Annotated in this window: 51 protein-coding genes and 2 pseudogenes (1 of these 53 cut by a window edge); 32 read left to right on the top strand and 21 right to left on the bottom strand. The window is 72.1% G+C overall.

Annotation, left to right across the window (positions count from 1 at the left end; genetic code table 11):
• From ACFYNS_RS29060 to ACFYNS_RS29040, 5 genes are all read left to right on the top strand, one after another.
• Window positions 1-462, top strand: the 3' portion of a protein-coding gene (locus tag ACFYNS_RS29060; protein WP_388605759.1) for a biotin--[acetyl-CoA-carboxylase] ligase. Its footprint begins 387 nt before the window's first position; the window shows 462 of its 849 coding nt (coding positions 388-849); its start codon lies off the left edge, out of view; the stop codon is at window positions 460-462.
• 530 nt (window positions 463-992) lie between these two features.
• Complete coding sequence (locus ACFYNS_RS29055) at window positions 993-2,153, top strand: adenylate/guanylate cyclase domain-containing protein (RefSeq protein ID WP_388605781.1); 1,161 nt, start codon at window positions 993-995, stop codon at window positions 2,151-2,153.
• Between the two features lie 130 nt (window positions 2,154-2,283).
• Window positions 2,284-2,790 (top strand): DinB family protein, encoded by a 507-nt coding sequence (locus tag ACFYNS_RS29050; RefSeq protein WP_388605757.1) that lies wholly within the window; start codon window positions 2,284-2,286, stop codon window positions 2,788-2,790.
• A gap of 121 nt (window positions 2,791-2,911) precedes the next feature.
• Window positions 2,912-3,712, top strand: coding sequence for an enoyl-CoA hydratase-related protein (locus ACFYNS_RS29045; RefSeq protein ID WP_360301683.1), 801 nt, complete (start codon window positions 2,912-2,914; stop codon window positions 3,710-3,712).
• A 249-nt stretch (window positions 3,713-3,961) separates the two neighbouring features.
• Window positions 3,962-5,203 carry a GGDEF domain-containing protein gene (locus ACFYNS_RS29040; protein WP_388605755.1) on the top strand — a complete coding sequence of 414 codons (1,242 nt, stop codon included), beginning with the start codon at window positions 3,962-3,964 and terminating at the stop codon, window positions 5,201-5,203.
• Window positions 5,204-5,274: 71 nt separating this feature from the next.
• Here the strand turns inward: ACFYNS_RS29040 and ACFYNS_RS29035 are convergent, their stop codons facing one another.
• Together ACFYNS_RS29035 and ACFYNS_RS29030 are read right to left on the bottom strand one after the other, a co-directional pair.
• Window positions 5,275-6,159 (bottom strand): alpha/beta fold hydrolase, encoded by an 885-nt coding sequence (locus ACFYNS_RS29035; protein ID WP_388605753.1) that lies wholly within the window; start codon window positions 6,157-6,159, stop codon window positions 5,275-5,277.
• 127 nt (window positions 6,160-6,286) lie between these two features.
• Window positions 6,287-6,859: pseudogene (locus tag ACFYNS_RS29030) on the bottom strand (TetR/AcrR family transcriptional regulator); the annotation flags it as partial.
• Window positions 6,860-7,007: 148 nt separating this feature from the next.
• On the opposite strand from ACFYNS_RS29030, the gene hutH reads away from it, so the two are divergent.
• The gene (gene hutH / locus ACFYNS_RS29025) at window positions 7,008-8,555 is read left to right on the top strand and encodes a histidine ammonia-lyase (RefSeq protein WP_388605779.1); all 1,548 of its coding nucleotides are present in this window, start codon (window positions 7,008-7,010) and stop codon (window positions 8,553-8,555) included.
• A gap of 612 nt (window positions 8,556-9,167) precedes the next feature.
• Window positions 9,168-10,415, top strand: coding sequence for an Ig-like domain-containing protein (locus tag ACFYNS_RS29020; protein WP_388605751.1), 1,248 nt, complete (start codon window positions 9,168-9,170; stop codon window positions 10,413-10,415).
• A 225-nt stretch (window positions 10,416-10,640) separates the two neighbouring features.
• Here the strand turns inward: ACFYNS_RS29020 and ACFYNS_RS29015 are convergent, their stop codons facing one another.
• Window positions 10,641-11,495 carry a phosphorothioated DNA-binding restriction endonuclease gene (locus ACFYNS_RS29015; RefSeq protein WP_388605777.1) on the bottom strand — a complete coding sequence of 285 codons (855 nt, stop codon included), beginning with the start codon at window positions 11,493-11,495 and terminating at the stop codon, window positions 10,641-10,643.
• A gap of 124 nt (window positions 11,496-11,619) precedes the next feature.
• Here ACFYNS_RS29015 and ACFYNS_RS29010 point away from each other — a divergent pair, with 124 nt between their 5' ends.
• Window positions 11,620-13,359 (top strand): hypothetical protein, encoded by a 1,740-nt coding sequence (locus tag ACFYNS_RS29010; RefSeq protein ID WP_388605750.1) that lies wholly within the window; start codon window positions 11,620-11,622, stop codon window positions 13,357-13,359.
• Here ACFYNS_RS29010 and ACFYNS_RS29005 read toward each other — a convergent pair.
• On the bottom strand, window positions 13,313-14,191 hold the full coding sequence (locus ACFYNS_RS29005; RefSeq protein ID WP_360300073.1) for a potassium channel family protein: 879 nt from the start codon (window positions 14,189-14,191) through the stop codon (window positions 13,313-13,315). The two genes, ACFYNS_RS29010 and ACFYNS_RS29005, sit on opposite strands and share 47 nt — an antisense overlap.
• A gap of 551 nt (window positions 14,192-14,742) precedes the next feature.
• On the opposite strand from ACFYNS_RS29005, the gene ACFYNS_RS29000 reads away from it, so the two are divergent.
• Complete coding sequence (locus ACFYNS_RS29000) at window positions 14,743-14,919, top strand: hypothetical protein (protein ID WP_360300076.1); 177 nt, start codon at window positions 14,743-14,745, stop codon at window positions 14,917-14,919.
• Between the two features lie 39 nt (window positions 14,920-14,958).
• Here the strand turns inward: ACFYNS_RS29000 and ACFYNS_RS28995 are convergent, their stop codons facing one another.
• From ACFYNS_RS28995 to mca, 5 genes are all read right to left on the bottom strand, one after another.
• Window positions 14,959-15,231, bottom strand: a complete 273-nt coding sequence (locus ACFYNS_RS28995; protein WP_388605748.1) for a hypothetical protein — start codon at window positions 15,229-15,231, stop codon at window positions 14,959-14,961.
• Window positions 15,228-15,581 (bottom strand): DUF6247 family protein, encoded by a 354-nt coding sequence (locus tag ACFYNS_RS28990; RefSeq protein WP_388605775.1) that lies wholly within the window; start codon window positions 15,579-15,581, stop codon window positions 15,228-15,230. Before ACFYNS_RS28990 ends, ACFYNS_RS28995 begins: the two co-directional genes overlap by 4 nt.
• Before the next feature lie 188 nt (window positions 15,582-15,769).
• The gene (gene msrA, locus ACFYNS_RS28985) at window positions 15,770-16,435 is read right to left on the bottom strand and encodes a peptide-methionine (S)-S-oxide reductase MsrA (RefSeq protein WP_360300082.1); all 666 of its coding nucleotides are present in this window, start codon (window positions 16,433-16,435) and stop codon (window positions 15,770-15,772) included.
• Between the two features lie 56 nt (window positions 16,436-16,491).
• Entirely contained in the window at window positions 16,492-16,782 is a 291-nt protein-coding gene (locus tag ACFYNS_RS28980; protein WP_360300085.1) for a hypothetical protein, read from the bottom strand.
• A 4-nt stretch (window positions 16,783-16,786) separates the two neighbouring features.
• Window positions 16,787-17,665: a mycothiol conjugate amidase Mca gene (gene mca, locus ACFYNS_RS28975; protein WP_112494235.1), complete on the bottom strand. Its 879-nt coding sequence runs from the start codon at window positions 17,663-17,665 to the stop codon at window positions 16,787-16,789.
• A 176-nt stretch (window positions 17,666-17,841) separates the two neighbouring features.
• Here mca and ACFYNS_RS28970 point away from each other — a divergent pair, with 176 nt between their 5' ends.
• Together ACFYNS_RS28970 and greA are read left to right on the top strand one after the other, a co-directional pair.
• Entirely contained in the window at window positions 17,842-18,261 is a 420-nt protein-coding gene (locus tag ACFYNS_RS28970; protein ID WP_360300089.1) for a DUF4307 domain-containing protein, read from the top strand.
• Window positions 18,262-18,448: 187 nt separating this feature from the next.
• Complete coding sequence (gene greA, locus ACFYNS_RS28965) at window positions 18,449-18,946, top strand: transcription elongation factor GreA (RefSeq protein WP_360300092.1); 498 nt, start codon at window positions 18,449-18,451, stop codon at window positions 18,944-18,946.
• A 102-nt stretch (window positions 18,947-19,048) separates the two neighbouring features.
• Here greA and ACFYNS_RS28960 read toward each other — a convergent pair whose 3' ends face one another.
• The 3 genes from ACFYNS_RS28960 to ilvA all read right to left on the bottom strand — a co-directional run bounded on the left by ACFYNS_RS28960 (window position 19,049) and on the right by ilvA (window position 22,433).
• Window positions 19,049-19,909, bottom strand: a complete 861-nt coding sequence (locus ACFYNS_RS28960) for an ABC transporter permease (RefSeq protein WP_360303378.1) — start codon at window positions 19,907-19,909, stop codon at window positions 19,049-19,051.
• On the bottom strand, window positions 19,906-20,982 hold the full coding sequence (locus tag ACFYNS_RS28955; RefSeq protein ID WP_360303380.1) for an ATP-binding cassette domain-containing protein: 1,077 nt from the start codon (window positions 20,980-20,982) through the stop codon (window positions 19,906-19,908). Before ACFYNS_RS28955 ends, ACFYNS_RS28960 begins: the two co-directional genes overlap by 4 nt.
• A gap of 206 nt (window positions 20,983-21,188) precedes the next feature.
• A complete protein-coding gene (ilvA, locus tag ACFYNS_RS28950) occupies window positions 21,189-22,433 on the bottom strand; it encodes a threonine ammonia-lyase (protein WP_360303382.1) in 1,245 nt (414 codons plus the stop codon).
• Window positions 22,434-22,651: 218 nt separating this feature from the next.
• Here ilvA and ACFYNS_RS28945 point away from each other — a divergent pair, with 218 nt between their 5' ends.
• The 3 genes from ACFYNS_RS28945 to ACFYNS_RS28935 all read left to right on the top strand — a co-directional run bounded on the left by ACFYNS_RS28945 (window position 22,652) and on the right by ACFYNS_RS28935 (window position 24,256).
• Window positions 22,652-23,209 carry a MarR family transcriptional regulator gene (locus ACFYNS_RS28945; RefSeq protein ID WP_360303384.1) on the top strand — a complete coding sequence of 186 codons (558 nt, stop codon included), beginning with the start codon at window positions 22,652-22,654 and terminating at the stop codon, window positions 23,207-23,209.
• 293 nt (window positions 23,210-23,502) lie between these two features.
• Complete coding sequence (locus tag ACFYNS_RS28940; protein WP_388605744.1) at window positions 23,503-24,015, top strand: sigma factor-like helix-turn-helix DNA-binding protein; 513 nt, start codon at window positions 23,503-23,505, stop codon at window positions 24,013-24,015.
• Window positions 24,002-24,256, top strand: a complete 255-nt coding sequence (locus ACFYNS_RS28935) for a hypothetical protein (protein WP_388605742.1) — start codon at window positions 24,002-24,004, stop codon at window positions 24,254-24,256. Before ACFYNS_RS28940 ends, ACFYNS_RS28935 begins: the two co-directional genes overlap by 14 nt.
• Before the next feature lie 98 nt (window positions 24,257-24,354).
• Here ACFYNS_RS28935 and ACFYNS_RS28930 read toward each other — a convergent pair whose 3' ends face one another.
• Window positions 24,355-25,566, bottom strand: a complete 1,212-nt coding sequence (locus ACFYNS_RS28930; protein ID WP_360299142.1) for a cystathionine gamma-synthase — start codon at window positions 25,564-25,566, stop codon at window positions 24,355-24,357.
• A 132-nt stretch (window positions 25,567-25,698) separates the two neighbouring features.
• Here ACFYNS_RS28930 and ACFYNS_RS28925 point away from each other — a divergent pair, with 132 nt between their 5' ends.
• Window positions 25,699-26,865: a hypothetical protein gene (locus tag ACFYNS_RS28925; RefSeq protein ID WP_360299139.1), complete on the top strand. Its 1,167-nt coding sequence runs from the start codon at window positions 25,699-25,701 to the stop codon at window positions 26,863-26,865.
• Between the two features lie 190 nt (window positions 26,866-27,055).
• Here ACFYNS_RS28925 and ACFYNS_RS28920 read toward each other — a convergent pair whose 3' ends face one another.
• Both ACFYNS_RS28920 and ACFYNS_RS28915 read right to left on the bottom strand, forming a co-directional pair.
• Window positions 27,056-27,988: an RNA polymerase sigma-70 factor gene (locus tag ACFYNS_RS28920; RefSeq protein ID WP_360299145.1), complete on the bottom strand. Its 933-nt coding sequence runs from the start codon at window positions 27,986-27,988 to the stop codon at window positions 27,056-27,058.
• Between the two features lie 208 nt (window positions 27,989-28,196).
• On the bottom strand, window positions 28,197-28,670 hold the full coding sequence (locus ACFYNS_RS28915; protein WP_360299136.1) for a carboxymuconolactone decarboxylase family protein: 474 nt from the start codon (window positions 28,668-28,670) through the stop codon (window positions 28,197-28,199).
• Between the two features lie 165 nt (window positions 28,671-28,835).
• Here ACFYNS_RS28915 and ACFYNS_RS28910 point away from each other — a divergent pair, with 165 nt between their 5' ends.
• The 3 genes and pseudogenes from ACFYNS_RS28910 (at window position 28,836) to ACFYNS_RS28900 (ending at window position 31,126) form a co-directional block, all read left to right on the top strand.
• The gene (locus ACFYNS_RS28910; RefSeq protein WP_360299133.1) at window positions 28,836-29,366 is read left to right on the top strand and encodes a GNAT family N-acetyltransferase; all 531 of its coding nucleotides are present in this window, start codon (window positions 28,836-28,838) and stop codon (window positions 29,364-29,366) included.
• A gap of 33 nt (window positions 29,367-29,399) precedes the next feature.
• Window positions 29,400-30,472, top strand: a pseudogene (locus ACFYNS_RS28905) (MerR family transcriptional regulator).
• A gap of 144 nt (window positions 30,473-30,616) precedes the next feature.
• Window positions 30,617-31,126, top strand: coding sequence for a hypothetical protein (locus ACFYNS_RS28900; RefSeq protein WP_388605739.1), 510 nt, complete (start codon window positions 30,617-30,619; stop codon window positions 31,124-31,126).
• A gap of 124 nt (window positions 31,127-31,250) precedes the next feature.
• On the opposite strand, the gene ACFYNS_RS28895 is transcribed toward ACFYNS_RS28900, so the two are convergent.
• Genes ACFYNS_RS28895 through ACFYNS_RS28885 form a run of 3 tightly spaced genes read right to left on the bottom strand, consistent with a single transcriptional unit; the run spans window position 31,251 to window position 32,805 of the window.
• On the bottom strand, window positions 31,251-31,826 hold the full coding sequence (locus tag ACFYNS_RS28895) for a hypothetical protein (RefSeq protein WP_388605737.1): 576 nt from the start codon (window positions 31,824-31,826) through the stop codon (window positions 31,251-31,253).
• Between the two features lie 60 nt (window positions 31,827-31,886).
• Window positions 31,887-32,381: a cupin domain-containing protein gene (locus tag ACFYNS_RS28890; protein ID WP_360299124.1), complete on the bottom strand. Its 495-nt coding sequence runs from the start codon at window positions 32,379-32,381 to the stop codon at window positions 31,887-31,889.
• Window positions 32,382-32,433: 52 nt separating this feature from the next.
• The gene (locus tag ACFYNS_RS28885; protein ID WP_027761368.1) at window positions 32,434-32,805 is read right to left on the bottom strand and encodes a DUF4267 domain-containing protein; all 372 of its coding nucleotides are present in this window, start codon (window positions 32,803-32,805) and stop codon (window positions 32,434-32,436) included.
• Window positions 32,806-32,946: 141 nt separating this feature from the next.
• Between ACFYNS_RS28885 and ACFYNS_RS28880 the strand changes: the two genes are divergently transcribed.
• Window positions 32,947-33,837 (top strand): LysR family transcriptional regulator, encoded by an 891-nt coding sequence (locus tag ACFYNS_RS28880; RefSeq protein ID WP_360299122.1) that lies wholly within the window; start codon window positions 32,947-32,949, stop codon window positions 33,835-33,837.
• Between the two features lie 115 nt (window positions 33,838-33,952).
• On the opposite strand, the gene ACFYNS_RS28875 is transcribed toward ACFYNS_RS28880, so the two are convergent.
• Window positions 33,953-35,434, bottom strand: coding sequence for a hypothetical protein (locus ACFYNS_RS28875; RefSeq protein WP_360299119.1), 1,482 nt, complete (start codon window positions 35,432-35,434; stop codon window positions 33,953-33,955).
• 19 nt (window positions 35,435-35,453) lie between these two features.
• Between ACFYNS_RS28875 and ACFYNS_RS28870 the strand changes: the two genes are divergently transcribed.
• From ACFYNS_RS28870 to ACFYNS_RS28820, 11 genes are all read left to right on the top strand, one after another.
• Window positions 35,454-37,631 carry an ATP-binding protein gene (locus ACFYNS_RS28870; protein WP_360299116.1) on the top strand — a complete coding sequence of 726 codons (2,178 nt, stop codon included), beginning with the start codon at window positions 35,454-35,456 and terminating at the stop codon, window positions 37,629-37,631.
• Window positions 37,632-37,684: 53 nt separating this feature from the next.
• A complete protein-coding gene (locus tag ACFYNS_RS28865) occupies window positions 37,685-40,303 on the top strand; it encodes a WD40 repeat domain-containing protein (protein ID WP_388605734.1) in 2,619 nt (872 codons plus the stop codon).
• Between the two features lie 281 nt (window positions 40,304-40,584).
• Entirely contained in the window at window positions 40,585-41,553 is a 969-nt protein-coding gene (locus tag ACFYNS_RS28860; protein WP_388605732.1) for a hypothetical protein, read from the top strand.
• A 440-nt stretch (window positions 41,554-41,993) separates the two neighbouring features.
• Complete coding sequence (locus ACFYNS_RS28855) at window positions 41,994-42,686, top strand: RES domain-containing protein (RefSeq protein ID WP_388605730.1); 693 nt, start codon at window positions 41,994-41,996, stop codon at window positions 42,684-42,686.
• Window positions 42,687-43,343: 657 nt separating this feature from the next.
• Window positions 43,344-43,727 (top strand): XRE family transcriptional regulator, encoded by a 384-nt coding sequence (locus ACFYNS_RS28850; RefSeq protein ID WP_360303640.1) that lies wholly within the window; start codon window positions 43,344-43,346, stop codon window positions 43,725-43,727.
• A 348-nt stretch (window positions 43,728-44,075) separates the two neighbouring features.
• A complete protein-coding gene (gene cpt, locus ACFYNS_RS28845; RefSeq protein WP_360300741.1) occupies window positions 44,076-44,612 on the top strand; it encodes a chloramphenicol phosphotransferase CPT in 537 nt (178 codons plus the stop codon).
• 315 nt (window positions 44,613-44,927) lie between these two features.
• Window positions 44,928-45,380, top strand: coding sequence for a hypothetical protein (locus tag ACFYNS_RS28840; RefSeq protein ID WP_360300739.1), 453 nt, complete (start codon window positions 44,928-44,930; stop codon window positions 45,378-45,380).
• Window positions 45,381-45,417: 37 nt separating this feature from the next.
• Window positions 45,418-46,941, top strand: coding sequence for a hypothetical protein (locus tag ACFYNS_RS28835; RefSeq protein WP_388605727.1), 1,524 nt, complete (start codon window positions 45,418-45,420; stop codon window positions 46,939-46,941).
• Complete coding sequence (locus ACFYNS_RS28830) at window positions 46,848-47,642, top strand: hypothetical protein (RefSeq protein WP_388605725.1); 795 nt, start codon at window positions 46,848-46,850, stop codon at window positions 47,640-47,642. The genes ACFYNS_RS28835 and ACFYNS_RS28830 overlap by 94 nt, the downstream gene beginning before the upstream one ends.
• Before the next feature lie 86 nt (window positions 47,643-47,728).
• Window positions 47,729-48,715: a hypothetical protein gene (locus ACFYNS_RS28825; protein WP_388605723.1), complete on the top strand. Its 987-nt coding sequence runs from the start codon at window positions 47,729-47,731 to the stop codon at window positions 48,713-48,715.
• Between the two features lie 487 nt (window positions 48,716-49,202).
• Window positions 49,203-51,599 (top strand): HelD family protein, encoded by a 2,397-nt coding sequence (locus ACFYNS_RS28820; RefSeq protein ID WP_388605721.1) that lies wholly within the window; start codon window positions 49,203-49,205, stop codon window positions 51,597-51,599.
• A 383-nt stretch (window positions 51,600-51,982) separates the two neighbouring features.
• On the opposite strand, the gene ACFYNS_RS28815 is transcribed toward ACFYNS_RS28820, so the two are convergent.
• A complete protein-coding gene (locus ACFYNS_RS28815) occupies window positions 51,983-52,189 on the bottom strand; it encodes a cold-shock protein (RefSeq protein WP_019354305.1) in 207 nt (68 codons plus the stop codon).
• Window positions 52,190-52,495: 306 nt separating this feature from the next.
• On the opposite strand from ACFYNS_RS28815, the gene ACFYNS_RS28810 reads away from it, so the two are divergent.
• The gene (locus ACFYNS_RS28810; RefSeq protein ID WP_360300727.1) at window positions 52,496-53,932 is read left to right on the top strand and encodes an NAD-dependent malic enzyme; all 1,437 of its coding nucleotides are present in this window, start codon (window positions 52,496-52,498) and stop codon (window positions 53,930-53,932) included.
• Window positions 53,933-54,775: 843 nt separating this feature from the next.
• Window positions 54,776-55,057, top strand: a complete 282-nt coding sequence (locus tag ACFYNS_RS28805) for an HU family DNA-binding protein (RefSeq protein WP_016469244.1) — start codon at window positions 54,776-54,778, stop codon at window positions 55,055-55,057.
• A 418-nt stretch (window positions 55,058-55,475) separates the two neighbouring features.
• On the opposite strand, the gene ACFYNS_RS28800 is transcribed toward ACFYNS_RS28805, so the two are convergent.
• Window positions 55,476-56,114, bottom strand: coding sequence for an HAD family phosphatase (locus ACFYNS_RS28800; RefSeq protein WP_360300744.1), 639 nt, complete (start codon window positions 56,112-56,114; stop codon window positions 55,476-55,478).
• Window positions 56,115-56,215 lie beyond the last annotated feature (101 nt).

Genomic DNA, 56,215 nt, shown 5'->3' with positions numbered 1-56,215 from the left:
GACGTGCTGACGACCGGCCAGGGCGGCGAACGCAAGGTCGGCGGCATCCTGGCGGAACGAGTCGACTCCGACGCCGTCGTCCTCGGCATCGGGCTCAACGTCAGCCTCCGCGAGGACGAGCTGCCGGTCCCCACCGCCGGTTCGCTGGTGCTGGCCGGTGCTCAGGGCACCGATCGGGACCCGCTGCTGCGTGCGGTGCTGCGCGCGGTGGAGGACTGGTACGGCCGCTGGACGGCGGCGGACGGCGACCCGGCGGCCTCGGCCGTGCTGGACGCCTACGCGGAGGGCTGCGTGACGCTCGGCAGGACCGTGCGCGCGACGCTGCCCGGCGGGGGCGAGCTGGTGGGCGAGGCCGTCGCGGTGGACGGCGACGGCCGGCTGGTCATCGCCTCGGAACAGGGCGTACAGCATCCGGTCGCGGCCGGTGACATCGTCCATCTGCGCCCCGCGACCGGAGAGTGAGGTAGCGCACAACTGCCGTATGGTTGGGCAATCGGCGGTGACATCGAGTGCCACCCGGGAGCGGTGGCCGGACCGCCGGCAGATCGGGCAAGAGGGAACGGAAGGGCTGTGCGCAGGGACGACGCGAGGCCGCGACACCACGCCGCGGAGCGTGCGGGGAGCCCGCGGTGACCGTGGACGAACCGGGCGTGCCCGGGCGCGGAGCGGCGTCCGCCGGGTCCGCACCGGTGCCGGGTGCCACGGGCGCCGGAGCCGGGGACGGGACCGGCGCAGCGGACGGCGACCGCGGAACGCCGGACGCCGCCGATCCAGCGGACGCCGCGGCGGGGCCGCCCGGCGATCCCGCGGACGGTGGCCCGGCGGACGGCGACCCCGGTGCTTCGGGTGCTTCGGGTGCTTCGGGCGGTTCCGGCGGTTCCGCGGGGGCACCGCCTGCCGGGGGCGCCGACGCGTCCGCGGCCGGAGCGCGATCTGCTGCCGGAGCCGCATCCGCCGGAGCCGCATCCGCCGCCGGAGCCGGTCCGGCTCCGCTGGGCGACGCGGCCCCGCCCGCCGGGGGTGCCTCCGCAGGGGGCGGCTCCGCCGGGTCCGCGGGTGCCGGTGCCGGGTCGTCCGCCGGAGACGGTCCGGCGGGCCCCTTCGCCGAGGGCGCGGGGGACCCGGACGACGAGCCCGACCCCAGCGCGCTGCGCATCGAGGAGCTCATCCTCGGGTCCGAGCGGCAGTACACGCCCTTCCAGGCCGCCCGTGCCGCGGGGGTCTCCATGGAGCTGGCCTCCCGGTTCTGGCGGGCGATGGGCTTCGCCGACGTCGGCCAGGCCCGGGCGCTGACCGAGGCCGACGTGCTGGCACTGCGGCGGCTGTCCGGCCTGGTCGAGGCGGGGCTGCTGAGCGAGACGATGGCGGTGCAGGTGGCCCGCTCCACCGGGCAGACCACGGCACGGCTCGCGGACTGGCAGATCGACTCGTTCCTGATGGGGCTGACCGAGCCGCCCGAGCCCGGGATGACCCGCAACGAGGTCACCTTCCCGCTGGTGCAGCTCCTCCTGCCCGAGCTGGAGGAGTTCCTGGTCTACGTGTGGCGGCGGCAGTTGGCCGCCGCCACCGGCCGGGTCGTCCAGGCGCAGGACGACGAGGAGATGGTCAACCGGCGGCAGGCCATCGGCTTCGCCGACCTGGTGGGCTTCACCCGGTTGACCCGCCGGCTGGAGGACGAGGAACTGGGCGAGCTGGTGGAAGCCTTCGAGACCACCTCGGCCGACCTGGTCGCCGCGCACGGCGGGCGGCTCATCAAGGCGCTGGGCGACGAGATCCTCTACGTCGCCGAGGACTCCGGCACGGCGGCGGAGATCGGGCTGCGGCTGATCGAGACGATGGCCAACGACGCGACGATGCCGGAGCTGCGGGTCGGTATCGCCTTCGGGACGATGACGACCCGGATGGGCGATGTCTTCGGCAACACGGTCAACCTCGCCAGTCGGCTGACCTCGATAGCGCCCAAGGACACGGTGCTGGTGGACGGTGCGCTGCGGGCCGAACTGACCGCCTCGGGTGCCGCGCCGGAGTCGGAGAAGGAGAGCGAGGACCTGTCCGGGTACCGGTTCGCGCTCCAGCCGCTCTACCAGCGTCCGGTGCGCGGGCTGGGCGTCGTGGAGCCCTGGCTGCTGCGGCGCCGCGGCACCGGGGGCTAGGGCCTGCCCGGTGGGTCATGCCGGGCGGGCACCGGCGCTGAATCCCTGTAGCAGGGAGCTGGGTGGAGCCGGTCGGGTCCGCCGGTAAATATCTCGACATCGTTCGCGGTGATCGGGGACGCTTCGCGCGATGAGCAGAATTGACGACACGCCGCCCGCGTGGGACGAGCGCTCCCAGCTCACCGCGTTTCTCGACTACGCACGTGCCACCGCCCGCGCCAAGTGCGACGGCGTCTCGGCGGAGAACGCCCGCAGGGCACTCCTGCCGGGGTCGCCGCTGATGACCATGAGCGGAGTGATCAACCACCTTCGCTGGGTCGAGTACCACTGGTTCCAGGTGGTCTTCCTCGGCGAGGAGGACCGGGGTCCCTGGACCGAGGAGGACCCCGACCGCGAGATGCGTGTCGCCGTCGACTTCCCGCTCGCCCAGTTGCTCGACGAGTACGCTGAACAGAGCGCCCACTACCGCGAACTGGTCGCCGGGAACGGCCTGGACGAGCAGGCGCGGCGAGCCGTGCGCGACGGCCTCCATGTCGACCTGCGCTGGATCCTCCTCCACCTCACCGAGGAGACGGCCCGCCACAACGGCCACTTGGACATCCTGCGCGAGATGCTCGACGGCATGACCGGCGACTAGGACGTGTCCGGCCGGTCATGCGACTACTCCGTGCCCGGGGCACTGATATCGGGGGACGCAGCCGGCGGGTGCCGCGCCGGACGTTGACGGGCGGAAGTTAGCGACCGTTATCGTGGCGGCCATGGATCTCAGCGAGCAGGCGTTCGGGGAGTGGGTGCGGGTCCGCAAGGACGGGCACGTCGCGGAGCTGGTGATGGACCGGAGAGGGGCCATGAACGCCGTGTCGACGGCGTTCGCGGGCGCCCTGGCCGACGCGTGCGCCGCGCTCGCGCGGGACGGCGAGGTGCGGGCCACCGTACTGACCTCCACGCACGAGCGCGCGTTCTGCGTCGGAGCCGACCTCAAGGAGCGCAACTCCTTCAGCGACGCGGAACTGGCGGCCCAGCGTCCGCACGCCCGGGCCGCCTACACCGGGGTGCTGGAGCTGCCGATGCCGACGATCGCCGCCGTGCACGGCTACGCGCTGGGCGGCGGGTACGAACTGGCGCTGGCCTGCGACCTGATCGTGGCCGACCCCACCGCGGTGCTGGGCCTGCCCGAGGTGTCGGTCGGTGTCGTACCGGGCGGCGGCGGCACCCAACTGCTGCCGCGCCGGGTGGGTGCGGCCCGGGCCGCCGAGCTGATCTTCACCGCGCGCCGGGTGGCCGCCGAGGAGGCGCGGGCGCTCGGCATGGTCGACCTGCTCGCCGAGTCGGGTGAGGACCGGGCCGAGGCGCTGACGCTCGCGGCCCGCATCGCGGCCAACTCGCCGGTCGGGCTGCGTGCCGCCAAGCGGGCGCTGCGCACCGGATGGGGGATGGACCTGCGGGCGGGGCTGGAGGTGGAGGAGGCCGCCTGGCGCACGGTCGCCTTCTCCGGTGACCGGGCAGAGGGTGTCGCGGCGTTCAACGAGAAGCGCAAGCCGGACTGGCCCGGGGTCTGACCCCGCGGGCCGCTTCGGCCGGCCCCTTCGACGGGGGGCTGCGGCGGCCCGGCGCGGTGCGGCCCGGTGCGGCGCGGTACGGCGGCCGGTGTGCGCCCGGTGTGCGACGTGGTGTGCGGCGGAGGGGTGGCGGTTCCCGGGTGCGGGAGGGCGCGGTTTCCCGGCGGGGCGCGGGGATTTCTTCGTAGAGTGAGGCTCTGCGTAATGATCCGCGCGGCAGAACAGGGCGAAGCCTCCTAATCTTGGCGTATGGGTCGAACAGCGGAGGACGCGGACGCGCGGCTCGATGCCGTCGTCGTGCTGTCCCAGGCCATGGCGGCGGCCCAGACCTCGGCACCCGCCGCGGCCCGCCCGCACCCGCACCCCGCGGAGGACCCCGAGTCCGCCGCCGCCCGCTCCCACCGGGACATAGCGCACGCGGCGGCCGAAGGGGCCCGCGCGGCGATGGGCGGCGCGTTCGCCGCCGTGTCCGTCTGGGAGCCCGCCGGCGGCCGGCTGCGGGTGCTGGCCAACGTGGGGGAGCGGGCGGCGGAGGAGGCCGAGTTCCCCGCCGACGAGTCCTACCCGGTGCACGACTTCCCGCAGCTCGCCGAGCTGCTCCACGAGTGGTGGGCGGGCGGCGGCCGACCGCAGGCGTGGGTGGTGGGCGACGGCCCGGAGGCGGCGGGCGGCGCCGGGCACCCGGCCGCGTACAGCTACCGGCAGGTGGCGGCGCGGCGCCGCAGGGGCCGCGGCTCCTGCGTGATCGCACCGATCGTGCTGGGCGGCCGGGCCTGGGGAGAGCTGTATGTGGCACGGCCCGCCGGAGCACCCGCCTTCACCCGCGCCGACGCCGACTTCGCCGCGGTGCTCGCGGCCCTCATAGCCTCGGGCATCGCGCAGAACGAGCAGCTGGAGGAGGTCCGCAGGCTCGCCTACACCGACCCCCTCACCGGGCTCGCCAACCGGCGCGCCGTCGAGACCCGGCTGGACGAGGCGATCGCGCTCCACCGCGATCTGGGCACCGTCGTCAGCCTCGTCGTCTGCGACATCAACGGGCTCAAGGGCGTCAACGACGCCCAGGGCCACGAGGCGGGCGACCGGCTGCTGGAACGGTTCGCCGCCGTGCTGTCCGCGGCGGCGGCCGCCCTGCCCGGCGCACTGGCCGGCAGGTTGGGCGGCGACGAGTTCTGCCTGCTGGCCGTGGGCCCCGCCGCCGACGAGGTGGTCGACGCCGTCGGCGAACTGTGCCGGAGCGCCGCCGCGCTGGAGCTGGGGGAGGGGGTGGCCTGCGGAATCGCGTCGACCGGCGACCCGGTGGGCGCCGTGCGCTCCGCACACCGCCTCTTCCGGCTGGCGGACGCCGCCCAGTACCGCGCCAAGGCGCTCCGCTCCGGCGAGCCGGTCGTCGCAGGCCGGGAGGGCGGGCCCGACGACCCCACGGTCCGGCTGGCCGCCACCCCCGACCCGCTGCCGCCCGCCCCCGAGCGCCGCCGCTTCCGCCGCAGCTGAGCTTCGGCGCCGGGCTCCGCCGCGCTGGGTCCCGTGCGCCGAGCCCCGCGGCCGGTCGCGCGGCGCCGCTGTCAGCGGTCGGTCTCCGGCACGGGGTCCGTCTCCCGCAGGGTGGCGTGCAGCGCGCGGGCGAACGCCGCCGGGTGCTCGACGCCGCCGAGATGGCCGCCGGGGAACTCCCGGCACCGCGCCCCCACCGTGGCGGCCAGCTCGGTGGCGAGGGTGTGCGGGAGCTGCCCGCGGGAGGCCCGGCCGACCCCGACGACCAGCCGGTCCGAGGCAGCCCGGAGCCGGGCGAGGTCCGGGCCGTGGTGGGTGAAGGGCTTCAGCACGTGCTGCAGGAAGTGGCCGCTGCTCGCCTCGACGGCGGCCCGCAGCCCTTCCGGTATCGGTTCCGGCGCCCCCTCGTCCTCGCCCGGGTCGAGCGGCTTGGCCTCGCCCATCGCCGCACCCATCCGCGCGTAGCCCGCCCCGATGCCCTCGCGCGCGGCGACCTCGCTGATCTGCGCGAACGCCTCCAGTGCCGGTCCGGGGTCGGCCGACACCCGGGCCAGCGGCGGCTCGTGCGCGACCGCGAGCCGCACCCGGTCGGGGTGCAGCGTCAGCAGTTCCACAGCGGTGATGCCGCCGGAACTGGTGCCGAACACGTAGCAGGGCTCGTCGGGGGAGAGCAGGTCGAGCAGCCGTCCGGCGTCGGCGGCGTGCACCGCCACGCGCTGCTCCTCACCGGGGGCGTCCAGCGGGCTGCCGCTGATCCCGCGTGGTGCGTAGCTCGCCACGGTGAAGTGGGCGGCGAGGGCGGGGGCCACTCCGTGGAAGACGTCCGCGTTCCCGGCGCCGCCCGGTATGAGCAGCAGCAGCGGTCCCGCGCCGCGCACCTCGTAGCCGAGGGTGGCGCCCGGGACGGGCAGGGAGCCGGAACGGGGCTCGGCGGCTTCGGCGGATCGGTCAGTCACCGGTCTTCTCCTCTTCTCGGGTGTCCTCGATGTGTTCGGCCCCGTGCCCGGCGTCTTCGGCCGCGCATCCGACGGCCTGGTCCGGGTCCTGGTCCGGGTGCGGGTCGCGGGTGCTCAGCGGCTCCGGCTGCGTGGTCCGCGGCCAGTTCTCCAGCAGGAAGTGCAGCGCTTCCAGGGAGCGGCGCCAGGAGTCGTCGAGGCGCCGGGGGTGGCTGAACCCGGTGCGGGTCTCCAGGTCCGCGTAGCCGTGGAAGGTGCTGCGCAGCAGCCGTCCGGCATCGGTCAGATCCGGTTCCCGGAGGCCGTAGGCGCGCAGCATGCCGTAGGTCAGTTCGACGCTGCGGCGGTGGCCGACGGACTCGGCGGCGACGGCGGGGTCGACCTGGAGCTGTCCGGCGGCGTAGCGGCCGGGGTGTTCGAGGGCGTAGCCGCGGAAGGCGTCGGCGAAGGCGATGAGCGCGTCCTTGCCCGCGCGCCCGGCGACCGCCGCTCCGATCCGGTCGGTCATCTCGCGGGCCGCCAGGACGCACAGCCGGGTGCGCAGGTCGGCGAGGTTGCGGACGTGGGAGTAGAGGCTGGCGTCCTTGACGCCGAACCCGCGGGCCAGCGCGGACAGCGTGACGTTGTCCAGGCCCACCTCGTCCGCCAGTTCGGCTGCCGCCTGGACGATCCGGTCCACGGTCAGACCTGCGCGCACCATGCGCTCACCATCCTCTCCGGCGTCGGCCGCGTACGGTCCGCAGTCTAAACCTAGAGGGTCTAGGCGGAAACCTAGTTTTCCTAGCTCGGGTTCGCTCGACGCCTCGTGACAGATGGCAATTCACTTACTAGGGTTCGTGAATATGAATATGCACACTGTGGTCGTCGGGAGCTCGGGCACCAGCCCCGAGGAGGTCGTCGCCGTGGCCCGGGACGGTGCCCGCGTCGAGCTGGCCGAAGAGGCCCGCGAGGCGCTGCGCACGGCTCGCCGCTTCATCGACGACCTCGCCGCCAAGCCCGACCCGGTCTACGGCGTCTCCACCGGCTTCGGCGCCCTCGCCGTCCGCCACATCGGCCCGGACCTGCGTGCCCAGCTCCAGCGCAACATCGTCCGCTCGCACGCCGCGGGAATGGGACCGCGGGTGGAGCGCGAGGTGGTGCGCGCGCTGATGTTCCTGCGGCTGAAGACCCTCGCCTCCGGCCGCACCGGGGTACGCGCCGAGGTGGCCCAGGCCATGGCCGACCTGCTCAACGCCGGCATCACACCGCTGGTGCACGAGTACGGCTCGCTCGGCTGCTCCGGCGACCTCGCCCCGCTCTCGCACTGCGCCCTCACGCTGATGGGCGAGGGCGAGGCGGAAGGCCCCGACGGCGTGCTGCGCCCGGCCGCCGAGCTGCTCGCCGAGCACGGCCTCACCCCCGTGGAGCTGCGCGAGAAGGAGGGGCTGGCCCTCCTCAACGGCACCGACGGGATGCTCGGCATGCTGCTGATGGCGTGCGCCGACCTCGCGCGGCTGTTCAGCTCGGCCGATGTCGCGGCGGCGCTGTCGCTGGAGGCGCTGCTGGGGACCGACCGGGTGCTCGCCCCCGAGCTGCACGCCGTCCGGCCGCACCCGGGGCAGGCCGCCAGCGCGGCCAACATGCTCAAGGTGCTGGAGGGGTCGGGGCTCACCGGTCACCACCAGGACGACGCGCCGCGGGTGCAGGACGCCTACTCGGTGCGCTGTGCGCCGCAGGTCGCCGGAGCGGGCCGGGACACGCTCGCGCACGCCCGTACGGTCGCCGAGCGGGAGCTGGCCTCCTCCGTGGACAACCCCGTGGTGCTGCCCGACGGGCGGGTCGAGTCCAACGGGAACTTCCACGGAGCCCCGGTCGCCTACGTCCTCGACTTCCTCGCCGTCGCCGTCGCGGACCTCGCCTCGATCGCCGAGCGCCGCACCGACCGGCTGCTGGACAAGAACCGCTCCCACGGGCTGCCGCCGTTCCTGGCCCATGACGCGGGTGTGGACTCCGGGCTGATGATCGCCCAGTACACGCAGGCCGCGCTGGTCAGCGAGCTGAAGCGGCTGGCGGTGCCCGCCTCGGTCGACTCCATCCCGTCCTCCGCGATGCAGGAGGACCATGTGTCGATGGGCTGGTCGGCGGCCCGGAAGCTGCGCACGGCGGTGGCCGGACTCGCCCGGGTGATCGGCGTGGAGGTGTACGCGGCGGCCCGGGCGGTCGAGCTGCGTTCCGGGACGGCCGGGCTGGCACCCGGGGAGGCGGCGCGGGCCGTGATCGCGGGGCTGCGCGAGGCCGGGGCCGGGGGGCCGGGCGGGGACCGCTACCTCGCGCCGGACCTGGCAGCCGCCGAGGACTTCGTCCGCTCCGGCGCGCTCCTGGACGCGATCCGGCCGGTCACCGGGCCGCTCGCCTAGCTGCGCCCGTACGGACCGTGCCGGGCTCGGGCGGGCGGGGGCGGCGGGATCCGGTCACCGGGGCCGACGCGGCGGCGGGGCGACATGGCGTCGCCCGCGGTGGCCGGCTGGTCACTCCGCCGCCGCGCCTCCGGCATGTTCCAACCGCGTCACAGAGTTGCTGTGATGGGTGGGATGTTCAGGTTTTTCGGGGGTAGCGTTGGCGGTGGGTACGAACCCGAGAGCGAGCAGGACTCCGCCGGCCGCCGCGGCAGTGGCCAGAGGGCGGCGGTGGACTGACAGCTTCGAGGGTCCGGCCTCGGACACGAACGCCCTCCTGGGTGCGTGGGTACGGCGTACGGCTTGGGGGCCAGTGGTGAACTGGCCGTACGCGGGCCGATGTTACTGAGAAGCGGAGGCAAGGGGGAAGTCATACTTCCGCTTTTCCTGGGAACCAGGAGAGGTCACATACCAGGCGGACAGGTGTCCTGGACCACAGTTTGACAGAAAGTGGAACCGGTCATAGTCCCCGGTGCGTTCTTGTGCAAAGAGCTGGAGCGCACATGTCCGATTTCGGGCGCTGTGGGGGCTACGCAGCTTTTTTACCGGGGAGACATGGGGTTCCGAAGGCAGATGGAGAAGCCAGTGATGACGGGTGGGAAGCACCGCAGGGGTCTCGCGGTCACGGCCGCGCTGCTCGGTGGGGTGCTCACGCTGAGCGCCTGCGGCGGTGGTGACGACGGCGACGACACCGAGAAGTCGGCCACCAAGAACGACATATCCGCCGAGAAGGACAGCTCGTCCGCCCGAATAAAGATCTCCGCCAAGGACGGTGCCGACAACGCCAGCATCAACACCGGCGGCAACGTCACCGTCACCGGCGGCAAGCTCACCAAGGTGAGCCTGAAGGCGGTCCAGAGCGGCGCCACCATAGAGGGCAGCCTCGGCTCCGACGGCAAGAGCTGGAAGCCCGGCAAGCAGCTGGAGCGGGCCACCAAGTACGAGATCAGCGCCACGGCCAAGGACGGCGAGGGCCGCAAGGCCGTCGAGAACCGCACCTTCACCACCGTCGCACCCGAGCACAGCTTCATCGGCACCTACGCCGGTGAGGACGGCTCCACGGTCGGGGTCGGCATGCCGGTCTCCATCACCTTCGACAAGCAGATCCAGAACAAGAAGGCCGTCCAGTCCGCGATCAAGGTCAGCTCCAGCAGCGGCCAGGAGGTCGTCGGCCACTGGTTCGGCAACGACCGCCTCGACTTCCGGCCCGAGGACTACTGGCAGCCCAACACCAAGGTCACCCTCGACCTCGGCCTCGACGGGGTGAAGGCGGGTAACGGCAACGTCGGCGTCCAGGACAAGAAGGTCACCTTCAACATCGGGCGCAAGCAGGTCAGCACGGTCGATGTGAAGTCCTACAAGATGAAGGTCGAGCGCGACGGCAAGGTCGTCAAGACCATCCCGATCTCGGCCGGCAGCGCGAAGAACCCCACGTACAACGGACAGATGGTGATCTCCGAGAAGCACAAGGAGACCCGGATGGACGGCAACACCGTCGGGTTCGGCCGCAAGGGCGCCGAGGGCTACGACATCCCGGACGTGCCGCACGCCATGCGGCTGTCCAACTCGGGCACCTTCATCCACGGCAACTACTGGGGCGCGCCCTTCGGCTCCGGCAACACCAGCCACGGCTGCGTCGGCCTCAAGGACACCCGCGGCGCGGGCAGCACCTCGACCGACGCCGGCTGGTTCTACGAGAACTCGATGATCGGCGACGTCGTCGTGGTCGAGGGCTCCCCGGACAAGACGATCCAGCCCGACAACGGCCTCAACGGCTGGAACATGAGCTGGTCGGAGTGGAAGGCCGGATCCGCGGCCTGATCCGCCGGCACCTCCTCGACATGGCTGCGGGCCCCGCGTACGCGGGGCCCGCAGCCATGTGCGGGCCGCCCTTACCTGCCGGGTCATCGCCTCCGGGCCCGCGCGTGGCGACACTGGTCGCGCCGCACAGCGCGCCGCACCAGACCGCCACTCGACCCACGGAGGCCCGCATGGCCGCGTACGCGATAGCCCGGCTGCTCAACCGCGAGATCCACACCGACCTGGTCACCTACGTCGAACGCCTCCAGGCAAGCCTCGACCCCTACCGGGGGCGCTTCCTCGTCCACGGCGGCGCCAGCGGGCGGAGACGGTGATCCGCAGCCCCGGGTCCAGCCCCAGCACGCCCTTGTCGAACAACTTGTGGTGCAGGGAGCACAGGCACAGCGCGTTCGCCAGCTCGTCCGGCCCGTCGTACGCCCACCAGTGCACATGCGCCGCCTCCAGCCCCACCGGGCGGCGGCCCAGCGCGCCGTCGAAACCGCAGAAGGCGCAGCGGTTGCCGTACGCGGCCAGCACCCGGGCGCGGAGCCGTCGCGCGGCACCCGGGTCCCGGACGAAGCGGTGGACCGCAACCCGTGCCCGCTCGGCCGCCCCGCCGGACACGCCGGTCATCCGGGCCAGGTCCGCCGCCTCCAGATCCAGCCCCGCGTCGGCGGCGACGTCCTCTTGAAGGGACGGCGGGAAGTGCAGGTCGAGAAGAGTGCGGGCGAGGACGGACAGCAGGGCGGGATCGGTGTCCAGCGCCTTGCGCAGCTCCGGCACCAGCCGGCCCACCGCTCCGCTCTCCCGCAGCCGCCTGACGCCGGGACCCGGGCTGTCCGCGCCGGAGTCCGTGCGCACCTCCCACACGCCGTCGCTCACCAGATGGTGGAAGGGGTAGCCCGGCGACGTCCGGCGGGGCGGACCGTACTCGCGCAGCAGCCCGGCCAGGTCCTCCTCGACGTCCGTGTACCGCAGCCCGCTCCCCGGTGCGGCCTGGAACCGGCCCAGCGCGTACAGCAGCAACAGCGGCTTGTGCGGCGCCCGTTCCGGCCCGGAGGCCCACTGCCGCAGCCCGCCGACCCGCTCCACCCAGTCCACGTCCGCCACGTCCACGTCCACCACGCGAGCGAGGGTACGCCGTGCCGCCCGGCCGCCCGCCCGCGGCCCGGCGCGCGGCGGCGCCTGCGGTGAACGGCACCGCCGCGGGGGCAGGATGCCGTCCATGCCCACATCTGCGCGGAATGCCGAGCGGGTCGGCCGCCGGGACCGCTGGTGGCTGGCCGGTGTCTGCGGGGCCTTCGGGGCGCTCTCGCTGGCGGTCGTCCACCCTGGCCTGCCGCTCGGCTGGGACGAACTCGTCTACGCCAGCCGCTTCGCCCCCTACGGCCCCGAGACGCCGTTCAGCGCCCCCCGGACCCGCGGCGTGCCGCTGCTGATCGCCCCGGTCGCCGCCGTCGGCCACTCCGTGCCGCTGCTGCGCTGCTATCTGACCACCGCCGCCGCACTCGCCCTCTACCTCGGCTTCCTGCCGTGGCTGCGCGCGGTGGCCCGCCGGGGCGTGGTGCCGCTCGCCGCTGCGCTCTACAGCAGTGTGTGGTTCGCGCTGTTCTACGCCGGTGCCGCGATGCCCAACCACTACGTCGCCATGGGGCTGACCGCGGCCTTCGGCTGCTGCGTGCCCGCGCCCGGGGCCGCGTCGTCGACCGGACCCGGGATCGAGGCCGACGGCCCCGGCCCCGGACCGGTCCGGGGCCGGATGTGCACCTGGGTCGCCGTGGCGGCTGCGCTGGCCGCCGCCACCCTGATACGGCCCAACGACACCGTCTGGCCGGTCGCGGTGCTGCTCGGGGCCGCGGTGTGGACCCGGCTGAGCCCGGGTCGGCGGAAGCCGGGGCCAGGTGGATCGAGACCGTGCCGACCGCCACGCTCCAGAGCCCCGGCTTGGGCTCCGACCCCGATGGTCGCGTTCGCCGCGCCGGCCGGGGTGCTGCTCGGGCTGCTCCCTTGGGCCGTGGAGGCCCGACTGCGCTTCGGCGGCGTACTGGAGCGGGTGCGTGCGGCCGGTGACATCCAGGGCGGGATGCACCTCCACCTGTCCCTGGACACCGTGTTCCGGCACGCCGCGGCACTTGACGGGCCGCTGCTCTGCCGCCCCTGCGAGGGGGTGACCGTCGGCTGGGCGTCCGCCGCATGGTGGCTGCTGATCCCGCCGCTGGTCGCCCTCGGCATCAACGAAGCGCGCAGGGAGGGCCGTACGGCACTCGCGGTCCTGCCCACCGCGGCGGCGGCTGCCGTGGCCGTCCCCTACCTGTTCTTCATGGACTACGCGGCCCCGCGCTTCCTGCTGCCCGCCTACGCGCTGCTGGCACCGGTGGCCGCACTGGGCGTGTGCGGCGCACTCCGCCGGGCGCGCGCGGCGCGGAAGCTGTGGCTGCTCGCCCCGCTCGGAGCCACCGCGGCGCTGCTGCATCTCGGCTTCCAACTCCACCAGTTGGACCTCCATTCCGGCATCCAGGCAGCGGCCCGCCAGGACTGGCAGCGCATGGAACGCGTCCTGCGCGCCCACGGCGTGCGCCCTCCGTGCGTACTGGCCGGGAACAGCTCCACCGTCCCCGTCGCCCACACCGCGGGCTGCCACCCCGCCGCGCAGGGCCACCTGCCCGCGCAGGGCCACAAGGCCGCGGAGGACCGTCCTGCTGCGGGGGGCCGTCCTGCCGCGGGGGGCCGCCCCCACGCCCTCGTCCTGCGCGGCGTCCCGTTGCCCGCCTGGGCGGCGCGGGCCGACTGGCGGCTGCACCCGGTCCCGCACACCTACAACCCGGGCTGGAGCGTCGCGGTTCCTCCACCGACGGTCCTCGGGGCGCCCCGGCGGCACTCCGGCGGCCGGCTCCCGGACGCGCAGTCGTCCGACCCCGTCACGGCAGGGGAGGCCGCCGCCCATGGTCGTGCGCGTACGCGGTGAAGACCTCCGCGGGAGTGCCGCCCGTCCGCAGGAACCGCTGGTCGAGGGCGAGAGCGAGGTCCGCCAGCGCGTTGCCGAGGACGGTGGCGGCCAGCCGCACCTCGCTCTGCTCACTGGACTGCCCGCGGCGGCCGAGGTCGGCGGCGTAGCCGATCGTGGCGGCCAGCGAGAGGCCCTCCTCGCCGTCGTGGAAGTAGTAGGCGTCCGGGTACTGGGTGAAGTCCACGCGGATCCGCACCACTTCCGCGGCGATGCCCTCCAGCAGTGCCGCCCCCGTGGCCGAGTGCAGATACTGGGCGGGCGGCTGGACGCGGCGCAGCATGGCCAGCCGCAGCGCCAGGCTCCTCCGGCGGGCCAGCGCGGGATAGATCTGCAGCACCCAGGAGACCGTCGCGGTCAGCAGCGCCAGCCCCACCAGCGCCTCCAGCGGTGCGACGAGCCGCAGCCAGCCCGCGGTCGGCGCGATGTCCCCGATCCCCAGCGTCGCCAGGTTGACCAGCGACACGTACAGGGAGTCGAGCAGATCCCCGTGCTCGTGCGGCGCCAGCCCGGCCGCGAAGGTGAACCCCTCCGGCATGTGCGGCAGATAGACCAGCGCCCACCCCAGGACCACGAGACAGGTCCACATCCCGACGACCGTCACCATCGCCAGCGGCCCGACCAGCTCGTTCATGCCCCTGCGGGCGGGGAACAGATGCGACAGCCTCCACAGCGCCGTCATCACGAGGCGACTGGCGCCGCCCCTGCGGGTCGGATGCCAGAGCGTGTGGAACAGATCCCGCAGTGCGGCCAGCACCAGACCGGCCCCGAGGAGCGACACCAACCAATCCATCCGCCCAGCATGCGCTCCGCGGCGCCCCGGACACAGCAGGTGAGCCATGCCCTCGACGCCGACGGCACGCCCGGGGGACAGTCCAGGCGCCGGCCCCGCGGTCGTCCGCCGCGAGGCCGGCAGGCATGCTCGCCGACCCCTTCGGATTCCAAGGCAGTCAAGCAGGCGACCCCGACGAACCCGGCGTCAAGGGCCCTTTCGTCACGGATGACCGAGGGCGTGCCGAGGTGACACCTTCGAAACGAAGGCTCGTGCGTGATGCTGGTCACACTCTCTCGTGCAGGCGCGGAGGATAACGGGAGGTATCGGGACGATATTTCAAAGGTTGCTGCCGATCCCGGGGTGTTTCGACGGTGTCGGTGCAGGTGGGCGGCAGATCCGGACCCGGCAAGTCCGCTGGTTTGCCCTGCGGGATACGCATGGGTGAGAGTGATTCCCAACCCGGAGGCTGCTCGCACCTTCGGAATGCGAAGAGAGTTCCTCGCGTCGCCTGGGAAGTGAAGGAAGGTCTCTCCTCGTATCCATCTCTGACCGAAGGGGCATCGTCAGGTATGAACGGGACAGGAACCGAGCTCGGCGCCCAGTCATCCCGGTCGCCCCGTGCGCCGGCCGTCCTCCACATCGCCGCACTGATCGCAGGCGTCGTCCTCATCACCACCGGCAAGGCCACCCCCACCGAAGCCGCGCTGTACGTGACCCCGTTCCTGGCCGTCTACGCCCGCCGATAACGCGGTCGCCGGCCTGCTACCCAGTGACCGCCGGATCCGCTACACATCTGGGAACGGCGGCATGATGCGGACGATCACGATCAGGCGGTCTCTCGGCGATACGAGGAAGTAGAACCACCCGCCCGCCGCGTCCATGAGACGGAGACCGCCTGTTCGCGGGCCTTTGCCGAAGTCGCCGACATCGACCCCCATCGCGGCCAGGTCGATCAGCTCACCTGCGAGACGCTCCACTTCGGTCACCACGTGAGCCGGAATGCCGCCCGCCACGTGCGCGTGGTCGGGGTCGTACTCCCAGCGCCAGTCCGTGCTCACCGCGGTGGTAGACCGAGCGCGGCGTGGGCCTCGTCGAGGATCGTGCCGATGGCGGACGCGGCGTCGCGGGCCTGTTGCGCGTCGCCGGTCGCCGCGGTGTCCTCCCAGCGGCGCAGCTCCTCAGCGAGATGCGGCTGCCGTTGGATGTGGACATGGACCGCCCACTGCGCGATGAACCGCTGGAGCGGTGCGAGATCGGAAGCCTGACGGGACTGGTCGGCTGCCTGATCGAGTTCACGGGTGAAGGCGGGCAGGGCAGCCGGTGCGATCTGTGCGACGGCTTGGCGGAGGGCCGTGACGGTCGCGGGCGGTTCGGGGATGAGTGGCTGCCCGGCGCTGGAGGTGGTCATCGCTGCTCCCATGGGCGAGATTCTGATCCCTCGGAGCAGCGTATCGAGTGCGGAACCGAACGCGTCACGCGAATGAGGGAGGACGAGCTGCTTCCGCTTCCAGCCGGGGCGGTGCCGGTTTCAGGCACCGCCCACCGGTCCGATGGCCACCTGTGCGGCGGTTGTCCGCGAGGCCGACGCTCGGCGCCTCACTCGCCCGTCGGGGCCAGGCCGATCGGGCAGCTGACGCCCGTGCCGCCGATGCCGCAGTAGCCGCCCGGGTTCTTGTCGAGGTACTGCTGGTGGTAGCCCTCGGCGGGGTGGAAGGGGCGGCCCTCGGCGGGGAGGATCTCGGTGGTGATCCCGCCGTGTCCGGAGCCGGTGAGGACCTGCTGGTAGGCGTTCCGGGAGGCTTCGGCCGCGGCGGCCTGCGCGGGGGAGTGGGTGTAGATCGCCGAGCGGTACTGGGTGCCGGTGTCGTTGCCCTGGCGGAAGCCCTGGGTGGGGTCGTGGGACTCCCAGAAGCGCTTGAGCAGAGTCTCGTAGGAGACCTTCGCCGGGTCGTACACGACGCGTACCGCCTCGGTGTGCCCGGTCAGGCCCGAGCAGACCTCTTCGTAGGTGGGGTTCGGGGTGGATCCGCCCTGGTAGCCGACGAGGGTCGTCCAGACGCCCTCGGTCGTCCAGAAGACGCGCTCGGCGCCCCAGAAGCAGCCCATGCCGAAGTCGGCGATCTCCAGGCCCTCCGGGTACGGGCCCTGGAGCGCCGTGCCGAGCACGGTGTGGCGCTCGGGTACCGCGTACTCGGGCTCGGGGCGGCCCTGGAGGGCTTCCTCGGGGGTGGGGACGCGGTTCTTGAACCTGCCGAACAGCATGTCGTTCTCCAGAGGGAGGTCGCGGCGAGGGGGCCGGGCGGCCGGCGAGGGGCCGCTCAGCCCTTTCGCTCGGATGGTGCCGGGGCGGCGGCCTCGGCCTTGCGCGCGTCGGCGGCGTCGGTCCTGTCGGCGGTGCCGGTGGCGGCCGCCGCCGCGGGCGCGGTGCCGGCGGGCTCCTCGAAGTCCACGCGCCGCATGTGCTTGTTCATCGACTTCATCAGCATCCACACGGCGGCGCCGATGAGGGCGAAGACGACGAAGCCGAGCACGCCGGGGGTCACCTTGTTCTCGTCCAGGTCCTTCGCGAGCGGAAGGACCTGGGCGAGCGTTGTCTGCGTCGGGCTCATACCGTCAATTCTCGCGGATGCCTGCGAAGAGGTCGTGCTCGGGGAGCGAGGTCTCCACGCGGGACTTCGCCAGCTCGTACTCCTCGGTCGGCCAGACCTCCCGCTGGATGTCCATCGGGACGCGGAACCAGCCGCCGTCCGGATCGATCTGGGTGGCGTGCGCGATCAGTGCCTTGTCGCGGATCTCGAAGAAGTCGCCGCAGGGTACGAAGGTGGTGATCTCGCGCTCCTTGATCCCCATCTTCTCCCAGCGCTCCAGCCACTGGGTGTAGGGCGACTCCAGGCCACGGTCCAGCATCGCCTGGTGCATCGCTTCGGTGCGCTGCCGGTTGAAGCCCTGGTTGTAGTAGAGCTTCTGCGGCTGCCACGCCGGGCCGAACGCCTCCTCGGGGTACTTCTCGGTGTCCGCCGCGTGCTCGAAGGCGACCATCGAGATCTTGTGGGTCATGATGTGGTCGGGGTGCGGGTAGCCGCCGTTCTCGTCGTAGGTGGTGATCACCTGGGGGCGGAACTCGCGGATGAGCCGCACCAGCGCTCCGGCGGCCTCGTCCACCTCCTGGAGGGCGAAGCAGCCCTCGGGCAGCGGCGGCAGCGGGTCGCCCTCGGGGAGGCCCGAGTCGACGAAGCCGAGCCACGCCTGCTTCACGCCCAGGATCTCCCGGGCCTCGTCCATCTCCTTGCGGCGCACCTCGTGGATGTGCTCCTCGACGTAGGTGTCGCCCTGGAGCTTCGGGTTGAGGATGGAGCCCCGCTCTCCCCCCGTGCACGTCGCGACGAGCACGTCCACCCCCTCGTCGACGTACTTCGCCATGGTGGCCGCACCCTTGCTCGACTCGTCGTCGGGGTGTGCGTGCACGGCCATCAGTCGCAGTTGCTCAGTCACAACTCAATCCTCATAGGTCAAAGCGGCTCCGCCATCGGCCCCGCCCGCCGTCGGCGGATTCGGGAGCGGCTTCTATAGTGACCGAATCAGCACCGTGATGTATTCCCGGTCCGGGCCCGCCCGGCTCCGGCCGGGTCAGCGGAGCACGGTCGGAGCGCTGCCGGGAGGAACGGACCATGGTCGACCTGCGCCAACAGGTCCCCGAGGGGCGGTACGGGCGTGCCGCTGGCCGGTCCGCGGACGCGGAGGCGCGCACGGACCGTCGGCTGAAGGTCACCGGCGGTGTGCTGGGGGTGCTGCTGCTCGCGCTGATCGGCTGGTTCGGGGTCGACTACATCTCCGGCCAGCAGGTGAGCGGCGAGTTGATCAAGTTCAAGGTGGTCTCCGACAGCGCGGTGCAGGTCCATGTGGAGGTGCGCAAGGAGGCCGGGGCCGCGGGCGTGTGCACGCTGCGCACCCGCGCGGAGGACGGCAGCGAGGTCGGCCGCAAGAACGCGGAGTTCGCCGCGGGCACCTCCCGGGTGGACGAGGTCGTCACCGTGCGTACCACGGCGCGCGCCACCAGTGCCGAGCTGATCGGCTGCCAGGAGCGCTGAGGCGGGCGGTGGCCGGGCGTTCCGGCCCGTCCGGCGGACCCTGCTGACCTGGGGCGGAGCCGGAGTCTTCTTCCCTTTTCCGGCGGAATTGTTAAGCTCGTGGTTTCGCCCACCAGTGCAGGCGCACCCTTTCTGGTAGGGCGTTTTCTGCATCAGCTTCATATCCCAGTACCGACGAGGAGCACCTGTGACCCAGACCAGCGACAACGTCACCTGGCTGACCCAGGAGGCGTACTCCCAGCTCAAGGCCGAGCTGGAGTACCTGTCGGGTCCTGCACGCACCGAGATCTCCAAGAAGATCGAGGCGGCTCGCGAGGAGGGCGACCTCCGCGAGAACGGCGGGTACCACGCGGCCAAGGAGGAGCAGGGCAAGCAGGAGCTGCGGATCCGGCAGCTCCAGCAGCTCCTGGAGAACGCCAAGGTCGGTGAGGCTCCGGCGGACGACGGTGTGGTGGAGCCCGGCATGGTGGTCAAGATCGCCTTCGGCGGTGACGAGGACGACACGATCACCTTCCTGCTGGCCTCCCGCGAGTACGCCAGCTCCGAGATCGAGACCTACTCTCCGCAGTCGCCCCTGGGCTCCGGCGTGATGGGCAAGAAGGTCGGCCAGGACGCCGAGTACGAGCTGCCGAACGGCAAGATGGCCTCCGTCCGCATCATGGAGGCGAAGCCCTACCGGAGCTGATGTCGGATCCCCCGACGCCTGCGGCGGACGGCCCGCGCGGAAGCGCGCGGGCCGTCCGCCGCGTGTGTGACGGTGCGCCGCGGGCCGTGCGGCCCGCGGCGTTCACCCGGTGGCCGAGCGGTACTTGCGGACCGCCAGGGTGCGGAAGACCGCGATGATGACCACGGACCACATCACCGAGGCCGCGGCCGGGTGCTGCATGGGCCAGGCGTCCGGGACGGGGTAGCCGGCGGGCAGGTTGCCGAACAGTTCGCGGCAGGCCACCACGGTGGCGCTGAAGGGGTTCCACTCGGCGATGTGCTGCAGGAAGGCGGGCATGTTCTGGGAGGGGACGAAGGCGACGGAGATGAACGTCAGCGGGAACAGCCAGATCAGCCCGCCGGAGGTGGCGGCCTCCGGGGTCCGTACCGAGAGTCCGATCAGCGCCCCGATCCAGGTGAACGCGTAGCCGAGCAGCAGCAGCAGGCCGAAGCCGGCGAGCGCGTCGGGGATGCCGTCGTGCGGGGCCCAGCCGACGAGTGCGGCGACGACGGCGAGCACGACCAGGGTCAGTGCCGTCTGCACCAGGTCGGCCAGGGTGCGTCCGGTCAGTACGGCCCCGCGGGTCATCGGGAGCGAGCGGAACCGGTCCACGAGCCCCTTGTGCATGTCCTCGGCGATGCCCGCGCTGGCGCCGGCGGTCGCGAAGGTGACGGTCTGCGCGAAGATGCCCGCCATCAGGAACTCGCGGTAGGAGCCGGCGTCGGTGCCGGCGCCGGGGACTTTGATGGAGCCGCCGAAGACGTAGCTGAACAGCACCACGAACATGATCGGTTGGATCAGTCCGAAGATGACGACTTCGGGGATGCGCACCATGCGGATCAGGTTGCGCTTGGCCATCACCAGTGAGTCGGTGATCGACTGGGCGATGCCGCCGCGGCCTCTGGGGGCCGTGGGCGACTCCGCCTGCGCTGCGGCGGTCATGGCGTGGTCTCCTCGGATTCCGGCGCGTGCGCGCCCGGCTGCTGTGCTGCGGACCGGTCCCCGCCCGATCCCGGGTTCGGGGGTGCGTCCTGGCCGGCCGCGCCCGGCCCGCGCGCGTCTTCGGCGGCGTGGCCGGTCAGCGAGATGAAGACGTCGTCGAGGGTGGGGCGGCGCAGTCCGATGTCGTCGATCTCGACGCCGCGGCCGTCCAACTCCCTGATCACCTCGGCCAGCAGTTTGGCGCCGCCGGTGACCGGAACGGTCAGTTTCCGGGTGTGCTGCTCGACGGTGCAGCCCTCGTGGGCCGGGCCGGGCAGTGCGTGGCTGTCCAGGATGCCGCGGGCCGCGGGGATGTCCGCGCGCTCGTGGACGACGACCTCGATGCGCTCGCCGCCGGTCTGGGCTTTGAGTTCGTCGGAGGTGCCGCGGGCGATGACCTTGCCGTGGTCGACGACGGCGATGTCGTGCGCGAGCCGGTCGGCCTCCTCCAGGTACTGCGTGGTCAGCAGCAGTGTCGTACCGCCCGCGACCAGTTCCTCGATGACCTCCCACAACTGCTGCCGGTTGCGCGGGTCGAGGCCGGTGGTGGGCTCGTCCATGAACATCACGGGCGGACTGACGACCAGCGCGGCGGCGAGGTCCAGGCGGCGGCGCATGCCGCCCGAGTAGGTCTTGGCCGTCCGGTCGGCGGCGTCGGCGAGGTTGAAGCGCTCCAGCAGCTCCCGCGCGCGCTTCTTCGCGTCGCGTCCGGACATCTGGTAGAGCTGCCCGACCATCTGCAGGTTCTCGCGGCCGGTCAGATACTCGTCGACGGCGGCGAACTGGCCGGAGAGGCCGATGGAGCGGCGTACCGCGGTCGGGTTCTTCAGGACGTCGAGACCAGCGACGACCGCGCGGCCCGCGTCGGGCCGCAGGAGGGTGGTCAGTACCCGGACCGCGGTGGTCTTGCCCGCGCCGTTGGGGCCGAGCAGGCCCAGCACGGTGGATTCGGGGACGTCGAGGTCGACGCCGTCCAGAGCCCTCACCTCGCCGAAGGTCTTCACCAGACCTTCGGCGTAAATGGCACCTGGCATGGATGGACTCCCAGGGTGTGGAGCGTGGCACGCTATGAAAATGCTAGAGGTGCCGGGAAGTTCCGGCATGTACGGAGATCCGGCGAACCGAGGTCCACCGCACAGCAGTATGAAGTGACGCGATGTATCGCGTCAAGAAATACGCGATAGTCCGCGTCCTGTGCTGTCGTGTCGTGAGAGCCGGGGGCGAGGCGCCCCACGCCCGCTCAGCTCATGACCGTGTATCCCGCCGCGCGCAGCCCCGAGGCGACCTCCACGCAATGCTGCGGGCCCTTCGTCTCCATGTGCAGCTCCACCTCCACCTCGTCCAGGCCCAGCCGCGGATCGGTCCGCACATGGCCGACGTCCAGCACGTTGGCGTCCGCCACCGACAGCTCCCCGAGCAGCGCCGCGAGCGCCCCCGGCCGGTCCGAGAGGCGCAGCCGCAGCGACAGATAGCGGCCGGCCGCGGCCATCCCGTGCCGCAGCGTCCGCTGCAGGACCAGCGGGTCGACATTGCCGCCCGAGAGCACCGCCGCGACCGGCCCCTCGAAGCTGTTCGGGGCCGACAGCAGCGCCGCGACCGAACTCGCCCCCGCGGGCTCCACCACCAGCTTGGCCCGCTCCAGGCAGAGCAGCAGCGCCCGGGAGAGCGCGTCCTCGGACACCGTGCGGATGTCGTCGACCAGGGCCCGGATGATCTCGAACGGCACGTCACCGGGCCGGCCGACCTTGATCCCGTCCGCCATCGTCGAGACGGAACCGAGCGCCACCGGACGCCCGGCCCGCAGCGAGGGCGGATACGCGGCCGAGCCCTCCGCCTGCACACCCACCACCCGCACGTCGGGGCGGAGCGCCTTGATCGCCACCGCCATGCCCGCGAGCAGCCCGCCGCCGCCGACGCCCACCACGACGGTCCGCACCTCGGGGCACTGCTCCAGCAGCTCCAGGGCCAGCGTGCCCTGCCCGGCCACCACGTCCGGGTGGTCGAAGGGGTGGATGAGGACGGCCCCGGTGGCCTGCGCGTACTCCTTCGCCGCCGTCAGTGTCTCGTCCACCACCTGGCCGTGCATCCGCACCCGCGCCCCGTAGTCGCGGGTGGCCGCCACCTTCGGCAGCGGTGCCCCCACCGGCATGAAGACCGTGGACGGCACTCCCAGCAGCGACGCAGCCAGCGCCACGCCCTGCGCGTGGTTGCCCGCGCTCGCCGCGACCACCCCGCGCCGCCGCTCCTCGGGCGTCAGCCCCGCGATCCGCACGTACGCGCCGCGCAGCTTGAACGAGCCGGTGCGCTGGAGGTTCTCGCACTTGAGGTGCACCGGCGAGCCGACCAGCGAGGAGAGGTGCCGGCTGCCCTCCACGGCGGTGGTGCGGGCGACCCCCGCGAGCGTCTTGCGGGCGAGGCGCACCTCGTCCAGCGAGACGGGGAGTTCGGGGTGCCCGGAGGCGGCGGGAGCTGCGCTGGTGACCATTCCGCCAGTCTGGCAGCCGCCCGGCAGGTGGGCGGGTCACCGGCCGGGCGGCCGCGCGGGGTGGTCCGCGTCACTGGTTCGTGCAGTGGAGGTACGGCGTGGGTCCGCTCCGCGTACTCTGTGGCCACCACCTCAGGTCGATACACCCAACAGACCACCCCAAAACTGTCAAAACTCAACAAAAACTCCTGCTGATCGACGAAGTGAGCGCACCTGCCATGCCCACGCATCCGGACATGACGACAGACACCCCCGACGTGCCGGACGACTCCGCGGTGCCTGCCGACGACGGTGCCGCCTCCGGAACCGCCGCGCTGGACGCCATGCAGCACCAACTCGCGGTGTACGCGCGGCGCGCGGAGCAGACCCGCCTCGGCGGACTCGGCCAGGCCCGCAACTCCATGGACCGCGCCGCCTATCTGCTGCTCAACCGCCTCGACCAGGAAGGCCCGATGGGCGTCAAGGCGCTCGCCGCCGGGATGGGCATCGACTCCTCGACGGTGACCCGGCAGGTCGCCCCGCTCGTCGAGTCCGGCTTGGTCAAGCGCACCTCGCACCCCGAGGACGGACGCGCCGTCGTCCTCCAGCTCTCGCCGCGCGGTGAGGCCCGGTTGGAGGAGGTCCGCTCCTCCCGCCGCAACCTGATGCAGCTCATCACCAAGGACTGGACCGAGGAGGAGCGCGGGGCGTTCTGCAAGCTGCTGACCCGCTTCAACACGGCGATGCTCGAACTGAACCCGAGCAGCCTCTCGCAGCCGCCGGGGTCCGGTTCCTGACCCGCCCCATGGATGCGTCCCCGGTCGCGGCGCCCCGGCTGCCGCAGCCGGGGCGCCGCGACCCGGGTGCGCGGACCGCTCCCGGGCCGGGGCGCGGCTGATCGGCTTCCGGTGGGGCGGGGACGTTCGCCGTTCGCACAGATTGGCCTCAGATGGGAACTTTCGGCTTCCGGTGGGGCGGGGACGTTCGGCTCCCGGCCGCCCGGGGCCGGTTCCGGGCGGCGGCGCGATGGTGTCGCGCCTCTTGATTTGATCTCCCTGCCTGCCGTCCTATAGGCGGCACGGGAGGCGGCGTGCGAGAACGTCAGGCACGGCAGGAGAGCCTCCGCGCCCGGGAGTTCGAGGCGTTCGTCGCGGGCGCGGGCGGCCGGCTGCTGCATGCCGCCACCCTGCTGACCGCGGAACCTCCCGGCGCCGCTCCCGAAGCGGAGCGGCTGCTGGTGCGGGCGCTCGCGCGGACCCGCGCCGACTGGGCCCGGCTGCGCGGCGACGACCCCTACGAGCACACCCGGCAGGCGCTGGCCCTCCGCTTCGCCCGCACCGGCCGACGGCACCGCCGGACGCGCGGCGGGCTGCTGGGCGTCCTCACCCCGCAGGAGCGGCTGGTGCTCGTCCTGCGGCTGCACGAGGGGATCGCCGAGGAACAGGTCGCCGCGGGCCTCGGGCTCGCCGTCGAACGGGTGCGGGCCCTGCACACCCGTGCCATGACGGCGGTGCTCAGCAGCCCGGCCCGCGGAGCGGGACGGGCCCCGCAGGACGAGCGGAGCGAGCAGGACGCAGCGGAGAGCACCCATGAGCCCGCCTGACCGCAAGGAGGCCGAGGTACGGCGCCTGGTCCAGCAGCGCACCGCCGAGCCCGTCCCCGCCGACCTGGCGGAGCGGGCCCTGGCGGAGGGCGCCCGGCTGCTGCGGCGCCGCCGGGCGCTCGGCGCGGCGCTGTGGACCGGGGTGCTGGCCGGACTGCTGGCCCTGGCCGTGTGGGCGCTGGTGCTGCACCCCTGGTCGGCCCCGCCCCCGACGACGACCCCGCCGGCGGTCGGCTGGTGACGCCGCGTACCCCGCCCGCGTCGGCCTCCGGCGAGCCGCGACGACGCCCCCGCCGCCCGCGACGGTCGGCTGGTGGCCCGCGCCCCGGCTCCGCGTCCTCAGCCCGCGGCGGCCCCCTCCAGCGCCTGCGTCAGGTCCGCCAGCAGATCCTCGGCCGACTCGATGCCCACCGACAGGCGCACCAGATCGGCCGGAACCTCCAGCGCGGAACCCGCCGCCGAGGCGTGCGTCATCCGCCCCGGGTGCTCGATCAGCGACTCGACCCCGCCCAGGGACTCGCCCAGCGTGAAGAGCCGGGCCCGGTCGCACACCCGCACCGCGGCCTCCTCGCCGCCCGCCACCCGGAAGGACACCATCCCGCCGAAGCCGCGCATCTGCTTGGCCGCGATCTCGTGCCCGGGATGCGTGGCCAGCCCCGGGTAGTAGACCTCCGTCACCTCCGGGTGCGCGCTCAGCAGCTGCACCACGCGGGCCGCGTTCTCCCCGTGCCGGTCCATGCGCACGCCCAGCGTCTTGATCCCCCGCATCACCAGCCAGGCGTCGAACGGCCCCGCGATGGCGCCCATCGCGTTCTGGTGGAAGGCCAGTTCGTCGCCGAGCGCGGGGTCGCCGACGACCAGCGCGCCGCCCACCACGTCGGAGTGGCCGCCCATGTACTTCGTCGTCGAGTGCACGACCGCGTCCGCGCCCAGCGCGAGCGGCTGCTGGAGGTAGGGGCTGGCGAAGGTGTTGTCGACCACGAGCCGGGCGCCCGCCCCGTGCGCGACCTCGGCGACCGCCGCGATGTCGGTGATCCCCAGCAGCGGGTTGGAGGGGGTCTCCACCCAGACCGCCTTGGTGCGCTCGCGCAGCTGGGCGCGGACGGCGGCCGGGTCGGAGGAGTCGGCCACCGACCACTGCACCCCCCACCGCTCGGCGACCCTGGCGAAGAGCCGGAAGGTGCCGCCGTACGCGTCGTTCGGGATCACCACGTGGTCCCCGGGGGTGAGCAGGGTGCGCAGCAGGCAGTCCTCGGCGGCCAGCCCGGAGGCGAAGGCCAGCCCGCGCCTGCCGCCCTCCAGCGCCGCCAGGTTCTCCTCCAGCGCGCTGCGGGTCGGGTTCGCCGAGCGGCTGTACTCGTAGCCGCCGCGCAGCCCCCCGACGCCGTCCTGCTTGTACGTGGAGACCTGGTGGATGGGCGGCACCACCGCCCCCGTCCTCGGGTCGGCGGCCTGCCCCGCATGGATGGCGAGGGTCTCGAAGCTCTGCCGCGGGGTGTCCGGGGTGCCGTCCGCCCCGCTGTCGATGCCGTTGTCGCGCTGCTCACTCATGGGGGCGAGACTAGTGGGCCGTACGGTGGAGTGGGGCGCACTCCTCCCCGGGGACGTACCGCTCCGGGGCCGCACCCCCTCGGGGCGTGCCGCCCCGCCCAGCCGTCCGTCACAGCGTGGAGATCCGACGCCATGGAAGCCCTGCTCCTCCTGATCGCCCTCGCCGCCGTCTTCGGCGTGGTCGTCTACCCCGCCATGCGCCGCAGGAAGCTGCGGCAGGACGGAGCCCGGGGCCTGGCCCAGGCGGTCGACCCGACGGCCGGGTACGGCTTCGTCCCCTCCGACGAGCTCGATGTGCGGCTGCCGGGGCCGGACCGGGAACTGGTCGAGGCGCTGGAGGAGGCGCAGCGCACCCAGGACTGGCAGCCGGTCGCGCACCTGCTGGCCTTCACCGGCGACGAGTACGAGCTGCGCTGGCAGCGCGTGCAGTCCCTGGCGGGCGCCGCGGCCATGGAACTGGCCCGGTCCCGGGAGCACGGCGCCGCCGCGGGTGCGGACACCGGCACCGGCGGGGTGTCCTTCAGCAAGGAGCCGGCCGCCGGGGTGCCGGACGCGCGGTGGCTGCGCGAGTGGCGCGCCCGGCAGCCGCGTGACCACGGGGGCGCCCAGGTGTACGCGCACTTCCTGGTCTTCCAGGCGCTGGCCGAGAGCGACCCAGACAGCCGCCGCATCATCCTGGAGGAGGCGCGGAACGTCGCACACGACGCGGCGAAGCTCGCCCCGGCCGACCCGACGCCGCATCTCACCGAGCTGACCCTCGCGCGCCACCTCGGCTACCGCGAGGCCGACTTCGAGTCCCTGTGGGGCACCGTCCGCCAGCTGGCACCCGACCACATGGGCGCCCATCTGGCGGCGCTGCCCTACTGGTCGGCGCGGGGAGCGGGCTCCAAGGAGCAGGCCGACGCGTTCGCCCGCGCCGCCGCCGCGCAGGCCCCCGAGGGCTCGCTGCTGGCGGCGCTGCCGCTGTTCGCGGCCTACGGCCACCTGCCCGAGGTGAACATGGTCCGCGGGCTGTATCGGAGCGAGGAGATCGGCAACGCCATCGAGGCCGCCGAGTACGCCGTCGACCAGGTCGAGGACGACCACCCGGTGCGCCCGCACGTCCTCCATCTGCTGGTCTGGTTCCTGGTGCGGGCCGAGCGCTACGGCGAGGCCATGGAGGCCCTCGCCGCCGTCGACGGCCACGTCGGCGCCGTCCCGTGGGTGGACGGGGGCGATCCGGCCGCCGCCTACGCCGCCTACCGCGCCCTCGCGGTGGCCGGCTGGGAGGCCGCGGGCGGCGCCCGCGCCCCGCACTGAGGGCGGCTACGCCCCTGGCGACCGGCCCCTCCTGCCGCAGTGCGCGCATCCGGGCGCGATGTCCGGCGGGGTGGGTCCGTCGAACGGCAAGGGTTCGTCGAACGGCAGGTCCGGCAGGCCCGGCAGGTTCAGCAGGTCCGGCACGCCGCACCGCCCCCGGGCGATGCCCGGACGGGGAGCAGCGGGTACGTCACCCCAGCTGCCGACGGGCCTGCTTCGCCTCGCGGTCGACGGCCCAGGCGTCGGCGACCGGCCCGAGGTGGCCGAGCTTGTCGGGATTGATCACGGTGCGAACGGTCCGGATCTGCCCGTCGAGTACTTCGAGGGCCATGATGTGGAGCACCTTGCCGTCCCGGTCGCGGAAGATCGCGCCGGGCTGCCCGTTGATCTCCTGCGGCTCGAACGTCACGTCGATCCGGGCCATCAGGGGGAAGACGGTGGCGAGCAGCCGGGCCGCGTTCTCGGTGCCGGTGACGGCCTTGGCGAGCTGCGGGGCCTTGCCGCCGCCGTCCCCGACGAGCTGGACGTCGGCGGCCAGCAGCTTCCGCAGCCCGCCCACGTCACCGTCCTTCAGCGCGTCGAAGAACCGCGTCGCCAGCTCCTGCCGCTCCTGACGGTCCGCTGCGAACCGTGGCCGCCCGGCCTGCATGTGCCGCCGGGCCCGTACCAGCAGCTGCCGGCACGCCGCCTCCGACCGTTCCACCGCCGCGGCGACCTCGTCGAACCCGAAGCCGAACACCTCTCGCAGGACGAACACCGACCGCTCCAGCGGGCTGAGCCGCTCCAGGAGCAGCAGTGCGGCCATCGACACCGAATCGGCCAGCTCCGCCGAGCGCGCCGGATCCTGGTACGGATCGCTGAGCAGCGGTTCGGGGAACCACGGGCCCACGTACTCCTCCCGCCTCACCCGCGCGGAGCGCAGCACATCGATCGAGATCCGCGTCACCGCAGTCGACAGAAATGCCTTGGCCGACGCGACCTGGGCCGCCGAGGCGTCGAAGCGCAGCCATGTCTCCTGCACCGCGTCCTCGGCCTCACCCACGCTGCCGAGAATCCGGTAGGCGATCGAGAACAGCAGCGGCCGCAGCTCCTCGAACTCCTCGACCTTGTTCGTGGAGTTCATGGAGTTCGTGGCGTTCGTGGCGTTCGTGGCGTTCACGGCGAAACCCTCCTCGTGCCTTCCACCCTGCCGCACTCGCCGGCCGGACGTCTTCTGTGATCACTCGGACTCACCGGATGCCACGCTGACGCCACCGAGCCCGAGCCCGAGCCCGAGCCTGAGCCCGGCCCCGGAGCCCGCCGCCGGGCCCCGAGCGGGTCGCTCATGCCGTTCAGTGGAACTGCCCCGGCTCGTAGCCGCCGGCCGGCTGCTCGGTGATGATGTTCAGCCGGTTCACCGCATTCATGAACGAGACCAGGACCACCAGAGAGGTGAGCTGCTCCTCGTCGTAGTGCTCGGCGGCCCGCTTCCACACCTCGTCACCGACGCCCCTGGCCGCATCCGCGACCCGGGTCCCTTCCTCCGCCAGTTCCAGCGCGGCACGCTCGGCGTCCGTGAAGACGGTGGCCTCCCGCCACGCCGCGACCAGGTTCAGCCGTACCGGGGTCTCACCGGCGGCAGCGGCCTCCTTGGTGTGCATGTCGATGCAGGCGGCGCAGCCGTTGATCTGGCTCACGCGCAGCGCCACCAGTTCCTGCGTCGCGGCCGGCAGCGGTGACTCTTTGAGTGTCCTGCCCGCGGACATGAAGTACTTCAGGGCCTTGCCGGCGGTCGGGCTGGAGAAGTAGTCCAGTCGTGCGTCCATGGTGTGCTCCTCTGCGGTTCTCCGTGGCTACACCCCCTGAGACGAGACGGGCCGACCCCCTGTGACACAGCCGGATGTGACCCGCGTCGCACTGTCGTCGGCCGAGCTGTGCCCGCCTGCGGAAAACCGGGTGGCCTCAGCCCTGCGGCTGGATAGAGTCGCGCTGTGCCCGAGCTGCAGCTGCTGCGTGCCGACCATGCCCCGGCGGTCCTGGCCTTCGAGTCGGCGAACCGCGCCTACTTCGCCGCCTTCGTCGCCGACCGCGGCGACGCGTACTTCGACCGGTTCGCCGACCGGTTCGGCGCCCTGCTGGCCGAACAGGAGGCCGGTCTCTGCGCCTTCCACGTCCTCGTCGCCGAGGACGGCTCCGTGCTGGGCCGGTTCAATCTGTACGACCTCGAGGACGGTGCCGCCGAACTCGGCTACCGGGTCGCGCAGCACGTCGCCGGACGCGGTGTGGCGACGTCGACGGTCCAGGAGCTGTGCCGGCTGGCCGTGACACGGTACGGGCTGCACACCCTGCGGGCCGGCACCTCCCGCGGGAACGTCGCCTCCCGGCGGGTGCTGGCCAAGGCCGGATTCGTCGCGGTCGACCCGGCCGACGCGGCCGACCTCTGTGGTGAGCCGGGGACCTGGTTCCGGCGCGACCTGCACGGTGCGGGCCCGGCTGCAGCGGGCCCACCCGGCCGGGATTGACCTTCACGTCGGTCGAAGCCCGACGATGTCCGGGTGCCTGAGGACGAGCTGATGCCGATCGGGTCTTCGCCCGACGCACCGGAGTGACCGCGAGCGCCCTGCGCTTCTACGCCGACTCCGGGTTGCTTCGCCCTGCCGAGGTCGACCCGGTCTCCGGCTACCGCTACTACAGTGCCGACCAGGTGACGCGGGCAGCCGCCCTGCGCCGGCTCCGCGAGATCGGCATGCCGCTCACCGCGGTCGAGGCGGCCCTGGACGCGGAGCCGGATGACGCGGCCCGGCTGATCGACGAGCACGTCGCGAAGGTCTGCGAGGACGCGGCGGCGGTGCGGCGGAAGGCCGCTTCGCTCACGTCGTCGCTCACGGCGGTGCCGGGTCTGCCGATCGCCGTGGTGAAGGGGCCGGTGCTGGCCGACGCGATCGAGCAGGTGCTGACCGCCACCGCGCGGGAACCGGACCTGCCGGTGCTCGGCGCTCTGCGCGTCGAGGCGACACAGGAAGCGGTCACCCTGACCGCCACGGACCGCTACCGCCTCGCGACCCGGACCCTGGTGCCGGCCGAAGCAGCGGCCGCGACCTGGGCCGCAACGGTCGACGGTGACCAACTGCGGGCTGCGGCGCCGGAGATCCGCCGCAGCGCGCTGGTGCGGGCCGTGGCGACGCCGTACGCACTCCGGCTGCACATGGTGGACCGGGAGGACCGGCACTGCCGACTGCTGGCGGACGAGTTTCCCGATCACCGGCTGACGCTCGCCTCGCTGCCCGAGGCCACGACCCGGGTGACGGTCTCGAAGGATCTCCTCCTGCGAGCCCTGGAGGAGCACCCGGGAGAGCGGATCACCCTGCGGGCCACCCGGCACGGCCTGCACGTCGTCCCGGCGGCGGAGCCGGCGTCCCCCGGCGTCCCGCTCACGGCCACAGTGACGGGGCAGGACCTGTGGATCTCCTTCGAACTGACCACGCTCTACCCGGCCGTCAGCACCGCCATCGGCCCCGACGTCCTGCTCGACCTGCGAGGACCGGTCCAGCCCGGCACCATCCGCTCCGCCGACCGCGGCGACCTCACCATCCTGGCCATGCCCACCGGGCCCGGCCACACATCCTGAGCAACAACCGGCCACGCATCCTGAGCAACAACCGGCCACGCATCCTGAGCAACAACCGGCCACGCATCCTGAGCAACAACCGGCCACGCATCCGGAGCGGGAACCGACCGCTCGTCCTGAGTGGGAACGACGAGGAAGAACACCATGACCGCCCTCCCCACCAGCCCCGACGCGACCATGGAGGCCATCGGCCATGCCGTCGAGGAAGGCCGAACCGGCGACACCGCCTCCGCCCGCCGGAAGCTTCTGGACCTGTGGTCCACGATCGGCGTCACCGGCGACCCGCTGCACCGCTGCACTCTCGCGCACCATCTGGCCGACCTCCACGCCGACCCCGCACCGGCCCTGGCCTGGGACATCCGCGCCCTGGACGCTGCCGACGCCGTCACCGAACAGCGCGCTCAGCAGCACCACGCCGGTCTGCACCTCGCCGGCTTCTATCCGTCCCTGCACCTCAACCTCGCCGACGACTACCGCCGTCTGGGCTCCTTCGACGCGGCCACCGAGCACATCACCGCGGCCGAAGAGCACGCCCACGCGCTCTCCCGGGACGCGTACGGTTCCGTCCTGCGCACCGCCCTCGACGAGGTGGCCGAGGCCATCCGTCGGCGCGACACCGCCCGGCGGGCCTCCGCCCCGGGGCCCGCCGCCTGACGCACGGGCGTGCCCCTCGCGGCCGAGGGCGCCGTGCCCGGGTGCGCGCTGCCGCACGAGACCGATGGCGCACGTCGCGGGCGGACGACGTGCGCCGCGGTGCAGCAGCCCGGCATGCCGGGCGTCAGGAGACGAAGTCGGTCAGTGTGCATCCGTTCACGAGGGCCTTCTCCTTCTGGTAGCCGCTCGGGATCGGAGTGTCCGGGTCGCAGTGGAGAGCGAGGAGTCCGGAGTCCTTGAGATCGTTCCGGGTCGCACTCGTGTCGCTGTCGACGGCGAAGTCCTTGCCGAGGAGGTAGCCGCCGCCGTGCTCCTTCGCCCGGGTCTGGAAGCTCTTCATGTCCGTGATGGTCATGAGCCGGACCGAGTTGCCCTTCAGGTTGAAGCACACGGCACGCTCCTCGATGCCCCACGCGGTACCGGCCTCCTCCGGGTCCGGGAGAACAGCGTCCTCGTAGTCCTCGTCCTGCATGTGCAAGTCCGTGCACGTGGTGTACCGGCTGACGAAGGCCTCCACGTCCGCCATGGTGGCGGCGCTCGGACGGCCCTCCGTGCCCCCGTCCATGAGCCGTCCCCCGCTGCCCGCGGACAGCCCGTCCCCGTCGGGGGAAGAGCGGCCTTCCTGGTCACTGCCGCAGCCACTGACCACCGTCAGTGCCACGGCCGCCGCGCAGGCGGCCAGGGTGTAGCGCACTCGCACCACGTCTCCTCGCCTCTTCGTGTCTTTCCTGCCGTCATGTCGATGCCCTGGTCCGGACGGTCAGCCGCGCGTGGCGTCCCAGACCTCGCTCTGCCGGAAGTACGTGTCGTACAGCTCCTGGACGTCCAGCAGGCTCTCCGGCGGGACCTTGCCGTAGGCGACGCGCTCGAGGTGGCGGAAGTACTCGAAGCGCTCCACCCCCGGGGTGATCACGATGAGGATGTCCGCACTCTCCCCGGGAGCCGCGGCGAAGGCGTGCGGCACGTTCGGCGGGACCACGACGAGGTCGCCCCGGCCCGCCGTGACGATCTGATCGCCGGAGAGGAGCTGTGCCGTGCCGTCCAGCAGGTAGAAGAGTTCGGCGGAGTTGGTGTGGTGGTGGGGAGCGGCGCCGTCCGCGCCTTCGGCGAGGGTGACCCGTTGGGTGGACAGCGCGCCGCCGGTGGCGCTGCTGTCCGCCAGCAGCCGGATGGTGGTCGGGGCCCGTCCGATGACCTCGGCGTCGGCCTCGCGTACGACGTGGGACCGGTCGAAGTCCGGTGGGATGAGTGACATCTGCTCGCTTCCTGGGCGCTGTGAGGGTGCGGCGGCCTTGCCGCGCAGAGGGTCAGACCGCGAAGAGCAGCGCGGCGGAGACCAGGACGACCGCGGCCGTGGCCGCGTGGATGCCGAAGGCCGCGGCTTTCGTGCCGCCGTTGCGCAGGACGATCACCGTGTCCCCCAGCGGGGTCAGCGAGATCACCAGCATGAACCAGGCCGCGGCTGCGGCGTCCGAGAACGCCAGCAGTGCGAGCCCGAGAAGACCCGAGACGAGGTCGCGCAGCCCCTTGACGGTCAGATAAGCGGAGTCGCCGTCCGGCTTCGCCGGGACGCCGTACCCGGCAGCCGCGGCCCGCGGCTGGAAGAAGAACCGCAGACCGATGAAGACGACGAAGAGATCGAGCACCACGGCCAAGCCGTACGCGAGCGGTATGAGCACGTCGATCTCCCTGGAGTGCGGTGAGTGGTGTCCCGTCGAGAAGGACGTGGCTCAGGATGCAGCGCGGAAACCGGGTGAACAATCGTCGGTTCCACATGGTCTGATAACCCCGGAGTTATCGGTGGCGACGGGGGAACGCGGATGGAGCTGCGGGACATCGAGATCTTTCTGACCCTGGCGGAGGAGCTGCACTTCGGCCGGACCGCGGACCGCCTCCACGTGTCGCAGGCCCGGGTGAGCCAGTCCATCGCCAAGCAGGAGCGGCGGATCGGGGCACGGCTCTTCGCCCGCAGCAGCCGCCGGGTCGAACTGACCCCCATCGGAGCCCAGCTGCGCGAGGACCTCGGGGCGGGCTACCAGCGGATAGTCGAGGGGACCCGTGCGGCCACCGCCGCCGCCCGCGGCGCCACGAGCACGCTCACGCTCGGACTGCACGGCCCTCAGGCGCACGACCAGTCGCGCCTCATCGACCTGTTCCGCACCCGGCACCCCGAGATCGAACTCCGCATCCGGGAAATGAGCTTCACGGACCCCTTCGGCCCGCTCCGCAGCGGCTCCGTCGAGGTGGCGACCGCCTGGCTGCCCGTCCGCGAGCCGGACCTCACCGTCGGGCCGCCGGTCGTCACCGAACCCCTGCTGCTCATGGTCGCCACCGACCATCCGCTGGCCTGCCGCGCCGCGGTCGGTATGGAGGACCTGGCCGACTGGACCCTGCCGCACCCGGCGCTACCCGTCCCCGAGTACTGGCTGCGGACGCTCGTGCCCGCCCACACGCCCGGCGGCCGCCCCATTCGGCGCGGCCCGAAGGTCTCCACGTTCCAGGAGGTCGCCGCCGTGGTCGCGGCGGGTGAGGCGATCAGTCTCGTCCACGGTGACGCCGCCCGCTACTACCGATGGCCCGGCCTGCGGTATCTCCACCCGTACGACGTCCCGACGGCGAGCTGGGCCCTGATCTGGCCCACAGCCGGAGAGTCACGGGCCGTCCGCGAACTCGCCCGTGCGGCACGGGACGTGGGACCGCGCACAGGGTGAGCCGGCAGCGGAGGCCGGACGCTCTCGAAGACGCTCTCGAAGGACTGCGGTCCGGGCGCCCCGTACCCGCGGTCCGGGCCGTCGGCGGGGCCCCGGGAACCGGTCCGGCACCGTCTCACAGGCCGTCTGCCGCGCTGCCGGGGCCCGCGAAGACGAGCTGGGTGAGGGTGGTGGGGCTGTAGGGGGCCGTCACGGTGAGCCGGTAGAGGCCGGGCCGGGGCACCCGAAGGTCCGCCCGGAGCAGGTCGTCGCCGTCCGCGTACGGGCTGCCGTCCCGGCTCCAGCCGTCGCCGTCCAGCGCGGACAGGGTGCACTCGACACCTGACGGGTCGTCCGTGCCGGTGATGCCGACCTGCCAGTCCGTGCCCGGTACGACGTAGTCCGGCACCTGGAGCCCCAGTGCGCCGTCCGCCTGGTCGGGGCCCAGCTGATCCTCCTCCAGCAGAAAGTCGACGACCGCCTGGCGGGCCGCCTTTCCGCTGGCCAGGGTGCCGTGCTGGAGTGCGAGGGGCACGGCCGAGGGGATCAGCGCGGCGGAGGCGCGGTGGACCGTGCCGTCCCCCCACACCCGGTAGCGGCGGGGCGCACCGTTCCCGTCCCGGATCAGCCGGCCGTCGGTGTGGGTGCGGAAGGAGTAGTCGGCGGACCGTACGACGCCGTCCACCAGCGTCATGGACTCGGCGGTGCGCTGCCGGATGCCCACGACCTGGCGGTGTCCGGCCAGCGGCTGGGTGAGCAGCTTCTGCCGGAACGCCTCCGCGTCCGCGTTCAGATCCTTGTCACCGCCGAGCGCGGCGACGTCCGCCGAGGTGAGGCGACGGACCTCGGTCCCCTCCTCCAGGCACAGGTGGCGGGGGAGCAGGTCGTGCACGCCGGGCATGGTCGCGGCCAGCGCGGCGAGCTTGCGGTGCGGCAGGGGCAGCGGCGCGCCCTGGACGCCGTTGAGGATGCACGCCGCGTCGACCGACCCCTGGAAGGGAGTGCCCAGCGTCAGCACGCCCCGGGTGTCGGCGGCGAGTTCGCTGTCGCCGCCGAGCGCCAGCGCGGCATAGGTCACCAGACCACCCATCGAGTGCGCGACGAAGACCAGCCGCGCCTCGCGCTCGTCCACCGCCTGCCGTCGCGCCTGCGCATGCGCCGGATGGGCCCGCCACTCCTCCAGGTGGCGGCGCGCCTCCCGCACCAGCAGCCGCGCGTTCGTCTGCACGGGCAGCCGCCAGTCGTAGGGGAAGGTGAGCAGCGCCCGCCGATCGGCCGCTACCGCGCCCGCGTCCTCGACCAGTCGGGTGTAGGGCTCGACACCGCCGACGAAGGGGATCCAGGTCGGAAAGCGCAGCAGCCGGCTCGCCCGCACGGACCCGGGATCTCCTGACCGCTCCGCGTCGGTGACGTGCAGGGAGCCGAGCCCCGACCTGCTCAGCCACGCCTCGGCGAGCCAGCGGGGGTGGGACAGCCCCCACAGCACGTCGCCGCCGGCGGAGTCGACCAGTTCGCTGCCCATGATGCCGGGCACGATGACGATCGCGTCGTGGGTGACGGCCGGGGAGAGGGCGGGAGCGGGGGACGTGGCGGTGTTCCACTGCGCGCGGGGGGTCATACCTGCGACGATAGGCACCATGAGCGGTGTGGGGGGAGGAGTCGCGTTACGGGACGCCTGCTCCGCGGACGAGGAGGCGGACGTGCCGCCCCCGCGCACCCTGTTGACACTCGCGGTCCTCGACTACGGGGACGGTGACGAGGAGTTCACCGACGGCATCCGCGAGCAGCTGGACGTGGTCACCTCGTGGTGGTCGGCCGAGGGGCCGTCCACCGCCTTCCACCAGGTGCCGAACCCGGTGCTGGAGACCCGGGACGATGTGGAGGACTTCTTCCGGGAGCGGAAGGTGCGGGAGCTGGGCGGGCAGGCCCTGGTGCTGTTCGTCACCGGCCACGGCCTCGCCGGCGCGTCCCGCTCCCACTATCTGAAGCTGCCCGGCTCGGTGAAGAACCGCAAGCTCGCCACCGCCGTGCGGACCGCGGACGTGGTCGCCGCGGCCCTGGACTCGCACGCGGAGAACGTCCTGGTCATCGTCAACGCCTGCTACGCGGGTCAGTTGGCGTCCGAACTGACCGCGCTGTACGCCGACATCGGCCCGCAGCGCCGCGAGACCTGCCGGCTGGACGTCCTGGTCACCTGCGGCCACGACCGTCCGGTGCAGGTGCGCCGCTTCCCCACGCTGCTGCGCGGAGCCCTGCACCGGCTGCGTACCAACGCCGGGGTGACCACGCCGCATCTGAGCGTCGGCGACTTCATGGCCGAGTTCGAGCGCGGCCTGCGGCGCGGTCCGGAACGTGAGCGGCACCGGCTGCGCCAACTGGTCAACAGCTCCAGCCCGTTCGAACCGACCCCGTGCATCCCCAACCCGGGCTACCGGCACGACCGCGAGCGCTCCGGCCCCGGCAGCGCACACGGAGGCGGCAACACCAAGGACGGCTACTGGCTCGACCGGGCCACCGGCCGCACCCAGGACGGCGACGGCGGCTGGTACTTCCGCGGCCGCGAGAGTCTCAACCGCACGCTCACCACCCACCTGGACGGCACACGCGCCCGCGGAGTCCTGCTGGTCACCGGCAGCGCGGGCAGCGGGAAGTCCGCTGTACTCGCCCGCGCGGTGGTCCTCAGCGACCCCGCGTACCGGAATCAGCCGCTGTGCAAGGCGGCGACCGAACAGGTACCCGCCGCCACCGTCCCGCCGCCCGGCTCCGTCGACGCGGCCGTCCTCGCCCGCCACCAGGACGCCTCCCAGGTCGCCGCCGCCCTGCTGCGCGCGCTCGGCGAGACCCCCGCGGCCCCCGAGTCCGCCGAGGACCCGGTCACCTGCTGGTCCCGGCAGCTCGTCACCCATCTGCGCGGCCGCACGGGACGGGTGGGCGTCGTCCTGGACGGCCTGGACGAATCCGAGGAGGCCGACCGCATCGTCACCGATGTGCTGGGCCCCCTCGGCGAGTTCTGCACCGCCCGCCTGCCGTCCCAGGCCAGGGGCGGGCGGAGAGCGGCGGGGGAGTCCGGGGAGCCGGGAGCGTGCGGAGCGGCGGACGACGCGGGAGGCGGAAGCGGCGGACCGGGCCCCGCGGAGCTGAGCCTGCTGCTCGGCGTCCGCTCCAGCAGACCGGCCGCGGCAGCACCGGCGGGCCCCTGCCCCGACGCGCAGCGCGGCCTGCTCGACCTGCTGCGCGAGACGTTCCCGAGCGCCGAGGTGGAACGCACCGACGACGAGCAGAGCACGGTCGACATCGCGGAGTACGTGACCGCGCTCCTCGGCGACCGCAGCCACCCGCAAGCCGCACACGAGGCCGCCGCTCTGGTGGCCCGGCAGGTATGGCCGTCCTTCATCGACGCGCGCCTGGCCGGGGAACAGCTCAGGGGCGACGCGGACCCCGTGCACACGGTGCTGCGACCGGAGTGGCAGCGGATGCTGGGGCTCGGTGTCAGGGGGCTGCTGCTGCGCGATCTGGCACTGGTGGCCGAGGAGGGGCTGCCCGCCGACGTCGCGCACGCGCTGCTGCGGGCCGCCGCCTTCGCGGAGGGCTCCGGTGTCCCCTGGTCGGTCATCTGGCCGGCGATGGCCCGGACTCTGCTGGGCAGGCCCCTGGAGAACTGGGACGAGATGATCGAGAAGCTGCTCGGCAGCCGACTCAACGGCTATCTGACCCATGATCACCAGGACGAACGACGCGTCTACCGCCCGACGCACGAATCCCTCACCGAGGTCCTGCGCGCGGGCACCCTGCTCGACGACGGCGGCATCGCGTGACCGAGCCGCCCGAGCCCCCCGACCGGCAACGGATTCGGAACGTCCACGGGCACGTGGAAGTACAGGGAGTCAGGAGCCATCTCAAGGCCCGCGAGGGGCACATGGAGAGCAGCCAGGGGCCCGAGCGGCACCAGGAGTCACCGAGCCCGCAGTCACCGAGCCCGCAGCCACCCGGCCCCGACCAGCAGGCACCGGCGGTCCGGCCCGCCGACAGCCACGTGGAGATCCAGCAGAAGCTGGCCGCCGCGCTGGCCGGTCTGGTGCCCGACGACCCCAGCATCCCCCCGCACCCCTATCTGCGCCGCCACCTGGCCCAGCACGCGGCCCAGGGCCACGTCCTGGACGACACGCACGTGCCGCCCGCCCTGCTGCCCTGGGAGACCAGCGCCGCGGTCCGCCGTCTGCTGGCGGCCGGGGACTCCAGCCCGCTCCGACAGCAGTGGCTCCAGGCGTGGGCCACACTCGAACCCTTCACCCGCAACCTCACCCCGCTCTCCCGGCTCGCCAGCCTGCAACTCGCCCACCACGCCGCCACGGCCCGGCACCTGCCGCCGGAGCAGCGCGGCACTCCGCCGGAACCGTTCGCCGGATCACCGGTCACCCCGCTGTGGAGCGACTGCGCCAGCGCCGAGAACCTCTGGGCCCTCACCGACCCTGCCGTCACCTCCCTGACGTCCGTCACCCCCCGCGGGCCCCGCCGGACGCTCGTCGTCGCCGGGGACGACCACGGCGCGGTACGCCTCCTGCGCCCGGACGGCACCGCGGCCGCCGCCCCCCTGACCCTGCACCAGGGCGCCGTCACCCAACTGCTCCCACTGGCCGACGGGCTCGTCGTCACCGCCGGGACGGACGGGCGGGTCACCGTGCTCGACGCGCACCGGGCCCGGCCGATACGGCAGATCCACCACCGCGAGCGCGCCTGGGTCAGCTCCCTGATCCGCCACGAGCAGTCCGAGCACGCCCCCACCCTGCTGGCGGCCTACGACGACGGGCACATCGCCGCCTTCGACGCTGCCACGTTCCAGCCCGTCGACATTCCCCTCCCCGTCCTCGAAAGCGCCCCGGTGCTCCTCCAGAGCACCCGGCTGCTAGGCCCCGCGGACCCGACGCGCACGGAGTGCGAAGTCCCGGCGCAGGGCGGCGAAGCCGCGGCGCCAGGCCCGCCGCACTCCGGGACGCCGGTGCTGCTGTTCGCCCAGCACGACACGGTCGGGTGCTTCGACGGCCGCACCACCACCCGGTGCTCCCGCCATCCCGCTGCCGTTCGCGCGCTGCTGGCCCTGCCGGACCGCAGCGGCCGTTACGCGGTCGCTCTGGAGGACGGCTCGCTGGCCCTCCACGACGCAGCCACACGGCACCGTCGCCGCTCCCCGCCGCCCGGCACGGGACCGGGCACCACTCAGGCCACCGCGTTGCGGGTCGTCGAGGTCGAGAACCGGCAGACCCTCGCCTCGGCGTCGGCGGACGGCACCGTACGGCTGTGGGAACTGCCCGCTCTGCGCCCCCTGCACCAGGCCCTGCCGGGGCATTCCGCTCCGGCCACCGCCCTCACCTCCGTCACCCGCGACGGACACACCCGCCTCTACAGCGCCGGGCTGGACTGCACCATCCGCGCCTGGCCGCTGACGTCGGCCGCGCTGCACGACCCCCCGCCGGTCTGGACCCCGATCACCGCGAGCGCCCTGTCGCCCCCGCCCATGCGCCTGCTGGCCACCGCCGAGGAGACGCGGACCAAGGTGTGGAACATCGAGACCGGCGCCGAACGGCTCGTCCACGAGGGGGACTCCCCGACGGCGCTCGCCTGGATCCCGCTGGGCACCCGTCTGCTGCTGGCGGCGGGGATGAGCGACAGCAGCGTCGCCTTGTGGGACCTCACCGAGCGCGGCCCGGTATCGACCGTCCGCGAACTGACGGGTCACTACTCACCGGCGCTGTGCCTGGTGCCGATGGTCGACGACTCCACCGCGCTGCTGGCCGGCGGCGGCGCCGACGGCAGAGTCCTGGTGTGGGACCTGAGCACCGGGCGGACCGTGCACAGCTTCTCCCAGCACGTCCTCAGCGTCCGCTGCCTGGCCTCGGTGCACTCCCGGCACGGATTCCTGCTCGCCTCCGGCGGCAGCGACGGCAACGTGCGGATCTGGGACCTGCGGCGGCATCCGCGTGAGGCGGGTGACGGCCGTCAGTCGATCCCGGTCACCATCCGCTGCGAGCAGCACGCCGTGAACGACGTGGCCTTCTTCCCCCTCGACAACGGCGGGCTGCGCCTGGCGACCGCCGGACAGGACGGCTCGCTGAAAGTCTGGTCGGTGCGGCAGGAGCAGGAGCAGGAGCAGGATCCGGGACCGGGACCGGGACCGGGGGAGCGGTCGCGGGATCGGTCGTACGACGGGGCCGACCTCGTGCGGGAGTTCAACCCCGGGGACGGCGAACTCACCGCCGTCACCCGGTTCACCGACGGCCGGGGCCGCACCGTCTTCGCGGTCGCGGGCAGGACCGGCATCCACCTCTGGGACGCCACCGTCGACCGGCCGCTCCTGCAAGCCGTCACGGGATATCCGGTCAACACCCTGAAAATGGCGCCGCAGCGTGCCTCGGAATCGGCCGCGCCCGTGCTGCTGGCCACCGGGGAAGCGGGCACGATGATCCTCCGCCTGGACGACAAGCGCCTCTGAGCAGGGCCTTTCCGGTCGCCGTTGCTCAAGGTCCCCGGCCCGCCGGTGACACGTGCGAGCCCTGACGACGTATCGACTCCCGCGCCCGCCCGCCGCACGGAGCGGAAGGCCGCGGCTCCCGGCGCCCAGAGCACGGCGCGCAGAGCACGGCGGGGCGCGCTCGGGAAGGTGGTCTCCTCGGCTCGCCCGACGCTCGCGGACCTCCTGCGCGGCACCCCGGCCGCAGCGTTCCTGCCGGTCAGGTGCATGATGAGGTGGACATGTGAAGGAAGGGGCGGGGAATGGTGCAATCGGCAGCGGAAGGGCAGAGAGCGATCCCCCGAGGACCGGTGCGCGTCCGCGGCGCGGGCTGGGCGGCCGCGTGGCTGGCCGGCGCCGTGGCCCTGGCGGGGGAGGGAGTCCTCGCGCTGGTCGTCTACTTCCTGGCGGGCCTGCGGGACGAGCACTATTTCGCTGCCGGCGTCCCGGCCTATGTCGGATATCTCTTCCTCTCCGTGGTCGCCATGGTGCTGCTCGGCCTGGCGGGGCTGATCTGCTCGGCCTCGGTCGTCCTGCCGGTCGTGCAGCTGTCGCGCTGGTCGGCCCGCAGGAAGGGGCGGACGGAGACGGCGCGCTGGTGCCTGGCCGTGTGCGGCGCGGCCGCCGCGGCGGCCGCGCTGTGCATCGGGGTGCCGACGGCGCTGCTCGGGGGCGGTTGGACCGTGCTCCCGCTGGTTCTTCTCCTCGGCTTCCTCGGCCTGGCCCCCGCCGCCCTGAGCAGCCGCGGGGTGACCGTGCTGCGTGGCACCGGCGCCCGGTTCGGGCTGGCCGCGGCAGTCCTCGGCTGCGGACTGGCGCTGTCGGCAGTGGTCTTCGTCGGCGGCCTGGCGGCCTACGGGACCGGCTTGATCCAGGAGTACGAGCCGCCACGACTCACCGAGACGCAGCTCGCCGGGACCTGGAGCGACGACCAGGGCGGCACCCTCACCCTCCGGGCCGACGGCACCGCGGTGGCCGGCGAGCTGGGTGTCCATGACGCGGACACGGCAGCCAGCGGGGAGGCTCACGAGCCCTGCGACGGCTCCGGCTCGTGGACGAAGGGCGCATCCCCGTCCGGAACCTCGCAACTCGACCTCGACGTCAGCGACTGCATGGCGGTCAGCAGCTGGCAGTTCGGCGGTACCGAGGAACAGCCCACCCTCTTCCACTGGATCGGCGACCCCGATTCCCTCAAGCGGCACGTACTGCATCGCGGGGCGTCGGCGCAGTAGTTCTCGCGGGTTCGGGGTGCCGGTCCAGGACAGCAGGAGTTCGGCGACGGCGCGGGGACCGGAAGACAGACCAGGTGCTCGGCGGCACCGAACCGCAGAGGGGCACGAGTACGCGTCCGACACGTTCAGCGGGACTTCGGGATCAAGAAACAGCGGCAGAGCGCTCGGACGTCCCCCGTGCGCCCTCTCCGCGCCTCCACGCCTCATCTGTGCGCCCCCGCAGGGCACTTCCGTAGCCCCGCTTCCGTTGGTCCCGCTGCGCGACAATGGGCGCCTCGCCTCTCGACGCACCTCTGCCCGCAGCTGCCTCAAGGACCTATGACCGTCTTCCTGATCCCACCGGCCCGCCACGGCCCGTCAGACGCGTGCGACCTCCGCTCCCGCCGCACAGCACGGCAGACCGGCACCGGCACCGGCACCGGCACGCCGAGGAGGCCGCGATGACCAGTCACCTCCCTCCCGTCACACTGGTCGGAGCCCCGGAACGCGGTGTCTGGCGGCTCGGCAAGGCGGCCGAACCCCTGCGGTACAACCGGGTCGAGCCGGAGACCACGAGCGGCTCGTGTGCGGGAAGGTTCAGCCTCTTCAGCTACGGGATGCTCTACACCTGCAGTGAAACCACCGGCTGCTACGCGGAGGCTCTGGCGCCCTTCCGCGTCCATCCGCGGATGCGTCGGCTGATGGCACAGGACGGGCTGTCCGAGGGCGGCCGGCGGATGCGGCCGGGTCATCTGCCGTCGAGCTGGCGGAACGAACGGATCCTCGTGCGGCTCCGGCCGCCGGCCGAGGCGCGGTTCCTGGACGTCGAGTCCGAGGACACCCGGCGATTCCTCGGCGAGGAGCTGAAGAGCGAGCTGAACGACTGGGTCGCCGCGGACTCCCTGTCGGACCACGACCTGCATGGCACGGACCGGCGGATCACCCGGCAGATCGCCGCCTGGAGCGTTGCCCAGCGCAACACGCAGGGCCATCAGCTGATCCAGGGGATCGCCTTCCGCTCCGGATACGGCGGACGCCGGTGCTGGGCGCTCCTGAGCGGCCCGGAGATCGAGGAGGTGGAGCGGCGGCCGATCCTCGCGGAGTCGCCCGAGCTGCAGGAAGTCGCTCGTGAGTTCGGTCTGACGGTCTGGTGAGAGCGCGGACCGGCCACGCGGGCGGACCGGCCACGCGGGCGGACCGGGCCACGGGCGGACCCGTGGCGGTGCGGACGGTGGCGGGGGCGTCCCCGACGACGGGGCGAGCCGGTGACGGCGGACCCGGCCGCCGGGACTCCGAGGACGGCGCCGGGGCGATCGGCCGTACGAGCCGTCACCCGGATTGAGTCAATCTGCCGAACGCTGTCTCGATCCCGTCGTCGAGAGCCCCCTCGGCTTCCGGTATTCGGCCAGGTGGAAGACCTGAGGGAGGATCAGAGGGAGGATTCATGGGGGATTCAAGGGTCTTCTAGAGTGGGAAAAACCTGGAGTACGGGGTGGGGCCAGGGGTACACTCCATCCATCAGGAGCAGGGAGAAGGCATGTTGAGCACGCCGACTATGCACTTGTCCAGGCCCCCGCGCCCCCGGGATCCGAGCACGCCAGGCGCGACGAGCGCCACTGGTGCGTCCCGCCGCCCGCTCGCCAACCGGACGACCACCGGTGCGGGGACAGGCACGTCCCGGACGCGGGTGCGCCACGCGGCACAGCTGCCGCCCCGGCGAACCCTGCGCCCCCAGCAGCCCGCACACCGCCTTCCGCGTCCAGTCCGCACAGCCCCGCCCGGGCTGTCCTGCCGGGGGGAATGAGGAGACCATGCAGACACAGCGAGAGCTGGCCGCAGAAGTCCGAGCACACCGCGACACCGCGGAGCAGACCACCGCGTACGTCGCGCGCTTCCTGCAGGACAACTTCGGCCAACGGGTGACGGCGCTCCTCGCCGGCATCGAGGACCCCAAGCAGGTCGGCAAGTGGTGCAAGGCCGACAACGTGCCCCGCATCGATTCCGAACTACGACTGCGCACCGCCTACCAGGTGTTCAAACTCATCGAGAACGGCGAGAACTCCCACGTCGCCCGAGCCTGGATGATCGGGATGAACCCGCAACTGGAGGACGACGCACCAGTGCAGGCCATCGCCGACGACCGCTTCAAGGACGTCATGGCGGCAGCCCGCTCCTACCTGCAGGGCGACCTCTGAACGACCGCTCCCGGCCCGTCCGGGCAGGGAGCATCCTTCCGGGTGCTCCCGGCACACCGTCCGACCAGCGAGCCGCGCTCGCTCCGCCGCACCCGCGGACCGAGCACGCCCGCGGCAGCAGAACCAGCAGCGCGCAGGCCCCACCCGCCGGAGCCCTCCGACAGGTGGGGCCTGCGCGGTTCCGCCGTACGGCGGCGGGCGAATCACCGAGGTCAGCCCCCGCGGGGCGGCCGCATCCGGCGACCGCACACCCCGCCGGAGGCACCGCCCAGGTCCCCGGCCCGCCGCTCTCGGTCCACCGCGGAAAGCCGTTGCGCCCACCGGGACGACGCCCTCTACCGTGGCGCCGTGACAACCCACGTGATCGTGCTCAACGGCGGCTCCAGCTCCGGCAAGTCGGAACTCACCAGATGCCTGCAGGCCACCCTGCCGGAGCCCTGGCTCGCCCTCGGGGTCGACGACCTGATCGAGGCCATGCCCGTATCGCTGCGCACCGGGGACACCGGCATCGAGCTCGCGGCGGACGGCGGAGTGAACGTCGGGCCGCGGTTCCGGGAGCTGGAGGCCGCGTGGATGACAGGCGTCGCCGCGATGGCCGGCGCGGGAGCCCGCGTCGTCATCGACGAGGTCTTCCTCGGCGGCGCCGCCTCACAGCAGCGCTGGCAGCAGGCCCTTCGCGGACTGGAGGTGCTGTGGGTCGGCGTCCGGTGCGAGAGCGCGGTCGCCGCGGCCCGCGAACAGACGCGCGGCGACCGCGTCCGCGGAATGGCCGCCTCCCAGGCAGACCTGGTGCACCAAGGCGTGCACTACGACCTCCAGGTCGACACCACCCACACCCCCGCCGCGGAATGCGCCCGCACCATCGCGGCCCACGTCCACGGCTGACCGTTCGGCGGACTGCCCTTCCGGGCCCGGAGCACGAGTAATCCGGCGGCACCGTCCGGAAGCAGGGGCCGGTCGCTGCCGGTCGCTGCCGGTCGCCGCGGGAGCAAGGCAAGATGCGGCTATCCGGACATCCTTCACTCTCCGCATGCGCCGGTAGCGTTCGGTAACACTGACTGTTAGCTTGGGGGAACGTTTACCGGACGGCCGCACGACGATCCGGCCCCTCCGCACAACAGATCCTGAGCAAGGAGGGCGCCCCGCCGTGCCCGGACAGGCAGCAGGCCGTCCGCATGCACGAGGAGGGGGAGCGGGGCCATGGGGGGCAACGCAGCGTCGGACGAGAATCCCAGCCCGGGAATGAAGCCGGGCGGTCACCTGCCGCAGGATACCGATCTGGTCCATTCCGAGTCGAAGAAGAAGGCAGCGGCACGCTACCTCGCGGAGACCCTGGGCCCGGAGACGCACAAGGCGGGCTCGAAAGCCGACGGGGACACCGAGACTCTCACCGGCAATCCGGAGAGCCCGACCGGGCGCGGGAAGCTCCATGGCTGGGAGGTGTGGACGGGAATCCGCCATCGGCTCACGACCTGGCGCAAGCACCACAAGCACCTCACCCGGAGCCTCTCCCACGAGCGCGAGGCACTGATGGACGCCAACACGATCCTCAGTGGCATGGACATCGCCACCCGTGACGCCTTCGGCTCCGCGACGCCCAGGCTTCAGCCAGGGCTCGACAAGCGGCCCGGAAGCAGTCTCGACAACCTCTGAGGGGCGGAGCGACAAGGCGATCTCGTACGACGACATCGTGAACGCGGACTTCAGCGACCTGGAGACTGCCGCCAAGTCCTGGGAGGGGATGGGCAAGAGGTTCGGAACCCTGGGCGGCCACTACCGGGACCACGTCCGTGCCGCGGTGGACGCGGACAGTTGGCAGGGCGAGGGCGCGAAGATGTTCGGCAAGTGGGGCGGGAAGACAGCCGAGGAGTACGACCAGGCCGAGGAAGAAGCCCGAGGCGTGGGCGCCCTCTTCCGACTCGCCCACGCGACCTTCGAGTCCCACAAGAAAGCGGTGGAGAAGGCAAGAGACGACGCCCAGGCCGCGGGCATGGACGTGAATTCACACGGCCACTGCACGATGAACCTCGACAAGGTCGAGGCCAAGAAGGGCAAGAAGGTCGCCGACAGGTACCGCGAGAGTTCGGAATCCAAGGAGAAGGTCGAAGCAGAATGGACGGACTCGATCAAGAAGGCCGTCAAAGAGGCGCAGGCTGCTGACGGCGCGATGAAGGCCGCATTCATGGCAGATCCCAAGGAACCGGACGAGGGCCTGCCCGACGGCTTCAACGGGAGCGTGGGCGACGACGCCGTGAAGGCCGGCGCCAACCGCGCGGCCAAGGCATACAAGAGCCTCCGGGACGGCCAGACTCCGTCCCCGGAGGAGCTGCGCGAGGCCGCCATGCTGACCCGCGGTCTCGGCGATGATCCTGAGTTCAGCCGGACCCTGATCAATTCCCTGGGCGGACCCGAAGGGCTCATCAAGGCGCACAACCGCCTCGACGACCTGGCCTACAGCGACGACAAGGATCACCGGAAGACCTATGTCTCGCTGGACCAAGGTCTTGCTAAGAACCTTGCGTCAGCCACGAAGAATCCGAAGACGGCGTTCTACAAGAAATTCCGGGCAGAAATGCGCAAGGCGGGGCTGAGCAAGTTCGACCTCAAGGTCACCGAAAACGTGGACGGTGGAGGCGCCGGGCAGAAGATCCGCGGCTATCAGAGCTTCGTTTCTCTCATGCAGAGGACTGACGGAGACGAATACGGAAAACAGTTCCTGACCGACACCGCCGACGCCGTACGCGACGCCGAGGAAAAGAGCCAAGGTGGCCACTCCGATATCTGGGACCTGCGCGGCGATTTTCACGGGAAGAAGTACGCACACTTCGCGGACGACCCCTACGACGGCCTCCTCAAGATCATGTCCGACCAGCCCGACGTTTCTGCTGAGTATCTCGATCCGGTCCGGCCGAGAACGACAATCTTCAGTACCTGCTGCACGATCGGGACTGGAAGCACGTCGACATGGGAGACGGCGCAATCGGAGGACATGACCCGGACAAAGAGAGCAAAGGCGCACGAGAGGGTCTGGGCCTCGTCATCGAGGCTGGGACGACGGGTCGCGAACCGGGTTCACCGGGCGAGACATTCGGGAGACATACACCCACCGAGGCTCGGATCATGCATGACACCGTCAACTGGCTCGACTACGGTCACCCGGATGGCGAAGGGGAGCCAGGGGACAACCGAATCGGAGAGGCCGACAAGTTCCTGAAGCAGGAGAGCTTCAGGAAAATGCGAACTCCACTTGCCCGCGCTTTGTCTTCATATATTCCTGACATTGTCGACACAATTTCTGCGGATAGCCCTGGAGGGCGCTCAGGGGATCCCGACCCTCTCTTGCTGGGAAACGAATCTCAGATTCAGAACGGCCGTGCAAGTCTTCTTCGCGTGATGCGTGGAGTGTCAGAGGACAGCGACAACTATCTGTTGCTTCACGGAGCCAGCGGGCGCTACATGGCCGAACAACTCGCGGAGACCACAGGCGACGTCGAGAATCGCGCTGCAAAAGTAGGAGAGACTTTTGGTGCCATTACGGCTATCGGCGCCGATATCCCCCTGAGCGAGTACGATGCAACTTCCGAGAAGAATAGTGATCAGCGCGTCTACGGTTATCATCTCATGGGCAGCTTGGCGAATGCATTTCCGATAATCGGCGATGTGGCTCAGCGGTCAGTTGACTCCTACTGGCATGAGTGGCTTAAAGCGGCGGAGAGTGAAAACTCTTACTTCACGAGAGATGCTGTTTCGAGTGAAAACCAAAACACAGAGGACGCGCTCGATCACTTCCTGGAGAGAAATGGCAAGGCGGGAGGGCGGAGTGAAGAGTGGGTGGACACCGCACAGAGAGAGGCGGGACAGAGTTACGTGAAGGGGAGAAGAGCTACTTTCGGTGCTCTCCGAGTCGACTCTTAAGGGGAATCTCTTGAATGGCGGACTCATTGGTGAGGCGAAGAGCAATATGGTATTCACTGATTTCTGTGGGGGTGAGCATGGCGGCTGTGGCCAGCCTGCTCACTTGGTGGAACACGGACATCTTCGGACGGGACCGATACTGCGGTGACGCGCTGTCCTCCTCTCAGGTCGATGCTGTCTTGGCCGGCAGTGGCAGACTGCGGCAGCAAAGTAGTAAACAGAAGCCCTTCAGTGCGTTTCAATGTAAGCTGAAACGGACGAGTAAATTCATCGACTATCCGCAGCCAAGTGTTGAAATTTCGACTGAATTTATGTCAGGAACTAATCCCTTCCAGTCGCATGTCTGGCAGGACAGGGAGAGAGTTTCCTACATACATGAGGGCTTGGCCGGTGGCGCTTCGTCTCACCGGGCTTGGTTGCTGGTTCCGAGTACCTGCTGGAAGAAGATTCCTGCAGAGGCTGACTTCGTTCCCTTTTTCACTGCCACCGTGATAGATGGGAAAGCTCGCCCTGATGCTTTGATGCGACTCACATATCGGGCCGCTCAGCGAGCTTTGGAGGACGAGGGGTGCGAAGCAGGGGAAGCGCTCGCCGAGAGAGCATCGAAATCGGTAGATTTGACGGAAGCGGAACGCGGCAGGACTGACGTGAAGAACGCCTGTGGAACGCCGGATTTCATTCTTCCTTCTGACGCACTTCCTGGGCGGACGAAGCCCGGTTCCGAGCGGGTAACGAAGCCCGTAGCCAGTACGGCATGGACGTGTGACCTCTACCTGGAGGGGGAAGTTGGCCCCAGCCTGAGTCTCTCCGTGAGTTCGCATCAAGATGTCATTGCTGCTGCAGCGAAGCAGGAGGGTTTCGCAACCTGGAGAAGCGCGAAACTCGTTCGATGCGATCAGGGCGACATATACCTCGGACTGTGGCCGCACGATTCGTACCTTGACCTCCATATCGATGAGCACAAGAGGAGTGGGAAGGAATTCTCGAGAGTCTTTGATGAGATTCTCGCTTCTCTTGCAAAATCTAAAATGAAGAGCCGTCACTGGAGCGGGTGCAGCATCGGAAGAAGCTGAAATTGCACTTTCGACATGGATGGCGTGTTGTGAGGGAATGGGGCACAAGGGGTCTTCTTTGAGGTCTTGCTTTAGGGCTTGTGGGGAACTCTAGGATGAGCGGTGGCCGTGAAATCGGGCGCCAGGGCGAACTCGACGTCCGTCCCGTTCCCGTGTCGAACGTGTCAAATGATCGCTTTCTGGTGATTTATGAAACGCTCGGCCATTCTCCGCTTCCGTGACTGTGGTTCTCCTCCTTGTTGCGGCGTTGCTCGCCTGGGAAAGCGGAAATTTGCTGGGCGAGTAAAGCGGCGATGGCAATTTTGGAAATCGATGAAGCGCCGTGAGGTGCTGTTCGGTTTGAACAGCACCGCGGTTACGAGCGGCACTGGTAGCTCTTCCGCCGCGTGAGGGCGACCCGGGTGCTGCGACCAGCCGCCGCGCTCCCCGATGCGGAATCGCGTACGGTTGACGGCTGCCCTAAGGAGAGCAGAAGGGGGCCGCCGCGGTGAACGCGCAGGACAGAGCGGAGCCGGAGACCGTACGTGACCGCGAGGTCGACGCGGAGCAACAGCACCTCGACCGGGTGTACCGGAGGCTGGAAGAGAAGATCCATGAGGCCGAGTTCCTGATGGACGACGCCGCCAAGCGCGCCCAGGTGGGCACCCCGGGGGCCCTCGCCGAACGGGATGCGCAGGTCTTCCGTGCGGGGATCCATCTCAACCGGCTCAACAGCGAGTTCGAGGACTTCCTCTTCGGGCGGATCGATCTGCTGGAGGGCAGGACCGGGGAGCGGGGCCCGGACGGTGCCTACACCTCCGTGGAGCCCGCGGACGGGGCCGTGCGCGAGGAGGGCGGCGAGCAGCGGGCCGACATCGTGGAGACCCTGCACATCGGGCGGCTCGGGGTGCTGGACGCCGACTACTCGCCACTGGTCATCGACTGGCGGGCGCCCGCGGCGGGGCCCTTCTACCGGTCCACCCCCGTGGCTCCCGGCCGGGTCGTGCGCCGTCGCGTCATCCGCAGCAAGGGCCGGCGGGTGCTCGGCGTCGAGGACGATCTGCTGCGCCCCGAGCTCACCGCCCGGCTGGACGGCGCTCCGCTGGCCGTGATCGGCGACGGGGCGCTGATGGCCGCGCTGGGTCAGGCCCGCAGCCATGCGATGCGGGACATCGTCTCCTCCATCCAGGCCGAGCAGGACGAGGTCATCCGCGCGCCCGCGGCGTCGGTCACCGAGGTGGCGGGCGGCCCCGGCACCGGCAAGACAGCCGTGGCCCTGCACCGCGCCGCCTACCTGCTGTACCAGGACCGGCGCCGCTACGCGGGCGGCATCCTGATCGTGTCCCCGACCCCGCTGCTGGTCTCGTACACGGAGGGCGTGCTGCCCTCGCTCGGTGAGGAGGGCCAGGTCGCGATCCGGGCGCTGGGCTCGCTGGCGGAGGAGACCGCGGGCGCGGAGGCGACGACGTACGACGAGCAGCGCGTCGCCCGCGTCAAGGGGTCGGCGCGCATGGTGAAGGTGCTGCGCAAGGCGGCCCGCGGGGCGCTCGAGCTGGGGTTGCGTGCCCCGGTGCCGGAACGGCTGCGGGTCGTCGCCTTCGGCGGCCGCCTGGAACTGGACGCGGAGGAGCTGGCCGCCGTGCGCCGGCAGGTCCTCGGCGGCACCGCGCCGGTGAACCTCATGCGGCCCCGGGCGCGGAAGCTGCTGCTGGACGCGTTGTGGGAGAAGTCCGGGGCGCAGCGGCGGCACGAGGACCCCGAGCTGGCCGCCGAGGCCCGGCAGGGCTTCGACGAGGACATCGCCTCCGAGGAGGTGTTCCTCGACTTCCTCGACGCCTGGTGGCCGGAGCTGGGCCCCCGCGAGGTGCTCGCGGCCCTGGCCGACGAGGCGCGGCTGGGCCGTTGGGCGCGGCGCGTGCTGCGGCCCGCCGAGGCGCGGACGCTGGCGCGCTCCCTCGCCGCGCGCCTCACCCCGCAGGGCGAGGGTGCGCTCTCGGTGCACGACATCGCGCTGCTGGACGAGCTGCGCACGCTGCTGGGTGCCCCCGCCCGCCCCAAGAAGCGCGAGGTGGACCCGGTGGACCAGCTCACCGGGCTGGAGGAGCTGACCACCGCGGCCGATCGGGACGGGGGCCGGCGGTGGGACCGCGGGGCCGACCGGCTGCCGTCCGAGCGCACCGAGTACGCGCACGTCATCGTGGACGAGGCGCAGGACCTCACTCCCATGCAGTGGCGGATGGTGGGCCGCCGCGGTCGGCACGCCACCTGGACGATCGTCGGCGACCCGGCCCAGTCCTCTTGGACCGACCCGGACGAGGCGGCCGCGGCGCGGGACGAGGTGCTCGGCAAGCGGCCGCGGCGCCGCTTCGAACTGACCGTCAATTACCGCAACCCCGCCGAGTTGGCCGTCCTCGCCGACCGGGTGCTGGCGCTGGCCATGCCGGGGACGGCGCCGCCGCGCGCCGTGCGGTCCACCGGTGTGGCCCCCGAGTTCGCCGTCGCAGGCGGCGTCGCAGGCAGTGCCGCTGGCGGTGCCGCAGGGCATGACGGGGGCGATGGCGCGGACGGCGGCCTGGGCGCGGCAGTGCGGGAGAGTGCCGCACTGCTGCTGGCGGAGGTCGAGGGCACCGTCGGGGTCGTGGTCGCGATGCGGCGGCGGGAGGAGGCGCGCGAGTGGCTCGCGGGACTGGGGGAGCGGGTCGTCGCGCTCGGGAGTCTCGAGGCCAAGGGACTGGAGTACGACGCCGCGCTCGTCGTCTCGCCCGCGGAGATCGCGGACGAGTCCCCCGCCGGATTGCGTGTGCTGTACGTGGCGCTCACCAGGGCGACGCAGCGGCTGTTGGTGCTCAGCGCGGAGGCGGACCTCCCCGACGGGGCGGGGGTCCCCGACCTGCTGCGGGACTGATCCACGCGGGGTCCGGCACGGCGTGCGGAAGGGCTCCGGAATCGGTACGTGCAAGGGGAATCGCGGCGGCGGGTCGTTTGTTAGCCTGGGTGTGGCACCGGCCCGATCCATGCCCCCGGGCCCAACCATAGGCGCTCAGAGCGCCCACTTGCCGCGAGGCGAGCTGGCGGGTCGGTGTCATTGAACGTGAAACGGAGAGGGCTCCCGTCGGCACGACGGGAGCCCTCTCCGCTGTGCGGACGCCCTCGGCGGCGGGTCCGCGGGCGGTGCGCCGATGCCGGCCGGGACGCGGCCGGCATCGGCGGCGACCGAGAGCGGTCGGCAGCGGACGACAGCAGCCGACTGCACCCGACAGCACCCGACAGCGTGGTCGACCCGCCTGGTCAGCCGACCACGCGGACGCCGTCGGCCTGCGGGCCCTTGCGGCCCTGGGTGATCTCGAACTCGACGCGCTGCGCGTCCTCCAGGCTGCGGTACCCCTCACTGTCGATCGAGCTGTAGTGCACGAAGACGTCCGGTCCGCCGCCTTCCTGTGCGATGAAGCCGTAGCCCTTCTCGGCGTTGAACCACTTGACCGTGCCCTGAGCCATGTTTCCGGGTCTCCTGTGATGCAGAGGCAGTGTGCGGGCCGATCTTAAGTCGGTTTCGGTCTGTTTCAGAGGAATTGGGGCCGTTTCTCTTCCGGTTCTCTTCCGGGGAGCCGCGGGGCCCGTCCCCGGCCACATGGGTGACAATCTCTCGGATGGTGGAATACGCTTTCCGAAACAAGGGATGCGTTACCACGTACCGGGGGGTAGGTGGGACGATCTGTTGACGTGGCGCGCCGCAGGCCGTAAGAAATGCGGCCCCTGCGCGCACGCGCACAACGTGACAAGGGAAAGCAGAGGAAGTCGGCAATGGCGCCAAGCGTCTCCTACTCGATGACGGTCCGCCTGGAGGTCCCCGCAGGCGGGACGGCGGTCAGTCAGCTCACCACGGTCGTGGAGTCCTCCGGAGGCTCGGTCACCGGCCTCGACGTGACGGCCTCGGGTCACGAGCGGCTGCGGATCGACGTGACGATCGCGGCCAGTTCCACCGCGCACGCCGACGAGATCGTGGCCGAGCTGCGCACCATCGAGGGTGTCGCCATCGGCAAGGTCTCGGACCGAACCTTCCTGATGCACCTCGGCGGCAAGATCGAGATGTCCGCCAAGCACCCCATTCGCAACCGCGACGATCTGTCGATGATCTACACCCCGGGGGTGGCCCGGGTCTGCACGCAGATCGCCGAGCACCCCGAGGACGCGCGGCGCCTGACGATCAAGCGCAACACCGTCGCCGTCGTCACCGACGGCTCCGCCGTGCTGGGCCTGGGCAACATCGGCCCGCAGGCGGCGCTTCCGGTGATGGAGGGCAAGGCGGCCCTCTTCAAGCGGTTCGCCGGGATCGACGCCTGGCCGATCTGCCTGGACACCCAGGACACCGACACGATCGTGGAGGTCGTCAAGGCCCTGGCGCCGGGCTTCGCCGGGATCAACCTGGAGGACATCTCCGCGCCGCGCTGCTTCGAGATCGAGGCGCGGCTGCGGGAGGCCGTCGACATCCCCGTCTTCCACGACGACCAGCACGGAACCGCCATCGTGGTGCTCTCCGCGCTCTACAACGCGCTGCGCGTGGTGGGCAAGCGGATCGAGGACGTCCGCGTCGTGATGTCCGGGGCGGGCGCCGCCGGTACGGCGATCCTGAAGCTGCTGCTGGAGGCCGGCGTCAAGCACGCCGTCGTCGCGGACATCCACGGCGTCGTCCACGCGGGCCGCGAGGACCTCGCGGACGCCGAGGAGGGCTCGCCGATGCGGTGGGTAGCCGACAACACCAACCCCGAGGGGCACACCGGCACCCTCAAGGAGGTCGTGGTCGGCGCGGACGTCTTCATCGGCGTCTCCGCGCCCAACGTCCTGGACGGCGGCGACATCGCCAGGATGGCCGACGGCGCCATCGTGTTCGCGCTCGCCAACCCCGACCCGGAGGTCGACCCGGCGGCGGCCCGCGAGTCGGCCGCCGTGGTGGCCACCGGACGGTCGGACTTCCCCAACCAGATCAACAACGTGCTGGTCTTCCCCGGCGTCTTCCGCGGCCTCCTGGACGCCCAGTCCCGCACCGTGGACGACGCGATGATGCTGGCCGCCGCGCGGGCGCTGGCCGACGTGGTCGGCGAGGACGAGCTGAACCCGAACTACATCATCCCCAGCGTCTTCAACGAGAAGGTCTCCGGCGCCGTCGCCGGCGCGGTCCGCGACGCCGCGCTGAGCGAGAGTGAGGCGAAGGCCGCCAAGGAGCCGGCGCAGGCCGGCTGAGGACTTCCACCCGGGCCTGGCGGGCCCGGGCTCGCGCCCGCCAGGCTTCGCCCGCGCCTGTCGGGGCTCCCCGGGCCTGCTGAGGCTTGGCCCGGGGGCCGCGGGGCCCGCCGGAGGCGGCGCAACGGCCCGGGAGCCGGCGCCCGGGTCCTCGGCCCACGGTGCCGGGGCTACCGGCGCCCGCTGCCGTAGGTTGGCGCTCTCGGTGGGCCGCTCTCGGTGGGCGCTGCGGTCACCTCGCCGCCCACCACCGCCATGGAGCCCCGCCCCCCGGTCTCCGCTCGCCCCGAGGCCCGGAGCACCGCTTTCGAGGTTGCTTCTCCGGCGCCTCGGTGCCTCGGCGGTCGTACCGGGGCCCGGGCGGCACGTCGCGGTCGGCGTCCTGGTGGCGCCCGCGTGCTGGTGGCGCCCGCGTCCGGGAGGTGGTCCGCGTCGCCGGGCTCCGCGTCGCAGCGGGTACCGTCCGGTGCCGCCTGCGGCGCGCGTGCGGGCCTCCCGCACGCGCGTCACGCCGTGCCGGCCGCGGGAGCCCCGGCGCGTCGGGCGGGGGTTCACTCGGGCGGGCCCCTTAGTGTTGCGGGCAGCCAGAGGCCAAGACACGTCAGCGCGCGCGAGGGCGCCGGATGACGGCGGATTGGCTTTCCCGCCGCAGGTAGGGGCAGGATGCATTCCCAAGGACTTCGTCCGAGGGGGAGACCCCGAAACGGACCTTGTCCAGGGGGATACCCCCACGGGGCGCGCGGGCCCGAAGGCGGACCCGGGTCCGGGGACTGTCGGAGGGCCCTGGCAGCATCGGCTTCGATCTCACGCCTCATCGGCAAGAAGAACACGGGAGTACGAATTATGAACCGCAGTGAGCTGGTGGCCGCTCTGTCCGAGCGTGCCGAGGTGACCCGCAAGGACGCCGACGCGATCCTGTCGGCATTCGCCGAGACCGTCGGCGAGGTCGTCGCCAAGGGCGACGAGAAGGTCACCATCCCCGGCTTCCTCACCTTCGAGCGCACCCACCGGGCGGCGCGCACCGCGCGCAACCCGCAGACCGGCGACCCGATCCAGATCCCGGCCGGGTACAGCGTCAAGGTTTCGGCGGGCTCCAAGCTCAAGGAAGCGGCGAAGGGCAAGTAAGCCCTGAGGCACTGAAGCAGAGGGCGGCCCCCCACTCGGGGGGCCGCCCTTCGTGTGTCCGCGCCCGAATCCGGACCGCCCCGGCGCTCTCGGCGGTACCGCCCCAGGGCATCGCGTCCCGGCACATCTCCTGGAGGCATCTGTCCGGGGCCCGCGCATCCCTGGGCACCGTGTCCGGAGTCGTGGGCCGGGGTCCCCGCACCCGCAGCCTGCGGCCGAGCCGTGCCCTGACGGGTGCGGGCCGCCCCGGTCCTGGTCGGGAACCACCTCCGGCTCGGGAGCCGGCCCCGGGTCCGGGACGACCGAGCCCGCCCTCCGGAGCCGGCAACCGATCCCGAGCCCGAGCCCGCCCCCAGGGCCGAGTGCCGCACCGGGAGGGGCCGGGCCCGCGCGGCTGCGGCACGGGACCGGACGGGAGTCAGCCGCCGTCCTCCCCGAACGCGAGCGGCAGCGCCCCCAGGTCGACCTCCCGGAGGGAGGGCAGCAGCAGGGTGCCGGGGGCCTCCTCGATACCGTCCACGGTCGGGACGGCGATCACCCGGCAGCCCGCGGCGCGGGCGGATGCGGCGCCGGTGGGGGTGTCCTCCAGGGCCAGGCACGCGGTCGCGGGGACCCCCAGGAGGCGGGCGGCGGCCAGGTAGGGGTCCGGGTGCGGTTTGCCGCGTGGGGTCTCGCCGTGTGCGACGGAGCAGGTGAAGCGGTGCGGCCCCAGAGTGGTCAGCACCAGGTCGGCGATCGGCCGTTCGGACGCCGTGACGAGCGCCACCGGGACGTCCATGCCCCGGGCGCTGTCCAGCAGCGCCAGCGCGCCCGGCTGCACCGTCACCCCGGCGCGCACCCGCGCCGTGAACGCGGCGTCCAGCCGGGCCTGCGCGGCCTCGGCGGCCAGTCCGGTGCGCCGGGCCACGAGTGCGGCAGCGCCGTCCAGCGGCAGGCCCGCGAAGGGGGCCAGGGCGGCCGCACCGGCGTCGGCGCCGTGCTCGGCCAGCAGCTCGGCGAGGGTCGCCAGCCAGTCGCGTTCGGTGTCGACGAGGGTGCCGTCCATGTCGCAGAGCAGGGCGGCGGGGGGGGGGGGGGGGGGGGGGGGGGGGGGGGGGGGGGGGGGGGGGGGGGGGGGGGGGGGGGGGGGGGGGGGGGGGGGGGCGGGGGGGGGGGGGG

Source organism: Streptomyces sp. NPDC006925 (assembly GCF_042869575.1).
GTDB lineage: Bacteria > Actinomycetota > Actinomycetes > Streptomycetales > Streptomycetaceae > Streptomyces.
This window is presented reverse-complemented; position numbering and strand designations above follow the sequence as displayed.

Coding starts and splice junctions, on each gene's coding strand:
- ACFYNS_RS29050 (WP_388605757.1), top strand. CDS start 2,284: ATGAGCAGAATTGACGACACGCCGCCCGCGTGGGACGAGCGCTCCCAG.
- ACFYNS_RS29045 (WP_360301683.1), top strand. CDS start 2,912: ATGGATCTCAGCGAGCAGGCGTTCGGGGAGTGGGTGCGGGTCCGCAAG.
- ACFYNS_RS29040 (WP_388605755.1), top strand. CDS start 3,962: ATGGGTCGAACAGCGGAGGACGCGGACGCGCGGCTCGATGCCGTCGTC.
- hutH (WP_388605779.1), top strand. CDS start 7,008: ATGCACACTGTGGTCGTCGGGAGCTCGGGCACCAGCCCCGAGGAGGTC.
- ACFYNS_RS29020 (WP_388605751.1), top strand. CDS start 9,168: ATGGAGAAGCCAGTGATGACGGGTGGGAAGCACCGCAGGGGTCTCGCG.
- ACFYNS_RS29010 (WP_388605750.1), top strand. CDS start 11,620: ATGCCCACATCTGCGCGGAATGCCGAGCGGGTCGGCCGCCGGGACCGC.
- ACFYNS_RS29005 (WP_360300073.1), bottom strand. CDS start 14,191: ATGGATTGGTTGGTGTCGCTCCTCGGGGCCGGTCTGGTGCTGGCCGCA.
- ACFYNS_RS29000 (WP_360300076.1), top strand. CDS start 14,743: ATGAACGGGACAGGAACCGAGCTCGGCGCCCAGTCATCCCGGTCGCCC.
- ACFYNS_RS28990 (WP_388605775.1), bottom strand. CDS start 15,581: ATGACCACCTCCAGCGCCGGGCAGCCACTCATCCCCGAACCGCCCGCG.
- msrA (WP_360300082.1), bottom strand. CDS start 16,435: ATGCTGTTCGGCAGGTTCAAGAACCGCGTCCCCACCCCCGAGGAAGCC.
- ACFYNS_RS28980 (WP_360300085.1), bottom strand. CDS start 16,782: ATGAGCCCGACGCAGACAACGCTCGCCCAGGTCCTTCCGCTCGCGAAG.
- ACFYNS_RS28970 (WP_360300089.1), top strand. CDS start 17,842: ATGGTCGACCTGCGCCAACAGGTCCCCGAGGGGCGGTACGGGCGTGCC.
- ACFYNS_RS28960 (WP_360303378.1), bottom strand. CDS start 19,909: ATGACCGCCGCAGCGCAGGCGGAGTCGCCCACGGCCCCCAGAGGCCGC.
- ACFYNS_RS28955 (WP_360303380.1), bottom strand. CDS start 20,982: ATGCCAGGTGCCATTTACGCCGAAGGTCTGGTGAAGACCTTCGGCGAG.
- ilvA (WP_360303382.1), bottom strand. CDS start 22,433: ATGGTCACCAGCGCAGCTCCCGCCGCCTCCGGGCACCCCGAACTCCCC.
- ACFYNS_RS28945 (WP_360303384.1), top strand. CDS start 22,652: ATGCCCACGCATCCGGACATGACGACAGACACCCCCGACGTGCCGGAC.
- ACFYNS_RS28935 (WP_388605742.1), top strand. CDS start 24,002: ATGAGCCCGCCTGACCGCAAGGAGGCCGAGGTACGGCGCCTGGTCCAG.
- ACFYNS_RS28930 (WP_360299142.1), bottom strand. CDS start 25,566: ATGAGTGAGCAGCGCGACAACGGCATCGACAGCGGGGCGGACGGCACC.
- ACFYNS_RS28925 (WP_360299139.1), top strand. CDS start 25,699: ATGGAAGCCCTGCTCCTCCTGATCGCCCTCGCCGCCGTCTTCGGCGTG.
- ACFYNS_RS28920 (WP_360299145.1), bottom strand. CDS start 27,988: ATGAACTCCACGAACAAGGTCGAGGAGTTCGAGGAGCTGCGGCCGCTG.
- ACFYNS_RS28915 (WP_360299136.1), bottom strand. CDS start 28,670: ATGGACGCACGACTGGACTACTTCTCCAGCCCGACCGCCGGCAAGGCC.
- ACFYNS_RS28900 (WP_388605739.1), top strand. CDS start 30,617: ATGACCGCCCTCCCCACCAGCCCCGACGCGACCATGGAGGCCATCGGC.
- ACFYNS_RS28890 (WP_360299124.1), bottom strand. CDS start 32,381: ATGTCACTCATCCCACCGGACTTCGACCGGTCCCACGTCGTACGCGAG.
- ACFYNS_RS28880 (WP_360299122.1), top strand. CDS start 32,947: ATGGAGCTGCGGGACATCGAGATCTTTCTGACCCTGGCGGAGGAGCTG.
- ACFYNS_RS28875 (WP_360299119.1), bottom strand. CDS start 35,434: ATGACCCCCCGCGCGCAGTGGAACACCGCCACGTCCCCCGCTCCCGCC.
- ACFYNS_RS28870 (WP_360299116.1), top strand. CDS start 35,454: ATGAGCGGTGTGGGGGGAGGAGTCGCGTTACGGGACGCCTGCTCCGCG.
- ACFYNS_RS28860 (WP_388605732.1), top strand. CDS start 40,585: ATGGTGCAATCGGCAGCGGAAGGGCAGAGAGCGATCCCCCGAGGACCG.
- ACFYNS_RS28855 (WP_388605730.1), top strand. CDS start 41,994: ATGACCAGTCACCTCCCTCCCGTCACACTGGTCGGAGCCCCGGAACGC.
- ACFYNS_RS28850 (WP_360303640.1), top strand. CDS start 43,344: ATGCAGACACAGCGAGAGCTGGCCGCAGAAGTCCGAGCACACCGCGAC.
- ACFYNS_RS28840 (WP_360300739.1), top strand. CDS start 44,928: ATGGGGGGCAACGCAGCGTCGGACGAGAATCCCAGCCCGGGAATGAAG.
- ACFYNS_RS28830 (WP_388605725.1), top strand. CDS start 46,848: ATGCATGACACCGTCAACTGGCTCGACTACGGTCACCCGGATGGCGAA.
- ACFYNS_RS28815 (WP_019354305.1), bottom strand. CDS start 52,189: ATGGCTCAGGGCACGGTCAAGTGGTTCAACGCCGAGAAGGGCTACGGC.
- ACFYNS_RS28810 (WP_360300727.1), top strand. CDS start 52,496: ATGGCGCCAAGCGTCTCCTACTCGATGACGGTCCGCCTGGAGGTCCCC.
- ACFYNS_RS28805 (WP_016469244.1), top strand. CDS start 54,776: ATGAACCGCAGTGAGCTGGTGGCCGCTCTGTCCGAGCGTGCCGAGGTG.